The organism is Chromobacterium sp. Beijing, from assembly GCF_021496765.1.
In the GTDB taxonomy this organism is placed as follows: Bacteria; Pseudomonadota; Gammaproteobacteria; order Burkholderiales; family Chromobacteriaceae; genus Chromobacterium.
In genome coordinates this window covers 1,805,610-1,861,573 of the sequence record NZ_CP053750.1, presented here as the reverse complement: position 1 = coordinate 1,861,573, position 55,964 = coordinate 1,805,610, and the positions used below count along the sequence as shown (strand labels likewise).

General features: G+C 65.3%; 46 protein-coding genes and 6 pseudogenes (2 of these 52 cut by a window edge). 26 read left to right on the top strand and 26 right to left on the bottom strand.

The window, feature by feature from the left end; genetic code table 11:
• Positions 1-226, top strand: the 3' portion of a protein-coding gene (locus HQN78_RS08735) for an OsmC family protein (RefSeq protein ID WP_235089023.1). The gene continues 191 nt to the left of window position 1, outside the view; the window shows 226 of its 417 coding nt (coding positions 192-417); its start codon lies beyond the left edge, outside the window; the stop codon is at positions 224-226.
• Here HQN78_RS08735 and HQN78_RS08730 read toward each other — a convergent pair.
• Positions 195-632 (bottom strand): hypothetical protein, encoded by a 438-nt coding sequence (locus HQN78_RS08730; RefSeq protein WP_146176588.1) that lies wholly within the window; start codon positions 630-632, stop codon positions 195-197. The genes HQN78_RS08735 and HQN78_RS08730 overlap by 32 nt on opposite strands.
• A gap of 222 nt (positions 633-854) precedes the next feature.
• Between HQN78_RS08730 and HQN78_RS08725 the strand changes: the two genes are divergently transcribed.
• The 3 genes from HQN78_RS08725 (at position 855) to HQN78_RS08715 (ending at position 5,220) form a co-directional block, all read left to right on the top strand.
• Positions 855-1,451: an MFS transporter gene (locus HQN78_RS08725; protein WP_107798745.1), complete on the top strand. Its 597-nt coding sequence runs from the start codon at positions 855-857 to the stop codon at positions 1,449-1,451.
• Positions 1,448-2,329, top strand: coding sequence for an Hsp33 family molecular chaperone HslO (hslO, locus tag HQN78_RS08720; protein ID WP_107798746.1), 882 nt, complete (start codon positions 1,448-1,450; stop codon positions 2,327-2,329). The genes HQN78_RS08725 and hslO overlap by 4 nt, the downstream gene beginning before the upstream one ends.
• 224 nt (positions 2,330-2,553) lie before the next feature.
• Positions 2,554-5,220, top strand: a complete 2,667-nt coding sequence (locus HQN78_RS08715) for a collagenase (protein WP_235089022.1) — start codon at positions 2,554-2,556, stop codon at positions 5,218-5,220.
• Positions 5,221-5,274: 54 nt separating this feature from the next.
• On the opposite strand, the gene HQN78_RS08710 is transcribed toward HQN78_RS08715, so the two are convergent.
• Positions 5,275-6,351, bottom strand: a complete 1,077-nt coding sequence (locus HQN78_RS08710) for a hypothetical protein (RefSeq protein ID WP_235089021.1) — start codon at positions 6,349-6,351, stop codon at positions 5,275-5,277.
• A 110-nt stretch (positions 6,352-6,461) separates the two neighbouring features.
• Between HQN78_RS08710 and HQN78_RS08705 the strand changes: the two genes are divergently transcribed.
• Together HQN78_RS08705 and ribA are read left to right on the top strand one after the other, a co-directional pair.
• On the top strand, positions 6,462-7,187 hold the full coding sequence (locus HQN78_RS08705; RefSeq protein WP_235089020.1) for a GAF domain-containing protein: 726 nt from the start codon (positions 6,462-6,464) through the stop codon (positions 7,185-7,187).
• A gap of 96 nt (positions 7,188-7,283) precedes the next feature.
• Positions 7,284-7,864 (top strand): annotated as a pseudogene (ribA, locus tag HQN78_RS08700) (GTP cyclohydrolase II).
• A 63-nt stretch (positions 7,865-7,927) separates the two neighbouring features.
• Here ribA and HQN78_RS08695 read toward each other — a convergent pair.
• The 5 genes from HQN78_RS08695 to lptF form a co-directional block, all read right to left on the bottom strand.
• Complete coding sequence (locus HQN78_RS08695; RefSeq protein ID WP_235089019.1) at positions 7,928-8,572, bottom strand: HugZ family protein; 645 nt, start codon at positions 8,570-8,572, stop codon at positions 7,928-7,930.
• Positions 8,573-8,671: 99 nt separating this feature from the next.
• Positions 8,672-10,300, bottom strand: coding sequence for a protease pro-enzyme activation domain-containing protein (locus tag HQN78_RS08690; RefSeq protein WP_107798752.1), 1,629 nt, complete (start codon positions 10,298-10,300; stop codon positions 8,672-8,674).
• A 430-nt stretch (positions 10,301-10,730) separates the two neighbouring features.
• Complete coding sequence (locus HQN78_RS08685; RefSeq protein ID WP_227103596.1) at positions 10,731-13,304, bottom strand: [protein-PII] uridylyltransferase; 2,574 nt, start codon at positions 13,302-13,304, stop codon at positions 10,731-10,733.
• A 1-nt stretch (position 13,305) separates the two neighbouring features.
• Complete coding sequence (lptG, locus tag HQN78_RS08680) at positions 13,306-14,382, bottom strand: LPS export ABC transporter permease LptG (RefSeq protein WP_107798754.1); 1,077 nt, start codon at positions 14,380-14,382, stop codon at positions 13,306-13,308.
• Between the two features lie 7 nt (positions 14,383-14,389).
• The gene (gene lptF / locus HQN78_RS08675; protein WP_107798755.1) at positions 14,390-15,490 is read right to left on the bottom strand and encodes an LPS export ABC transporter permease LptF; all 1,101 of its coding nucleotides are present in this window, start codon (positions 15,488-15,490) and stop codon (positions 14,390-14,392) included.
• Between the two features lie 201 nt (positions 15,491-15,691).
• Between lptF and HQN78_RS08670 the strand changes: the two genes are divergently transcribed.
• Genes HQN78_RS08670 through HQN78_RS08650 form a run of 5 tightly spaced genes read left to right on the top strand, consistent with a single transcriptional unit; the run spans position 15,692 to position 20,965 of the window.
• Entirely contained in the window at positions 15,692-17,257 is a 1,566-nt protein-coding gene (locus HQN78_RS08670; RefSeq protein WP_107798756.1) for a leucyl aminopeptidase, read from the top strand.
• Positions 17,244-17,666, top strand: a complete 423-nt coding sequence (locus tag HQN78_RS08665; protein WP_048412222.1) for a DNA polymerase III subunit chi — start codon at positions 17,244-17,246, stop codon at positions 17,664-17,666. The genes HQN78_RS08670 and HQN78_RS08665 overlap by 14 nt, the downstream gene beginning before the upstream one ends.
• A 2-nt stretch (positions 17,667-17,668) precedes the next feature.
• Positions 17,669-18,622: a hypothetical protein gene (locus HQN78_RS08660; protein WP_235089017.1), complete on the top strand. Its 954-nt coding sequence runs from the start codon at positions 17,669-17,671 to the stop codon at positions 18,620-18,622.
• Entirely contained in the window at positions 18,577-20,412 is a 1,836-nt protein-coding gene (locus tag HQN78_RS08655) for a hypothetical protein (protein WP_235089015.1), read from the top strand. Before HQN78_RS08660 ends, HQN78_RS08655 begins: the two co-directional genes overlap by 46 nt.
• On the top strand, positions 20,405-20,965 hold the full coding sequence (locus HQN78_RS08650; protein WP_107798758.1) for a cob(I)yrinic acid a,c-diamide adenosyltransferase: 561 nt from the start codon (positions 20,405-20,407) through the stop codon (positions 20,963-20,965). The genes HQN78_RS08655 and HQN78_RS08650 overlap by 8 nt, the downstream gene beginning before the upstream one ends.
• A gap of 105 nt (positions 20,966-21,070) precedes the next feature.
• Here the strand turns inward: HQN78_RS08650 and HQN78_RS08645 are convergent, their stop codons facing one another.
• The 6 genes from HQN78_RS08645 to glnE all read right to left on the bottom strand — a co-directional run bounded on the left by HQN78_RS08645 (position 21,071) and on the right by glnE (position 27,523).
• Positions 21,071-21,679, bottom strand: a complete 609-nt coding sequence (locus HQN78_RS08645; protein WP_107798759.1) for a hypothetical protein — start codon at positions 21,677-21,679, stop codon at positions 21,071-21,073.
• A gap of 123 nt (positions 21,680-21,802) precedes the next feature.
• The gene (locus tag HQN78_RS08640; protein WP_235089013.1) at positions 21,803-22,396 is read right to left on the bottom strand and encodes a TetR/AcrR family transcriptional regulator; all 594 of its coding nucleotides are present in this window, start codon (positions 22,394-22,396) and stop codon (positions 21,803-21,805) included.
• Positions 22,396-23,433, bottom strand: a complete 1,038-nt coding sequence (gene waaF, locus HQN78_RS08635; protein WP_235089012.1) for a lipopolysaccharide heptosyltransferase II — start codon at positions 23,431-23,433, stop codon at positions 22,396-22,398. Before waaF ends, HQN78_RS08640 begins: the two co-directional genes overlap by 1 nt.
• 130 nt (positions 23,434-23,563) lie before the next feature.
• Positions 23,564-23,764 carry a zinc-finger domain-containing protein gene (locus HQN78_RS08630; protein WP_019104039.1) on the bottom strand — a complete coding sequence of 67 codons (201 nt, stop codon included), beginning with the start codon at positions 23,762-23,764 and terminating at the stop codon, positions 23,564-23,566.
• 43 nt (positions 23,765-23,807) lie between these two features.
• Positions 23,808-24,731 carry a branched-chain amino acid transaminase gene (locus HQN78_RS08625; RefSeq protein WP_107798762.1) on the bottom strand — a complete coding sequence of 308 codons (924 nt, stop codon included), beginning with the start codon at positions 24,729-24,731 and terminating at the stop codon, positions 23,808-23,810.
• Positions 24,732-24,832: 101 nt separating this feature from the next.
• Positions 24,833-27,523, bottom strand: coding sequence for a bifunctional [glutamate--ammonia ligase]-adenylyl-L-tyrosine phosphorylase/[glutamate--ammonia-ligase] adenylyltransferase (glnE, locus tag HQN78_RS08620; RefSeq protein WP_235089004.1), 2,691 nt, complete (start codon positions 27,521-27,523; stop codon positions 24,833-24,835).
• 57 nt (positions 27,524-27,580) lie between these two features.
• Here glnE and HQN78_RS08615 point away from each other — a divergent pair, with 57 nt between their 5' ends.
• The 9 genes from HQN78_RS08615 to HQN78_RS08575 all read left to right on the top strand — a co-directional run bounded on the left by HQN78_RS08615 (position 27,581) and on the right by HQN78_RS08575 (position 37,587).
• Complete coding sequence (locus HQN78_RS08615) at positions 27,581-31,459, top strand: YhdP family protein (protein ID WP_235089002.1); 3,879 nt, start codon at positions 27,581-27,583, stop codon at positions 31,457-31,459.
• Positions 31,456-32,265 carry a carbon-nitrogen hydrolase family protein gene (locus HQN78_RS08610; RefSeq protein WP_235089000.1) on the top strand — a complete coding sequence of 270 codons (810 nt, stop codon included), beginning with the start codon at positions 31,456-31,458 and terminating at the stop codon, positions 32,263-32,265. Before HQN78_RS08615 ends, HQN78_RS08610 begins: the two co-directional genes overlap by 4 nt.
• 14 nt (positions 32,266-32,279) lie before the next feature.
• Positions 32,280-33,722: a metalloprotease TldD gene (gene tldD / locus HQN78_RS08605; RefSeq protein ID WP_235088998.1), complete on the top strand. Its 1,443-nt coding sequence runs from the start codon at positions 32,280-32,282 to the stop codon at positions 33,720-33,722.
• Between the two features lie 329 nt (positions 33,723-34,051).
• A complete protein-coding gene (locus HQN78_RS08600) occupies positions 34,052-34,576 on the top strand; it encodes an ester cyclase (protein ID WP_081544511.1) in 525 nt (174 codons plus the stop codon).
• A complete protein-coding gene (locus HQN78_RS08595; protein ID WP_235088996.1) occupies positions 34,573-35,280 on the top strand; it encodes an SDR family oxidoreductase in 708 nt (235 codons plus the stop codon). Before HQN78_RS08600 ends, HQN78_RS08595 begins: the two co-directional genes overlap by 4 nt.
• Positions 35,281-35,310: 30 nt before the next feature.
• Positions 35,311-35,658 carry a hypothetical protein gene (locus HQN78_RS08590; protein ID WP_235088994.1) on the top strand — a complete coding sequence of 116 codons (348 nt, stop codon included), beginning with the start codon at positions 35,311-35,313 and terminating at the stop codon, positions 35,656-35,658.
• Positions 35,655-36,281 (top strand): polysaccharide deacetylase family protein, encoded by a 627-nt coding sequence (locus tag HQN78_RS08585; protein ID WP_235088993.1) that lies wholly within the window; start codon positions 35,655-35,657, stop codon positions 36,279-36,281. Before HQN78_RS08590 ends, HQN78_RS08585 begins: the two co-directional genes overlap by 4 nt.
• Before the next feature lie 143 nt (positions 36,282-36,424).
• Entirely contained in the window at positions 36,425-36,967 is a 543-nt protein-coding gene (locus tag HQN78_RS08580) for a PadR family transcriptional regulator (protein WP_235088992.1), read from the top strand.
• Positions 36,949-37,587 (top strand): GyrI-like domain-containing protein, encoded by a 639-nt coding sequence (locus HQN78_RS08575; protein WP_235088991.1) that lies wholly within the window; start codon positions 36,949-36,951, stop codon positions 37,585-37,587. The genes HQN78_RS08580 and HQN78_RS08575 overlap by 19 nt, the downstream gene beginning before the upstream one ends.
• 25 nt (positions 37,588-37,612) lie before the next feature.
• On the opposite strand, the pseudogene HQN78_RS25815 reads toward HQN78_RS08575, so the two are convergent.
• From HQN78_RS25815 to HQN78_RS08540, 9 genes and pseudogenes are all read right to left on the bottom strand, one after another.
• A pseudogene (locus tag HQN78_RS25815) lies at positions 37,613-37,798 on the bottom strand (DUF3363 domain-containing protein); the annotation flags it as partial.
• 135 nt (positions 37,799-37,933) lie between these two features.
• The gene (locus HQN78_RS08570) at positions 37,934-38,866 is read right to left on the bottom strand and encodes a LysR family transcriptional regulator (protein WP_235088989.1); all 933 of its coding nucleotides are present in this window, start codon (positions 38,864-38,866) and stop codon (positions 37,934-37,936) included.
• A 41-nt stretch (positions 38,867-38,907) separates the two neighbouring features.
• Positions 38,908-40,695 carry an aminopeptidase P family protein gene (locus HQN78_RS08565; protein ID WP_235089774.1) on the bottom strand — a complete coding sequence of 596 codons (1,788 nt, stop codon included), beginning with the start codon at positions 40,693-40,695 and terminating at the stop codon, positions 38,908-38,910.
• 151 nt (positions 40,696-40,846) lie between these two features.
• Positions 40,847-41,638, bottom strand: a pseudogene (locus HQN78_RS25515) (APC family permease); the annotation flags it as partial.
• Positions 41,639-41,672: 34 nt separating this feature from the next.
• Positions 41,673-42,203 (bottom strand): annotated as a pseudogene (locus HQN78_RS25510) (APC family permease); the annotation flags it as partial.
• A 144-nt stretch (positions 42,204-42,347) separates the two neighbouring features.
• Positions 42,348-43,721 (bottom strand): aminotransferase class III-fold pyridoxal phosphate-dependent enzyme, encoded by a 1,374-nt coding sequence (locus HQN78_RS08555; RefSeq protein ID WP_235088988.1) that lies wholly within the window; start codon positions 43,719-43,721, stop codon positions 42,348-42,350.
• 84 nt (positions 43,722-43,805) lie between these two features.
• Positions 43,806-45,298, bottom strand: a pseudogene (locus HQN78_RS08550) (aldehyde dehydrogenase).
• Positions 45,288-45,821 carry an amidase family protein gene (locus HQN78_RS08545; protein ID WP_235088987.1) on the bottom strand — a complete coding sequence of 178 codons (534 nt, stop codon included), beginning with the start codon at positions 45,819-45,821 and terminating at the stop codon, positions 45,288-45,290. Before HQN78_RS08545 ends, HQN78_RS08550 begins: the two are co-directional and overlap by 11 nt.
• 19 nt (positions 45,822-45,840) lie before the next feature.
• Positions 45,841-46,716, bottom strand: a complete 876-nt coding sequence (locus HQN78_RS08540; RefSeq protein WP_235088986.1) for an amidase family protein — start codon at positions 46,714-46,716, stop codon at positions 45,841-45,843.
• 302 nt (positions 46,717-47,018) lie between these two features.
• Between HQN78_RS08540 and HQN78_RS08535 the strand changes: the two genes are divergently transcribed.
• The 3 genes from HQN78_RS08535 to HQN78_RS08525 all read left to right on the top strand — a co-directional run bounded on the left by HQN78_RS08535 (position 47,019) and on the right by HQN78_RS08525 (position 48,914).
• Complete coding sequence (locus HQN78_RS08535; RefSeq protein WP_235088985.1) at positions 47,019-47,975, top strand: LysR family transcriptional regulator; 957 nt, start codon at positions 47,019-47,021, stop codon at positions 47,973-47,975.
• A 7-nt stretch (positions 47,976-47,982) separates the two neighbouring features.
• Entirely contained in the window at positions 47,983-48,249 is a 267-nt protein-coding gene (locus HQN78_RS08530; protein ID WP_235088982.1) for a hypothetical protein, read from the top strand.
• 299 nt (positions 48,250-48,548) lie between these two features.
• Entirely contained in the window at positions 48,549-48,914 is a 366-nt protein-coding gene (locus HQN78_RS08525) for a DOPA 4,5-dioxygenase family protein (RefSeq protein ID WP_235088981.1), read from the top strand.
• Positions 48,915-48,986: 72 nt separating this feature from the next.
• On the opposite strand, the gene HQN78_RS08520 is transcribed toward HQN78_RS08525, so the two are convergent.
• Together HQN78_RS08520 and HQN78_RS08515 are read right to left on the bottom strand one after the other, a co-directional pair.
• The gene (locus tag HQN78_RS08520) at positions 48,987-50,165 is read right to left on the bottom strand and encodes an acetyl-CoA C-acetyltransferase (RefSeq protein ID WP_235088980.1); all 1,179 of its coding nucleotides are present in this window, start codon (positions 50,163-50,165) and stop codon (positions 48,987-48,989) included.
• 157 nt (positions 50,166-50,322) lie between these two features.
• Complete coding sequence (locus tag HQN78_RS08515) at positions 50,323-52,020, bottom strand: PHA/PHB synthase family protein (protein WP_370646606.1); 1,698 nt, start codon at positions 52,018-52,020, stop codon at positions 50,323-50,325.
• A gap of 345 nt (positions 52,021-52,365) precedes the next feature.
• On the opposite strand from HQN78_RS08515, the gene HQN78_RS08510 reads away from it, so the two are divergent.
• From HQN78_RS08510 to HQN78_RS08500, 3 genes are all read left to right on the top strand, one after another.
• Positions 52,366-53,022 carry a fumarylacetoacetate hydrolase family protein gene (locus HQN78_RS08510; protein WP_235088978.1) on the top strand — a complete coding sequence of 219 codons (657 nt, stop codon included), beginning with the start codon at positions 52,366-52,368 and terminating at the stop codon, positions 53,020-53,022.
• Entirely contained in the window at positions 53,022-53,423 is a 402-nt protein-coding gene (locus HQN78_RS08505) for an RNA-binding S4 domain-containing protein (protein WP_107799431.1), read from the top strand. The genes HQN78_RS08510 and HQN78_RS08505 overlap by 1 nt, the downstream gene beginning before the upstream one ends.
• 160 nt (positions 53,424-53,583) lie before the next feature.
• Positions 53,584-54,756: an MFS transporter gene (locus HQN78_RS08500; RefSeq protein ID WP_107799430.1), complete on the top strand. Its 1,173-nt coding sequence runs from the start codon at positions 53,584-53,586 to the stop codon at positions 54,754-54,756.
• Here the strand turns inward: HQN78_RS08500 and HQN78_RS08495 are convergent.
• Both HQN78_RS08495 and HQN78_RS08490 read right to left on the bottom strand, forming a co-directional pair.
• Positions 54,744-55,274 carry a GNAT family N-acetyltransferase gene (locus HQN78_RS08495; RefSeq protein ID WP_235088976.1) on the bottom strand — a complete coding sequence of 177 codons (531 nt, stop codon included), beginning with the start codon at positions 55,272-55,274 and terminating at the stop codon, positions 54,744-54,746. The genes HQN78_RS08500 and HQN78_RS08495 overlap by 13 nt on opposite strands.
• Positions 55,275-55,359: 85 nt before the next feature.
• Positions 55,360-55,964 (bottom strand): annotated as a pseudogene (locus HQN78_RS08490) (L-serine ammonia-lyase) (it continues 795 nt past the right edge of the window).

Here is a 55,964-nt window from a genome sequence, read left to right as displayed (position 1 = left end):
GCAGCAGGTCAGCGATTGCTGGGTGGAGATCGAGGCCGAGCGCGCCGGGGAGGAGCCCAAGGTGTTCACCCGCATTCATTTCCACTTTGTGGTGAGCGGGCGCGAACTGAAGGCGGACGCGGTGGAGCGGGCGATCAGGCTGTCGGCGGAGAAATACTGTTCCGCCTCCATCATGCTGGGCAAGACCGCCGACATCAGCCACGATTTCGAACTGCGCGACGCCTGAGAGCGTGGCCGACGGCGGGCGGGCCGGCCAGCAGTTCCGCCGCCAGGTTCAGCGCCGCGTCGCAGTCCGGGCGGTGGCGCAGCGGATAGCCCCAGAATTTTTCGAAGCGCGGCGCGAACTCGTCCAGATAGCGCTGTTGGTCGGTCAGAGGAGCGATCACGATGGTGCCCCGGATCAGCTGGCGGATTTGCAGCCGGTTGTCCTTGACCCACAGCGCCGCCATCTTGCGGATGATGCGCGCGTGCAGGTCCAGCTCGGTGGGGGCCGGTTCCTTGGCGATGAAGACGAAGGGGCGTTGCTGGAGCAGCAGCTGGTCCAGCGTGGCGAAGATGTCGGTGGGCTGCTGTCCATCCGGGCGGCGGCGATCCAGCCAGACGATGGGAAAGTCTTGAGCGTGGAATTGCATGGCTTTTTTGTAAATGAGAATCAATATCATTGTATCGATAAAAACCCGCTTTGTCATCTCGTTGCGGCCGCGCTGCGGCCTTGAGATTCGCGCCGGCGGTCCCCATCTCCCCCAAAGCCGGCCGCGGGCGCAAAGCTTGGGTTGCCGGGCGTAAGCCGATACAATAGGCGGTTTTGCGCGGCCGCCGAACCCGGGGCCGCCATCGACGAAAAAGGCGCAGGGATGACTACCATCGTGGCGGTAAGAAAGGGCGATCAGATTGCGATCGCCGCAGACAGCCAGACCACTTTTGGCGACGACCAGAAGCTGCTGGCCGGCTATGATTGTTTCCACAACAAGATTTTCCAGCACGGGGACAGCTATCTGGCCATCTCCGGCTCGGCCGCGCACGACCTGGTGCTGCAAGGCGCGCTGAAGGAGTTGAAGAAAAAAGACTTGAGCAGCCGCCAGGGCATTTTCGAGACCTTCCGCAAACTGCATCCCAAGCTGAAGGACGGTTTCTACCTGCGTCCCGAGGAGGACGAGGAAGATCCGTACGAATCCAGCCAGATGATGGTGGTGATCGCCAACCGTCACGGTATTTTCGGGGTTTACCCCATGCGCGAGATCTATGAGTTTTCCCGCATCTGGGCGATAGGCTCCGGCCGCAAGTTCGCGATGGGCGCGATGTACGCGGTGTACGACCAGGCGCTGAGCGCGCGCGAAATCGCCGAAATCGGCGTGCGCGCCGGCTGCGAATTCGACGTCAGCTCTTCGATGCCGATGACGGTCTATACCGTAGAGCTGGCGGCGGACAAGGAAAAGAAAGACACAGCATGAGCACACAAGACAGATTGCAACGATTTTTGTTTGACGGCGCGCCGGTGCGCGGCGCCTTGGTGCGCCTGGACGGCGCCTGGCAGCAGGTGTTGGCCCGCCGCAGCTACCCGCCGGCCATGAAGAAGATCGTCGGCGAAATGATGGCGGCGGCCGAGCTGATGGCCGCCAACCTCAAGTTCGACGGCGCGCTGATCCTGCAGCTTCACGGCGCCGGCGCCCTGAAGCTGGCGGTGGTGGAGTGCAATAACGACCGCACCATCCGCGCCACCGCCAAGTGGGACGACGGCATTGCCGACGACGCTTCCATCCAGTCCTTGCTGGGCGGGCACGGGCGTTTTGTGGTGACGCTGGAGCCGCGCGTGGACAAGGCGCAAACCTGGCAGGGCATCGTGGCGCTGGAGGGCGACAGCATAGGCGAGATGCTGGAGAACTACATGCTGCGTTCCGAGCAGCTGGAAACTCGGCTGATCCTGGCCTCCAGCGACGAAACCGCCGCCGGCATGCTGTTGCAGAAACTGCCGGAAGGCCATGGCGATCCGGAAGGCTGGGAGCGCATCCAGATGCTGGGCGCCACGCTGAGGGCGGACGAACTGCTGGGCCTGCCGGCCGAGGACGTCCTGCACCGCCTGTTCCACGAGGAAACGGTGCGGGTGTTCGATCAGGAGACGGTGAGCTTCGCCTGCAACTGCAGCCGTGAACGCGTCGGCGACATGCTGAAGATGTTGGGCGGCCAGGAGGTGGGCGAGGTGTTGCTGGAACAGGGCAGCGTGGAAATCGTCTGCGACTATTGCAACCAGCATTACGTTTACGACGAGGACGACGCCAACCGTCTGTTTGATTACGACGTGATCGCCGCCGCGCGCGAGGCCAGGCATTGACGCCTGTCCCTTTGGCTGGGCAACAAACTTTATCGAAGCCGCTTGCGCGGCTTTTTTTACGCCCTTTTTTCGGTGAAAAACAGGGTAAAAATACCAATGTTGTAATTATGGTTTAAATTGAGTGTTTTATTTTAAACTGAATTCTCATGACGATGGCTATTCTATATGATTTGAAATGCGCATCTGAATATTGATGCGACATTATTAATGTCTTGGATAGCGTCATGATAAAAACAGCTTCGCTCAGCGGCGTGCGCGCACTGAGTCTTTCCGTGATGGCGGCCGCCTTATTGGCCGGTTGCGTCAGCGATTCCGAAAAAACAGCGGTCAGCCAGCCGGCGCCGCAGGCCAATCTTCCTCAGGCCGGCCACTCCTCGCATTCTCCGGCTTTGTCGGAGAAACCGTCTTATCCGCACGGCCTGCCGCCCGGCGCGCCGGCCGACGGCGCCGGTCCCGGCGCCAAGCCGCAAGGTCCGATGCAGCAGACCGGCGCGCGCCGCGCCAAGGAGGCCGCGGCCGGGCCGCAGTACGCCGCCTGCGAGGAGGCCAAGCTGGGCCAGTTGTCCGGCGCGGCGCTGGCGCGCTATGTCGCCAGCGTGCAGGGCACGTGCATGAACCGCCTGTTCCAGGCGGACGCCTTCAGCTACCGGGTGGTGTCGCCGGCGAATATGCGGGAAGTGGCGGCCGAGGCCCGCGCCCGCGCGCAAAGCTGGGACGGCAAGAGCGCCAACGGCTTGTGGCCGCTGGCGGTGTTCCTGAAAGCCGGCTACTTCACCCAGTACAGCCACGCCGCGGAAGTGGGCGATTACGGCCGTCCGGTGGACGAGCCGGTGATGCAGGCGGTGAGCGCGCTGGCGGAAAATCCGGCGCTGTGGAGCGAGCCGGTGCGCGACGGCAGCGGCGACCACGACGCCTGGTATCTCGCGACCGATCTGCGTCAGTCGGTGGCGGAAACCATGATTCTGGCGGATTCGGTGCGCAAGCAGGAATACGCGCTGCCGCTGCTGCAGCGCTTCTTCGGCCGCTACAACGCCGCGGCTAAGAACAACTGGGCGCGCATCGCGCTGCATCCGATGCAGACCACCCTGTTCAATATGCATTACACCGAGGGCTTCGCCGACAAGGCGGGCGCCGGTCAACTGGACGCGCTGGCGACCAGCCTGGCAGGGCTGACCCGCGCCGGACAGCCGGCCTTCGCCGACGAACAGATGTATCTGAACACCGTGCGCGAAACCGGCCGTTTCATGCAATACCCGCGCACCGCCAAACTGGCGGAAGACGCGGTGGCCGGCCTGCTGGGCGGCGAGAAGTTCGGCGCTTCGTGGGCGGAAGCGGTGTACGCCTTGAAGAAGCTGGGCAAGGTGCCGTGCGAGCGCTACGGCATCTGCCAGGCGGAACAGGAGCTGAAAACGCATCTGTTCCCGCATAGCTGGAGCTTTGACAACGGCAATCTGGTGTTCGAAACCCCGCTGGCGCTGGCCGAAGTGGAGCCGCTGTACTACGCGATGAAGCAGGTGCAGGCGCAATTGGGCCGGGTCAGCGGCATCAGCCAGCCGGTGAACGGCGACACCAACGCCAAATTGCGCATGGTGATCTACGGCAGCAAGACCGCCTACCAGCGCTTCCAGGGCCTGCTCAATGAATTGTCCACCGACAACGGCGGCATTTACATCGAAAAGGACGGCACCTTCTACACCTTCCAGCGCGAAGTGCCGCGCGAGAGCTATCTGAGCCTGGAAGAACTGGTGCGCCACGAGTACGTGCACTATCTGTCCGGCCGCTTCATCCAGCCGGGCATGTGGGGCAGCTCGGACTTCTACCGCGACGACCGCCGCATGGCCTGGTACGACGAGGGCTTCGCCGAATTCATGGCCTGGAGCACGTCGCGCGACGGCATCAAGGTGCGCGGCCACGTGGTGGACGTGGTGGCCAACGGCTGGCCGCAAAGCTATCTGGAACCGTCCCGCATCATGCGTTCCAGCTATAGCGACGGTTGGGACTTCTACAGCCATTCCGCCTTGTGGTTCTACTACCTGAACCAGCAACAGCCGGGCCGCATCGCCGAGATCCTGGCCTCGCTGCGCGCCGACGACGTCAAGCGCTTTGATGCCCTGGTGGCGGAAATGGGCCGCGACGCCGGTCTGGTGCAGGGCTTCCACGATTATGTGGGCCGCCAGGTGGAGGCGCAGCGCGCCGGTCAACTGGGCAATACCTCGACCGAGCGGGGCGTGGACTGGCTGAAACAGGCGGAGTGGCAGGCCGGCGAGATCGGCGCGATCGAGGGCGCGATGCGCCGTCATCTGCCGGTGGCGTGCCGCGTCTGGGCCGACGGCGAACGCAGCGCTCTGCGCCGCTTCGAATGCGACGGCGTCTTGTCCTTGCGCTCCGGCACCGCCACCATGGCGCGCCAGGAGCTGGACAAGACCCTGGACTCCGCCTTGCAGAACCTGCTGCGCGGCAGCGGCATCAACAATATGATGGCGCTCAACTGCGCGGCCACCGACTACGACTTCAAGGCCAAGCGCGCGGCGCTGCGCTGCGAAGGCCCGCTGGGTCCGGCCGCGTCGCAGCCGTCGAAGCCGGGCGGCGGCGACGCCCAGCTGGGTTTGGCCAAGCTCAGCTATTCCAGCCCTGTGCGCTGCCTGCGCGGCCAGCTGCAAGGCGTGGGCGAGCCGGACGGCTATAGCCTGGTGAGCGGTCCCAAGCTGGGCCGCGCCGTCATGGCCGACCACGGCGCCTTCAACTACCGCCGTGATCAGGATCAGCCAGGCGTGGCCGACCAGATCACCGTGCGCGTGCGCAAGGGCGCGCAAACGCGGGACGTGGTGGTGCAGTTGCTGGCGACGCCGGTGAATATGTCGGACGAGGCGTGCTGGGCCCGCGCCGGTTGAGGCGTGTCTGAGGCATGAATGAAAAGAGCCGGGGGATTCCCGGCTCTTTTTGTTTTAGAGCGCTTGAACCTGACCCAGGTCCGGCCGTTCCAGCCACGCCATGAAGGCGTCGCCCAGCCTTTGGCTCTCGGCGGTGGCCTGGCGCCAGACCTGCTGACGCTGCGCGTCCCGGCCCAGGTAGCGGTGGAAGTCGTTGCGGTCCGGCAGTTTGCCGCCGGGCAGGCGCGCCAGGTAGTCGCGCGACGGCGAGATCAGCACGGTGTTGGCGTGGTGGGCCGGATTGGATCGGCGCCAGGGCAGGAATTTGTCGAACCAGCCGGGCACGATGCGCTCGGTGAAATGAGGGTAGAGCACGATGTCGTCGCCCTGGGCGAAGGGAAAGTCCAAGTGGTAGTCGGTCAGGCCGCCGTCGCGATAAGTGGCCGCCGGCGCGCCCGGCAACTGTACGCCGTTGAGCACGCCGGGAATGGCGATGGTGCCCATCAGCGCGGCGTCCAGGTTGTCCATTCCCAGCGGTTGGCACAGCGTAGGGATGTCGTCCGCGGGCTTGAAGCGCAAGTCGCTGCGCGGGTCGTGGCAGATCACCCGGCTGAAGGCGTGGCGCAGCAGGCCGCGGGACACGGCGTTGAGCGCGGCGCTCAGCGCCAGACCGCCCAGCAGCGCCGCGCGCGCCTCGCTGGCGAGCAGGCCGTGGGAACGCACCAGCAACAGGCTAAGCTGATAGTGAGGGTGATCGATCAGCGCGCCGCGCGCCTCGGGCGGCAGCACCTCGTCCAGCATCAGGCGGGTCTGGCGGGTGATGTCGGCCACGCCGATCTTGGCCGCGTAGGTTTCAGCGGTGTAGCGCTCCGCCAGCCGGGCCAGCGCCTGACGCGGTTCGGCCTGCATCGCGCAGGCGAAGCGCCAGCCGCCGATGGAGGCGCCGACCAGCTCGCGCCGACGCGGGCTGCGGTTCAGCCATTCGAACACCGCCTGGTCCAGGCCGGTGATGCCTATCGCCTTGGGGCCGCCGGCGGCGCCGGGCAGGGTGGCCACGCTGGCGGCGGGCAGGCCCTGGCGCGCCAGCAGCTTGCGGGCGTGCGCGCCGGCCTTGATCACGAGAGGCGGGTAGGGAATATGAATGGCGGGCATGGTGTTTTATTCTGGGCTGGGGTTGGCCAGCGCGGGGCGGTTTTTGGTATCCTGCTGGGTTTCGATATTCATTCGCATCGGGCGGCGCGGCCGCCTTCAGGAGCACAGTCATGATACCCGTAAGCCAACTGGCCGACTATCTGCGCGAGCAGAGCCTGGATCTGGATCGCACCGAGCTGCAGATCGCGGTGCTGACCCTGTCCGCGGTGTTGAACGCGGACAAGCCGGCGGCGCGGCAGGATTTGTACCGCTACCGGGTGCCCAAATTGAGCGAGGACGGCAGTTGCTCCTTGTTCGAGGAACTGGCCGACGAGCCTTACGACCTGGCGCCGCTGTTCGGCGGCGAAAGTCCGGAGGCGACGACGGCGCTGCGCAATCTGCTGGCGCTGGTGGAGTCGGTGAACCTCAAGGTGGGCGCGGACTGGCTGGGCGTGTATCGCAAGATAGGCAAGGGCCAGCAGGCCAAGCTGGTCAAGCTGGCTTATCAGGGCGTGCCCAGCCGCGCGGAGTTTCCTTTGACCGAGGCCTTCGCCGAGTACAGCAACAACAGCCGGGTGGGCCTGACCGGCTGGGCGGTGCTGATCGAGGACGTCAAAGCCTGGCGCGCCGAGGGCGGCGGCTATTACGAGTGCGACCCCAAGGTGATGAGCGAGGTCTGCCTGCCGGTGCTGGGTCAGGACGACAATGTGCTGGGCATTCTGGACGCCGAGGCGTCCAGCGCCGGTTTCTTCACGCCGGAGCGGCTGGTGTGGCTGGCCGCGTTGGCCATTGTGCTGGCCGAGCCTTTCGCCGCCTTGCCGCTGGCGCTTGAAAATCCGGAAGCCGACCACAGTTAATAAAGATTATCGCGCGCGGATTCAGGCGCGTTCATCAGGTTTAGCGGAGAAACAATGTCATTGCCTGCTGTCGAGCTCAGCGCTGATGAGCCGAGGATGGAGTACATCGCCAGTTGCAAGCTGCCCACCCCTGGGGTGAGTTCACCATGCATGGTTTTGAGGAAGTGGGGGGGCGCGAGCACGTCGCGCTGACCCTGGGCACGATAGACGACGGCGAGCCGGTGCTGTCGCGCCTGCATTCGGAGTGCCTGACCGGCGACGCGCTGTTTTCGCTGCGCTGCGACTGCGGCTTCCAACTGGAGGCGGCCTTGTCCGCCATCGCCGCCGAAGGCCGCGGCGCCCTGCTGTATCTGCGTCAGGAAGGCCGCGGCATCGGCCTGATCAACAAGATCCGCGCTTACCAGCTGCAGGACGGCGGCGCGGACACCGTGGAAGCCAACGAGCGGCTGGGCTTCCCCGCCGACATGCGCGATTTCCGCATCGCCCGCCACATGCTGGACCAGCTGGGCGTGTCGCGGGTGCGGGTGATGACCAATAATCCGCGCAAGATCGAAACCCTGCGCAATGCCGGCATCGACGTGGTGGAACGGGTGCCGCTGGAAGTGGGGCGCAATCCGCACAACGACCGTTATCTGGACACCAAGGCCAGCAAGCTGGGCCATATGTTGTTCAAGTGAGCGGCCGCGCCGGAACGGCGCCGCCGGAGAGTGCGCGAACGGGAGCCGACAGGCTCCCGTTTTTCATGCCAGCGCCGCGCAGAGCGCTGTCCAGCGGGCGGCCAGTTCGTCCGCCGCCAACGCGGCGGGAAAGGCCAGCCGGCGGCGCGCGGCGGCGGTCTCGTAATCGATGCCGTGGCAGTCTGCCCCCAGCAAGCGGACGCCGGCGGGCAAGGTGGCGCTTTGCGCCAGCAGCTCAGCCTCTTGTTCCGGCTCCAGCGTCGGGCCGTCCAGCCACTGCTCGGCCTCCAGCCAGCCCATGCGGCCGAAGCCTTCGATATAGCGCAGCCGTTGCGGCCGCAGCCGGTAGAAGGCGAAGTCCAGCTGTAGCCAGTCTTCGGCCTCCGGCTGGTAGCGCAGATGGCGCGCCAGTTCCAGCGGCGTGGGTTGGAAGGCTTCCATATCGCCCAGCAGAGTCAGGCGCGCGCCGCTCTGGCTGGACGCCGCCGCCGGGTCCAGCAAGGCCACGCTGCAGCGCGGATCGGCTTGCAGGTTCTTGCTGTGCTCGGCCAGCGCGCTGAGGCAGAGCGTGGGCCGGTGGCGCAGGTCGGGCACGCAGGGTATCGGCGTGGCGTAGGGATAGCCGGCCAGTTGAGTGCTGTGGGTGGCCAGGCTGGCGTGGACGCAGCGGTGCAGCAGATGGACGGCGGCTGAGGGCGGGATTTTCATGTTTGGTTTCCGGCGCGAGGTGGGCCCATCTTAGCCGCCGCCGCCGCCGGGCGCAAAAAAGCCCCGGAGGACCGGGGCTCAAGGCGAGAGAGCGCTGCTTTAAAAACCGGGGGTCCGCGCGATGAAGGCGTTTAGATTGGCGATGTTCAGGCTGCCCCAGCCGGTGGTGTAGTCCCAGCCCTTGGCGGCGCTGTAAGCGCCGTTGCTGCCGCTGGTGACGTCGTGGTACAGCGCGGGGTTGGCCTTGAAGTATTTGTAGATCGACGGCGCCGGCGAGTGGATGTTGTTGCCGTTGGCCGACTCTATCCGCGCCCAGAAGCCGGTGAACAAGGGCGCCGCCAGACTGGTGCCGCCGATCTGCGAAGTGCCGCCGTTGACCAGGACCAGCGCGCCGCTATTGGGGTCGGCATCGAAGGAGACGTCGGGCACGCCGCGCTTGGTCTTGGAAATGGTCAGCACGCCGGCGCTGCTTTGCCAGGCCGGAGCGTTCTCGGTGTAGCTGGGGCCGCCGCCGCCGCCGTTCCAGGTGCTTTCCGACAGATACGCGGTCTTGCCGCTGGTGGACAGGGTGGTGCCGCCCACCGCGATCACGTAGGGCGACACCGCCGGGTAGCTCTGGCGCGCGGTGCGGCCGCCGCACTCGTAGGAGCCGGAGTCGCCGGTGGACACCGAGAAGGTCTGGCCCTGGGCCACCGCCGCCTGGAAGATCTGGTCGGCGCTGGCGGTCATGCCGTCGCTCTGGGCGCTGGTCTCGCATTCGCCCAGCGAAACGTTGACCACCTTGGCCGTGCCGTCGCTGACCGCGGCGTTGAAGGCGGCGGTGATGTCGGCGTTGGTCATTGACGGGGCCACGTAGAAGTTCATCTGCTGCACCGCGCCGCCGGCGGCGGCGAGAATGTCCTGGCTGTCCAGGTTCCATTCCTCGGTGCCGGAGGTGTCGCTGCTGGGCGTGCCGCTATTGATCACCGAGGTGGCCACCGCGCCGTAGCCTGCGCCGCTGGCGAAGTCCTGCAGATCGCTCAGCGTCTGGCTCAGGTCGCCTTCTGCGATGATGCCGACGGTGGTGTTGCTGGCCGGCGGCAGGCTGTTCGCGTTGTAGATGGACGGGAAGTCGGTGGGAGCGTGGCCGCTGACGCTGGTCGTCTTGAAGGCCTGCGGCGTCGGATGGCGCAGCGCGGTGTGGAATTGATGCACGTTCTGCAGGCCGTGCACCGCCAGCACGATGTCGGCCAGCGCGCCGGGCACCTGGGCGTTGGCGACATTGGCGAAGGCCTGGCGGCCATTGATGTCGTAGCGGTGCAGCGAGGTCTGGAAGCCGGCCTTGACCGTGGCGGCGCTGCCGTCGGCGGTGATCAGCAGCCGGTTGGGCGCCACCTTGATGTTGCGGAAGCCGCTGGCCTGCAAGTGTTTGACCACGGTTTGCGCCTGGGCCTCGGTGGGGGAGAACTGGCTCAGAAACTCGGCCTTGCTCAGGTAGCGCTTGCTGCGGCCTTGAAGAATGTCCTGGGTCAGCGCGTCCAGCTGCGCCTTGTTGCGCACTTTCAGCGCCACCGCGACGTGGACGCTCTGGCCGGCGGCGACTTCGCCGCTGTCTTGCGCCTGCGGGGTCAGCGTCTGTACCGGGTGAGCCAGGGTGTTGGTGGATTGCCAGTTGAGGTTTGCTGCTTGCGCCGCGATGCTGAAGAAAGCGGCGGACACCAGTGCGGCCGTGTATTGCTTGGCAAACATTCACTTCTCCTCTGAAGAAGTACCGCGCGGGCCTGCGCTTGGGCAGGGCCCTTGGACCGGGCTTGTAGTCGCTCGACGGCGCGCCTTTGGTCCAGGTTGGTTGCCCTTGGTGCGGAAGGGCTGCTCCCGATGGGGAACGCTGAATGTGTAATCCCAAATCTCAGTCGATGACAAGTAAATTATTGATCAGCGTCAAATCTGTATGCAAAACGCAAAAAAATGACAATGACAATGCATTTTTCTGATTGATCTAATGAGTATGCCTGATGGTTTGCGGCTTGCGTTTTGGGTCTATTCAAGACCTGGCGCGCAAGATAGGGGTAAGCGGGGAAGCGCTTTGCTCATGAGCGGCATGAGTATTTACGAAGAGTCGCCGCCATGGCCGCAAACGCTTTGTCTGGCGCCTGCCCGCCTGGCGTTAAACGGGCGCTTACAGCCGCAGCGCGGCCAGCAAGGCGTTTTCCAGCGCCAGCACGGTTTTGTCGTCGCTAAGACCGGGGCCGGAGATCAGGAAAGAGTCCTCGGCGCGGCTGCCCAAGGTCATGATCTTGGCGGATTGCACGTTCATCCGGTAGTCGGACAGCACCTTGGCGATGCGGGCCAGCAGGCCGGGGCGGTCGCCGGCGACGATGGACAGCACGTAGAAGCTGGCCTTGTCGTCCGGGCGGATCAGGATTTGCGGCGTGATCGGGAAGTGTTTGAGGTGGCGGCTGATGCGGCCGGAGGCGGGCAAGCTCAGTTCGCCCTCCTGGCGCAGGCATTCGGCCAGTTCGAACTCGATGAAATTGATCATGTCGCGGTAATCGCCGTCATGATGCTCGGGCACGAAGACGTGGAAGGTGTCCAGCGCGTAGCCGTGGCGGGTGGTGTAGACCTTGGCGTCGGCGATGCTGTAGTGGGTGCGGCCGAAGAAGGCGCAGGCGCGGGCGAACAGTTCCGGCCGGTCCCGGGTGTAGATCAGCACCTGTATGCCCTCGTGGTCGTCGGACAGCCGGGCGCGGACCAGGGGCTGCTCGGCGTGGACGAAGCGGTTGAGCAGGCGCGCGTGCCAGGCGATCTCCTTGGCCTCGTGGCGCAGGAAGTAAACAGTGTCCAGCTCCTGCCACAGCGCGGCCTCCACGCCGCCGGGCACCGCGTGCAAGCGCAGCAGCGCCTGGGCCTGGTGTTTGCGTTCTTCCAGCTCCGAGGCGACGTCCAACTGGCCGCCGCGCACCAGTTGGCGCATCGCCGCGTGGTAAAGGTCTTCCAGCAGCTTGGCTTTCCACGCGTTCCAGACTTTGGGGCTGGTGCCGCGGATATCGGCCACGGTCAGCAGATAGAGCGCGGTCAGCCGGCGCGGCGTGCCGACCAGCTCGGCGAAGCGGCGCACGGTTTCCGGGTCGTAGATATCCTGCTTCTGCGCCACGCTGGACATGGTCAGATGTTGGCCCACCAGCCAGGCCACCAGCTCGCCGTCCTCGGCCGGCAAGCCGTGCTGGCGGCAAAAGTCCGCCGCGTCCACCGTGCCCAGCGCCGAATGATCGCCGCCGCGGCCCTTGGCGATGTCGTGGAACAAGCCGGCCAGATACAGGGTTTCCGGGCGTTCGAAGTCGTTGATCAGCCGGGACATCAGCGGGTATTCGTGGGTGAAGGCGCTGCTGGCGAAGCGGCGCAGATTGCGCACCACCATCAGAATGTGTTCGTCCACGGTGTAGACGTGGAACAGATCGTGCTGCATCTGGCCGACGATGTGGCCGAAATTGGGCAGGTAGCGGCCCAGCACCCCATATAGATTCATCCGCCGCAGGCAGCGCGTCAGCCCGTTGGGCTCGCGGAACAGTTGCAGGAACAGCTCGCGGTTGCGCGGGTTGTTGCGGAAGCGCTCGTTGATGTGGCTGCGCGCGTGCCACAGCGCGCGCAACATGCGCGGCGCGAAGCCGCTCAGTTCCGGGTTGCGCTGCAGCATCAGAAAAGCTTCCAGGATGGCGGACGGGTATTTTTCGAACACGTCCGGCTGGCGGATGCCCAGCATGCCGTTGACCGAGTAGAAGCGTTCGTTCAGGTTCTGAGTGACGCGCGGCACTTGCGAATAAATCCGGCCGCGCAGATTGGGCAGCAGGATGCCGTTGAGCTGGTTGACGGTCTTGGCGGCGCGGTAATACAGCTGCATCGCCTGTTCGCTGGCGCGTTTGGCCGGCGTGTCCTGCAGGCCCAGCGCCTGGCCCAGCTGTTGTTGCAGATCGAAGATCAGCCTGTCCTCGCGCCGGCGCGCCAGCAAGTGCAGTTCGATGCGCAGGCCCAGCAATTGGCGTTCGCTGTGCTTGATCAGACGCGCTTCGGCCAGGGTCAGGATGCCGCGGCGCACCAGCGCGTCCCAGTTGTCGCCCAGGCCTATGGCCTTGCTGATCCACAGAATGGTGTGCAGATCGCGCAGCCCGCCCGGGCTTTCCTTGATATTGGGTTCCAGATTGTTGCCGACGCCGAAGTGGCGGGTGTGGCGCTGCTGTTGCTCCTGGGTCTTGCCCTCGAAAAAGGCCAGCGGGTCGCGTTGGCGGTCCAGCAGCGCGCTCATGCGCCGCCAGGGCGCGGCGTCGCCGGCGATCAGCCGGTTTTCCAGCAGATTGGTCTCAATGGTGATGTCGCCGCGGGCCTCGGTCAGGCATTCCTCGACGGTGCGCACGCTGTGGCCGATTTCCAGGCCCACGTCCCACAGCAGGCTGATGAAGGCGCCTACGCGTTCGCCCAGCTCCGGCGACGGCGGCTGGTCCAGCAGCACCAGCAGGTCGATGTCGGAATAGGGGAAGAGCTGGCCGCGGCCGTAGCCGCCCACCGCGATCAGGCTGGCGGCGCCGTCCAGGCCGGACTGCGCCCACAGCGCCTGCAGCGCGGCGTCCACGGTCTGGCTGTGCCGTTTCAGATATTCCTGGGGATTGCGCTGCTGCCGGTATTGCTCGGCCAGCGCCTGACGTTTGCCGGCCAGCTCCTGGCGCATGCGGGCGAGGGATTCCGCGGCCGGCGAACTCATGTCAGCGCCTTTCCTGTCTGGCGATGATGGCGACGCCGGCCACCAGGAACAGCAAGGTGGGCAGGGTGGCGGACAGGATGGGGTTCCAGTCGTACAACAGGCCCAGATGGCCGAACAGGCGATTCACGAAGTGAAAGGCGATGCCCAGGCAGATGCCGCCGAACAGACGGATGCCCAGCTGGCCGTGGCGGCGCTGCTGCGGGGTGAAGGCCAGGGCCACCAGCGCCATTGAGATGCAGGCCAGCGGATAGAACAGCTTGCTCCACAAGGCGATTTCGTAGCGCTGGGTTTGCTGTTTATTGCTGCGCAAATGCTCCAGATAGGTCAGCAGCGCGCTGGCCGACATCTGTTCCGGCACCACCAGCAGCACGGACAGGATTTCCGGCTCGACGATGGATTTCCAGGACAGCTCGGGGTAATGACGGCTGACGGCCTGGTCCGCGGTCAGCGTGGTTTCGCGCACATTGATCAGCCGCCATTGCTGATCACTCTTGGAGAAGGAGCCGCGTTCGGCGTAACGGGTGCGCACCAGGCGGAAATTATCGTCGTAGGTGTAGATGCGCACGCCCAGCAGCGAGGTGTCCGGCAGCATTTCATGGACGTTGATGAAGTTCTGATTGTCCTTGACCCAGATGCCGGAGCGGAACTCCTGCGCCACCATGGAGTGGGTGGCGGACAGCTTCAGGCTCTGCGCCTGCTGGCCGGTGCGCGGCGCCACCACCTCGCCCAGCAGCACGGTGAGCAGGGCGAAGCCGAGGCCGAATTTCAACAGCGTGGCGGCGATCTGCGGCAGGGTCACGCCGCTGGTGCGTATCACTGTGTATTCGCTGTTGGTGGCCAGCTGGGTCATCGCCACCATGCCGCCGATCAAGACCGCCAGCGGCATCAGTTCATAGGCGTGGCCGGGCATCAGCAGCGCGACATAGCCCAGCATCTTGCCCAGGGTGTAACTGCCCTTGCCCAGATTGGGCACCTCGGCCAGCAGGTCGAAGAAGCCGTACAGGCCCAGCAGGGCCAGCAGGGTGAACAAGGTCGCCTGGCTCAGGGTGGCGACGATGTAGCGATGAATCAGTTTCATGACGGGATCAGGATTTCCGGAACAGCAGGGACAAGGCCTGGCCGATGGGACGGGCCGGGCGGTTGCGGTAGCTCAAGAGCGCCAGCGCCAGCGCCAGCATGGCCAGATGCACCAGAAGCACCAGCCAGACGCCGGCCTTGCCCTGGGCCACCCAGTTGCGGGCCACGGTCAGTCCGTTCTGATAAACGAAGAAAACCAGCAGCGACAGCAGGAGATTGTAGGTCTGGCCGCTGCGCGGGTTGAAATAGGACATCGGAATCGCCAGCAGGGCCAGGATCACGCAGCTGATCGGCATGGACAGCCGCCAGGCCAGCTCGGCGCGGTAGTCGGCGGAGTCCTGGCTCAGCAGCTGGGCGGTGGGAATGGCCTGGCGATTGCCGGACGGGCCCGGCATTTGCTGGCTTTCGCCGATGCCGGCGGTGTAGCGCTGGAATTCCGCCACCTCGTAGTTGGCGCTGCCGGGTTCGCCGACGTAGCGTTGGCCGTGTTCCAGCACCACCACGCGCTCGCCGTCCGGCTTAGTGGTAATAAAACCGGATTTGGCGAAAATCGTCGCCACTTTGCCGTCGGTGATTTCCTGCATGAAAATATTGGTGGCCGCGCCGTGCTCGCCGGAGTAGTTCTCGATGAAATACACCTTGTTGGACGAGGCCGATTCCTTGAACACGCCGGGAGAGATCGCGGAAACCTCCTCGCGGCGTTTGATCTGTTCTGCATAGTCCTGGCTGCGCTGATCGGCCCAGGGGCCGATGAACAGGGTGACGCCGGCGATCAGCACCGCCAGCGGCAGGGTGAAGCGCATCACCGGCCACACCCAATTGCTCAGAGACAGCCCGGAACTGAGCCAGACCACCATCTCGTGATCGCGCCAAATACGGGTCAACACCACTAAAATGGTGGCAAAAACCGTCAAAATCATCAATACCGGGAAAAAGCCCAGCGTAGTGAAGCCAAGCACCGCGGCAACGGCCTCGTTGGCCATCTGTCCTTCGGCCGCGCGGCCCAGCAGATTGACTGCCTGAGTGGAAACGATAATCGCCAGGAGCACGATGAAAACGCCTAAAGCGCTCAAAGTCAGCTCGCGAGTCAGGCTTTTTTGAAAAACCATTTATTCAGTGCCTTTTTGACTTTTCATGAAAAGCATTGTGATAATTCCGGGGACCATCCAGAAACGTCAAAAACGGACGATTTCGGAATCAACAACAAAATCCGTCTTCACCGGAAGGCCGGGCCGTCAGGATTCTACCCGCGCATCGACGGCCGGTTAAGAGGTGGAGCTACAGACACTCGCTCTACACGGGAGTTCTCAATGGAATTTAACATAAAAAGCGGCAGTCCGGAAAAGCAACGGGTAGCTTGCGTTATCGTCGGCGTGTACGAATCCCGCAAGCTGACCTTCGCCGCGGACCTGCTGGATCGCATCTCCAACGGCTTCATCAGCGACGTGCTGCGTCACGGCGATATGGAGGGCAAACTGGGCAGCACGCTGGTGTTGCATTCGGTGCCGCACACCCTGTGCGACCGGGTGATGCTGGTGGGCCTGGGCAAGGAGCGGGAGTTCCGCGCCAAGGAATACCGCGAGGCGGTGCGCGCCTCGGTCAAGGCCTTGACCCAGACTTCGGCGGTGGAGGCGGTCAGCTACCTGAGCGAACTGACAGTCAAGAAACACGACGTCGAGTGGATGATAGAACAGGCGGCGGTGGTAACGCTGGACGCCTTGTACCGTTTCGACCGCTTCAAGAGCAAGGTGGACGAATCGGTGCGCGAGCCGCGCAAACTGACGCTGGCGGTGCCGCGCCGCAGCGATCTCGCCGACGGCGAAAAAGGCCTGCAGCGCGGCCTGGCCATCGGCAGCGGCATGAAGCTGGCCAAGGACCTGGGCAATCTGCCGGGCAATGTCTGCACCCCCAGCTATCTGGGCGAAGAAGCGCGCCAGATGGCCGCGGCCTTCGGCGCCGACGCTGAAATCCTGGGCCCCAAAGACATCGCGGAACTGGGCATGGGCTCCTTCCTGTCCGTGGCCAAGGGTAGCGTGGAAGAGGCTCGTCTGATCGTGCTGCGCCATCACGGCGCCAAGGACAAGGGCGACAAGCCCATCGTGATGGTGGGCAAGGGCATTACCTTCGATTCCGGCGGCATCTCGCTGAAACCGGGCGAGGGCATGGACGAGATGAAGTACGATATGTGCGGCGCGGCCACCGTGCTGGGCGCTTTCCGCGCCGCGGTGGAAATGAACCTGCCGCTGAACCTGGTCGCCATCGTGCCCACTTGCGAGAACATGCCCAACGGCAACGCGCTGAAGCCGGGCGACATCGTCACCTCGATGTCCGGCCAGACCATCGAGATTCTGAACACCGACGCCGAGGGCCGGCTGATCCTGTGCGACGCGCTGACCTACGCCGAGCGCTTCGACCCGGCAACCGTGATCGACGTGGCCACGCTGACCGGCGCCTGCGTGATCGCGCTGGGCCATATCGCCACCGCGCTGTACAGCAATCAGGACAGCCTGGCGCGCGAACTGCTGGCCGCCGGCGAGGAAGTGGCCGACCGTGCTTGGCATATGCCGTTGTGGGATGAGTACCAGGACATGCTGAAGAGCCCGTTCGCCGACATGGCGAACATCGGCGGCCGTCCGGGCGGCAGCATCACCGCCGCCTGCTTCCTGTCGCGCTACGCCAAAGCATACGACTGGGCGCATCTGGACATCGCCGGCACCGCCTGGAAGGGCGGCAAGGACAAGGGCGCCACCGCGCGTCCGGTGCCTTTGCTGGTGCAGTTCCTGCAAGACCGCGCCGACATCGCGCTGGGCAATGTGGTGCGCCGCGGCCGTCCGCGCCGCGAAACCCCTGAAACGGTGGACGATGAGCAGGATTGATTTTTACACCAAAGTGGCCGACCCGCAGGGCTTCGCCTGCCTGCTGGCGGCCACGGTGATGCGCAAGGGGGAGCGGCTGCTGATCTGGTTCGACAGCGAGCAGCAGCTCGACACCTTCAGCCGGCAGCTGTGGAGCTTCGGCGATACCCGCTTCGTGCCGCACTGCAGGCTGGGCGCCGACGAGGCGGCAGACACGCCGATCTGGCTGACCGCCCGCCTGCCGGACGCGCTGGAGCACCCGGTATTGTTGAACCTGGGTTCGAATTTGCCGGAGCGGATGGAGCGCTTTGATCGTATTCTGGAAATAGTCGGACGCGACGAAGCGTCGCTGGAGACGGCGCGCCTGCGGTTCAAGGCGTATCGCGAGCGCGGTTATGCAATCGAACATCACGACATGAGCAATAAGTGACCATGAGCGAGCCGTCAAAGCCCAAAGAGCCTGACTGGTCCGGCCTCAACCTGCCGGTGTTGACCGAGGTGGTGGATGAGTCGCAAGTGCCTACCTTGGGCGACGAAGTCATCGACATCCCCGATTTTGATTTCTCCAGCGAACTGGACGCGCTGGCCGACCAGTTGGGCGAGCCGCCGCAGGACCTGCCCGCCGAACTGGAAATTCCCGAACTGAGCCTGGAGGAGCTGATCGCCGCTCCCGTTCCCGGCGAAGAGCCTTTGCTGGACCTGGCTTCGCTGCCGTCGCTGGATCTGGACGACATGCCGGCCTCTGAACTGGGCATCGAGCAAGTGCTGCCCGGCTGGAACCCCGCCGCGGCCTTGCCGGAGGCGGCGCTGCCGGCGGCGGAAGCCGGCGATTTCGAATTTTCGCTGCAGCCGGCCGGCGAGGAGCCGGCGGAGGCTTTGGCCGACGAGTCCGCGTCTATCGCGGAAGAGCCGCCGGCCGCGGCGCCTGCTCCGGCGCTCGATGCCGTGCCGCTAGTCGCCGAGGCTGAGCCGGCAATGGCCGCCGCGCCTGCGGCCGCCGAACCGGAGCCTGTTGGCATCGAGATTCCGGACGCGGAGGCGCCGACCGCCGTACCGCCCGCGCCGGATGTCGGCGTGGCCGAGACGCTGATCGAGCCGCCCGCGCCGACGCCTTTCACTTCCATTTCCTTGGATAGCCTGCCCACCGGCGTGCTGGGTGGCGGAGTCGGGCCGGAAACCCAGGTGGACAGCTTGCTGCCGAATTGGCCGGAGAGCCCGGCGGAGGAAGCCGCCCCGTCTGGCCGGAACCCGCCGAGGCCCCGTCCGCCGGCGCGCCGGCGGACGATCTGGAACAATTTGCGCCGCTCCAGGGCGAGAGCGCCGTCGAAGCGCCGCCTGAGATGGATGAGCTGCCTGTGCCGGCGTTTGACGTCGCGCCGGCCGTAGCGCCCGAAGCGGTGTTTGAATCGGCGGTGGCGCTTCCCGATGCGATGATTTCGCCGGAGTCCGCCGTCGCCGCGGCGCTTGCCGCGCCGGGAGAGGAGCCCTTGCTGGCCGAGATCGACCAGGCGCTGGCGGGCTTGCAGACGGAGCCTGTCTTGGCGATGCCGGAGGCCGTTGAGGCGGAGGCGCATGAGCCTCCGGCTGCGGTGGAAGCGCCAATGATGGACGCCGCGTTTGCCGAAGCGGCGGCAGAGCCGGTGTTGGACGAGGTGTTGGAGCCGCAAGCGGCCGAGTTGGAAGTCCCGCAGCTGGATGCTGGGTTTGCCGAGCCGGCGGAAGCCGAAGCGGCGGCCGAGCCTGTGCTGGATGAGGCGCTGGAACCGCAAGCCGCTGAGACGGAAGTCCCGCAACTGGACGCTGTGTTTGCCGAGTCGGCGGAAGTTGAAGCGGTAGCCGAGCCTGTGTTGGACGAGGTGCTGGAGTCGCAAGCCGCCGAGTTGGAAGTCCCGCAGCTAGACGCTGGGTTTGCCGAGCTGGCGGAAGTCGAAGCGGTAGCCGAGCCTCTGCTGGACGAGGCGCTGGAGTTGCAAGCCGCCGAGTCGGACGTTCCGCGGCTGGACGCTGAATTTGCCGAGCCGGCGGAAGCCGAAGCGGTAGCCGAGCCTGTGCTGGACGAGGCGTTGGAGCCGCAAGCCGCCGAGTTGGAAGTCCCGCATCTGGACGCGGCGTTTGCCGAGCCGGCGGAAGCCGAAGCGGTAGCCGAGCCTGTGCTGGACGAGGCGTTGGAGCCGCAAGCCGCCGAGTTGGAAGTCCCGCAGCTGGACGCTGTGTTTGCCGAGCCGGCGGAAGCCGAAGCGGCCGCCGCGCCTGTGCTGGATGAGGCGCTGGAGCCGCAAGCCGCCGAACTGGAAGCCCCGCAGCTGGACGCTGGGTTTGCCGAGTCGGCGGAAGCCGAAGCGACGGCAGAGCCTGTGTTGGACGAGGTGCTGGAATCGCAAGCCACCGAGTTGGAAGTCCCGCATCTGGACGCTGTGTTCGCCGAGCCGGCGGAAGCCGAAGCGGTAGCCGCGCCTGTGCTGGATGAGGCGCTGGAGCCGCAAGTGGCCGAGTCGGACGTTCCGCAGCTGGACGCTGCGTTCGCCGAGCCGGCGGAAGTCGAAGCGGTAGCCGAGCCTGTATCGGATCAAATGCTGGAGCCGCAAGCGGCTGAGCCGACAATGCCCTTGGCGGACGCCGAGCCCGAGTCCTTGGCCCTGGCCGAGGGCGAGGGCGAGATTCCCGAACTGACAGTGCTGGAGTCCGAGCCCGAAACCGAGACGGATGGGATGGGGGCCGCGGAGTTGGCGGCGGGAGCCGGGGCGCTGGCCGCCGCGGGCCTGGCGCTGGCTGCCGGCGCGGCGTCGTCGGGAGAACCCGAGCGGGAAGCCGTTTCCGACGCGCCGCCGGCGCGCGGCGTGGAAGTCTTGAAAGTGTCCGAGGTGGCTTCGGCCGCCGCGGCCGCCGCGATGATGGCGCCTCAGGCGGTGAATGCGCCGCCGGGCACGGTGGCGGTGATAGACGAGCAGGCCTTGTTGCAGTCCATGTACGAGAAAATGCTGCCGCGGATGAAGGTGGAGCTGTCCTTGTGGTTGCAGGACGCTTTGGAGTTGCAGGCCAAGCAGATGCTGTCCGGCGTGATGCATCAGCTCAAGGAGGATTACGAGATGTTGTTCGGCGAGGCCTTGAAGGAGAGCTTGCGCCAGACCATCAATTCTTTGGGCAAGATTGAAAAGGATGGAAAACGCGATGAGTGATAGGTTATCGCATATCGTCACCCGCACCGGCGACGACGGCAGCACCGGCCTGGGCGACGGCAGCAGGGTGGGCAAGGACAGCTTGCGCATTTGCGCGCTGGGCGAGGTGGACGAGCTGAACTCGGTGCTGGGCGTGTTGCTGGCGGAGACCTTGCCGGACGAGGTCAGGACCTGGCTGTCCGAGGCGCAGCACGATTTGTTCGACCTGGGCTCGGAGCTGGCGGTGCCCGGCTACAGCGCCTTGGGCGCCGAGCACGTGCAGGCGCTGGAGGCTGTGGTCGCCTTCCTCAACGAGGATTTGCCGCCGCTGAAGGAGTTCATCCTGCCCGGCGGCTGCCGGGCGGCGGCGCTGTCGCACCAGGCGCGTTCGGCATGCCGCCGCGCCGAGCGCGCGGTGGTGGCGCTGGCGCAGCGGGAGACGGTGTCCGACGCCGCGCGCCGCTATCTGAACCGTCTGTCCGATCTGCTGTTCGTGCTGTCGCGTTATCTGAACCGTCAGGCCGGCGAGCCGGACGTGCTGTGGCGACCGGGGCGCAAAACCGGAGAGGCCTGAGAGGCTGTTTGATGTCTGCGGCGCGTCGGCGGGATGGTCCGAGCGGCGATCCGGCAAGAAAAACGGCAATCCGCATGGATTGCCGTTTTTTTCAGCGAGGAGGCCTCAGGCCACTTCCGAAACCCGCGGACGGTAGGTGCTGTTCTGCAGCAGGGACTGGGTGGTCTGGTACTGGGTGACCGCCAGCTGGCCGCTGGCGTTCTGCTGTTGGGAACGGGCCACCGCGTTGTTCGCGTTGTTGTTGGTCTGATTGGTCTGCTGTTCCGCCTGATTGTTGGCGGCTTGCTGCTCATTGGCCGCCGGCACCGTGTTCGGGCGCGGCGGCGTCGCCGGCGGGGCGCTGGCGGCGCGATTGGCGCTGGCCGCTTCCGCCGCGCGCTGCTGAGCCCGCGGGGTGTCGTTGGCCGCGGCGGCCGGCGCGGCGGAGCTGGCCAGGGCGGCGGTTTGCGCCTGTTCCTGGCTGACCCTTTGCTGCTCGCCGTTGCGGGTTTGCGCGGCATTGGTCTGCGCGGTGTTCAGCTGGCGTTGCAGCTGCTGTTCGACCCGCGCGGTGTCGGGGTTCTGCCGGACCGCGGCCTGGCTGACGTTTTGCTGGGAAACCGCAGGAGTGGCGGACCGCGGTTCTTCCAGCGTCTTTTGCTCAGGCCGCGTGTTCTGCAGCGATTGCAATTGCTGCAGAGAGTTGAGGCTGCCTATGCTGCCGGTGCTTGCCATATCGCTCTCTCCAAACCGTGGGTACCGTTGCCGTCGCGCAGGACGGTATAGAGCCCAGTTGCCCTATATCGCTGATTCTAGAATCTTTTTTACCGGATTGCCGAATTTTTTCAGGCCTAAAGGTCAGATTTGTGGCAGTAATACCAATTCCAGCATGCGTTCGGCCAATTGATCCACGCTCAGCGGCCCTTGGGAGCGGTACCACTGCACCGACCAGTGCAGGCTGCCCAGCAGGGTGCGGCGCAGCAGCGCGGTGTCGGGCTTGACCAGGCCGGCGGCGGCGGCTTCGTCCAGCGCTTGCTGCCACAGCGCTTCGTAGCGGTCGCGCAACACGACCAGGCCGGGCCGGGCGGCGGCGGACACGCTGCGCCATTCGTAGAGCATCACTTCCAGCGCCGCCTGATTGTCTCCCAGCAGCGAATTGAGGTGGACGCGGAACAGCGCGGCCAGCTTGGCCCGCGGCGATCCGGCCGCGTCCAGCGCGCGCTTCAGCTGTTCGGTGGTGCTGGTGATGCCCAGCGCCATCACCGCGACCAGGATCTCCTCCTTGGTGCGGAAGTGGTAGAACAGGCTGCCGGACTGCATGCCGACCGCGTTGCCCAGGTCGCGCACCGTGGTGCGCTCGTAGCCCTGGTCGCGGAATAGTATCGCCGCGGCGCGGATCAGCTCCATGCGGCGGCTGTTTTCTTCGACGGGTGCGGTGTTGTCTGTGCTCATTATTGTGTTTTTTCTTGGGAGTGGGCGGGCAGCAGCGGAAGCGCGGCTTGCCAGACCCGTTCCGGCTCCATTTTTTCCAGGCAATCGGTATGGCCGTACGGACAGGTCCGTTCGAAACAGGGGCTGCAATCCAGGTTGAGGGAGACGATGGCGGCCCGCGTCGACAAGGGCGGCGTGAAGTCGGGGCTGGAGGAGCCGTACAGCGCCACCAGCGGCTTGTCCAGCGCCGCGGCCACATGCATCAGGCCGGAGTCGTTGCAGACGGCCAGCTGGGTCAGGCCGATCAGGTCTATCGCTTCTTCCAGGCCGGTGGCGCCGCAGAGGTTGACGGCCAGGCCGCCGGACAGGCGGCTGATGTCGTCGCCCACCTCGCGGTCCTTGCCGGAGCCGAACAACCACACCGCGTAACCGGCGGCGTCGAAGCGGCGCGCCAGTTCGGCGAAGTGCCGGGCCGGCCAGCGCTTGGCCGGGCCGTACTCGGCGCCGGGGCAGAAGGCGACCGCGGGCCGGCCGGCGTCCAGTTGCAGCTTGTCCAGCGCCGCCCGCTGGCTGGCGTCGGTGAGCGCCAGCCGCGGATGGCTGAGCGGCCGCGGCAGCGGCTCGCCCTTGTCTTCCGCCAGCGCGCAAAAGCGCTCCACCATCATGGGCAGCGCCTGCTCGTCCAGTTCGCGCGCGTCGTTGAGAATCCAGTAGCGCGATTCGCCGAGGAAGCCGGTGCGCAGCGGGATGCCGGCGAACAGCGGAATCAAGGCGGATTTCAGCGAGTTGGGCAGCACGATGGCTTGATCGAAGCGTTCGGCGGCCAGCTGGCGCGCCACTTTCCAGCGCTCGCCCAGGCGCAGCGCGCCATGGCCGAAGGGGTTGAGATGGGCCTTGGCCACTTCCGGCATCCGCGCCAGCAGCGGCAGGGTCCAGGCCGGCGCGAACACGTGCAGCTCCAGATCGGGGTGGCGTTGGTGCAGTCTTTGGTACAGCGGTTGCGCCATGACGCTGTCGCCGACCCAGGAAGGGCCGATGACGAGGATTTTCTTCTTCATTGCAGATGTTCCGATTGCAAACCGAAACCGGGGCGCGGCCCGGCTTGGGTTTGCAGACGAGGCGGGCCGGCAAGCAAAAAAGGTGCGGCTCGCGCCACACCTTAGCTGCGTTGCCGGCGTGGAGCCGGTCTCAGTGGTGGCCGCCTGCCGGGCCGTTCAGCTTGTAGCGGGTGCCGCAATAGGGGCACAGCGCTTCGCCGGTCTTGTGCACGGGCAGGAACACGCGCGGGTGGGAGTTCCAGGACACCATGTCCGGCATCGGGCAATGCAGCGGCAGGTCGTGCTGGGTGACTTCGATCACGCGTTGAGTGTTTTCTTTCTGTTCAGCCATTCTGTATTCCTTGCGGAGCCGCCGCGCGGGCGGCTCGTCTTGCTTAGTTGACGTAGGTCAGCCAGTGCTGGTGTTCGGCATCCAGTCCTTTGACGATGTCGAAGTAGCGCTTCTGGATTTCGGCGGTGATGGTACCACGATTGCCGTCGCCGATCGCGCGTCTGTCGAGTTCGCGGATCGGGGTCACTTCGGCGGCGGTGCCGGTGAAGAAGGCTTCGTCCGCGCTGTAGACCTCGTCGCGGGTGATGCGCTTTTCTATCAGTTCCAGGCCCATTTCCTTGGAGATCTGCACCACGGTGTCGCGGGTGATGCCTTCCAGCGCGCTGGTCAGGTCCGGAGTGTACAGCTTGCCCTTGCGGATGATGAAGATGTTTTCGCCGGAACCTTCCGCCACGAAACCGTCCACGTCCAGCAGCAGCGCCTCGTCGTAGCCGTCGGCGGTGGCTTCATTGTTGGCCAGGATGGAGTTCATGTAGTTGCCGTTGGCCTTGGCCTTGCACATGGTGATGTTGACGTGGTGGCGGGTGAAGGAGGAGGTCTTCACGCGTATGCCTTTTTCCAGGCCTTCGTCGCCCAGATAGGCGCCCCAGGGCCAGGCGGCCACGATCACGCGCACGTCGTTCTTCAGCGGCGCCACGCCCAGCTTGCCGGAGCCGTAGAAGGCCATCGGGCGGAAATAGCAGGATTTCAGGCCGTTGGCCTTGACCACGTCCAGATGGGCCTGGCTGATCTGTTCCGGCGTGAACGGCAGCGCCATGCCCAGGATCTTGGCGGAGCGGAACAGCCGCGCGGTATGGTCTTCCAGACGGAAGATGGCCGGACCCTTGGGGGTTTCGTAAGCGCGCACGCCTTCGAACACGCCCATGCCGTAGTGCAGGGTGTGGGTCAGCACGTGGGTGGTGGCGTCGCGCCAGTCCACCATTTCGCCGTCATACCAGATTTTTCCGTCACGATCAGCCATCGACATCTTGGTGTTCTCCAATATTGTGTTTTCGCTTTGGGATGGGGCCGGATCTTGTCCGACCGTATCCAATGAGTTTATCTCGCCCCCATGACGCTGTGAACCGTTTATTTGAGCGCTTGCTCGAATACTTGCCGCCACAAGGATCGGCAGAGGCCGTAGTCCTCCAGCAAGGCGGCGTCCGGCGTCACGGTCTGCTTTTCGTTGAGCCGGGCGGCGTGTTGCAGCCGGCGGTAGTGGCGGTAGGCGTTGCGCGCGGCTTCGGCGTCGGCGGCGGGGATCAGTCCGGCCTCGGCGGCGGTGGCCAGCAGCGCGATATTGCCGGCGTTGGCGGTCAGCGCCGGCAGCGCGTGGGCGTGGGCCAGGATCAGGTATTGGACCAGGAATTCGATGTCTATGATGCCGCCGCGCGCGTTTTTGGGGTCTTCGTCGCGGGCGGGGTGGCTGTCCAACATGCGCTGGCGCATCGCCAGCACCTCGTCTCGCAACACGGACGGCTCGCGCCGACGGGTGAGGATGGCGTGGCGTTCCTGTTCGAACTGGACGCCGACTTCGGCGTCGCCGGCCACGTAGCGGGCGCGGGTCAGCGCCTGGTGTTCCCAGACCCAGGCCTGTTGCTCCTGGTATTGGCGGAAGGCGTTGACCGAGCTGACCAGCAGGCCGCTGGCGCCGTTGGGGCGCAGCCGCAGGTCGATGTCGTAGAGCACGCCGGCGGCGGTGGCGCTGGTCAGCCAGGTGGACATTTTGCGCGCCAGCCGCGAATAGAGTTCGGCGGCGTCCGGGTGCTCGTCGTCGTAGAGGAAGATCAGGTCCAGGTCCGAGGCGTAGCCCAGCTCTTTGCCGCCCAGCTTGCCGTAGCCGATGATGGCGAAACGCGGCGTGTCGCAGTGGCGGCTGGGGATGTCCAGCCAGGCGTGGCGCAGCGTGGCCGCCAGCACGATGTCGGCCAGCAGCGACAGTTGATCGGACAGCGCCTCCACCGTCCACATGCCGGCCAGGTCCTGCGCCACCAGGCGGAAGGATTGCGCGTGCTGGAAGTGGCGCAGCGCGTCCATCTTGGCTTCCACGTCGCCGTCGGCCTGGCTCAGCTGCTGTTCCAGTTGTTCCGCCAGCTGCGGCCAGTCCGGCGTGGCGTAGAGCACGCGCGCGTCCAATAGCTCGTCCAGCAGTATCGGGTGGCGGGTCAGATAGCCAGAAACCCAGGCGCTGGACGAGTAGAGCGAGGCCAGCCGTTGCAGGGTCTGCGGGTATTCGGTCAGCAGCGCCAGGTAGGAGGCGCGGCGGCTGATCGCTTCCATCAAGGCGATGATGCGGGTCAGCGTGGCGTCGGCGTTGTCGAAGCGGGAGGCGACTTCGATCAGCGCCGGCATCAATTGATCGAACTGCTTGCGGCCGTTCAGCGGCATCTGCTGGTAGCGCTGCCCCTGGGCCAGGCTTTGCAGCTGGCGCGCCACTTGTTCCGGCTCGGCAAAGCCCAGCTGGCGCAGCCTCTCCACCGGCAATTCCTCGGCGATGTCGCTCCAGAGTTCGGTGAGCGGATGATCGGCGGCGCCCTCGGTGGGCAGGATGAACACTTGTTCGAAGTGGCGGGTGACTTTGCGGCGCTGCTGGTTGAGCCGGTTCATGAACTGCTCCCAGTCGGCGCAGCCCATGGCGGCGGCGATGCGGGCGCGGTTGTCGGCGGCGGCGGGCAGGGTCTGGGTCTGTTGATCGTCCAGATATTGCAGCCGGTGTTCCAGATTGCGCAGGAAGGCGTAGGCTTCCTGCAGCTCGGCGACGGCGGCGGGTTCCAGCAGCCGCAGTTCGCCCAGCCGGCGCAAGGTTTCGCGGGTGCCGCGCAGTTGCAGGCTGCGGTCGCGGCCGCCGCGTATCAGCTGGAAGACCTGGGCGATGAATTCCACTTCGCGGATGCCGCCGGGGCCCAGCTTGATGTTGTCGGCCATGTCGCGGCGGGCCACTTCGCGGCGGATCTGCGCGTGCAGTTCGCGCATCGCGCCGTAGGCGCTGTAGTCCAGGTATTTGCGGTAGACGAAGGGGCGCGCCGTGTCGGCCAGCGCCGCCGCGTCGCCGCTGAGCGGCCTGGCCTTGATCCAGGCGTAGCGCTCCCATTCCCGGCCCTGGCTCAGCAGATAGTTTTCCAAGGCGGCGAAGCTCATCGCCAGCGGGCCGGAGTCGCCGTAGGGCCGCAGCCGCATATCGACGCGGAACACCTGGCCGTCGGCGGTGACGTCGTTGAGCAGGGCGATCAGCTTCTTGCCCACCTGGGTGAAGTATTCGTGGTTGCTGATGGCGCGGCCGCCATGGGCGGCGCCGTCGGTGTCGCCGCTCTCCGGGTAGACGAAGATCAGGTCGATGTCGGAACTGACGTTGAGTTCGCCGCCGCCCAGCTTGCCCATGCCGATGACGATCAATTGCTGGACCTCGCCGCTGTCCTCGCCTACCGGCTGGCCGTAGTGGGCGAGGCCGGCGCGGGCGCAGGCCAGCGCCCGTTCGACGGCGAAATCGGCCAGCGCGCTGACGGTGGACACCACTTCGTCCAGATCCGCCAGGCCGTTGAGATCGCGGCAGATCAGCCGCGCCACCACCGCCTGGCGCAGCCGCCGCAGCGCCGGCGCCAGCCCTTCGGCGTCGCTCAGTGCCCGCCAGTCGGTGAAGGCTTCCATCTCCGCCGCGTCGAAAGGCCGGCCTAGCCTGGCTTGCAGCCGCTCCAATTCTTCGGGGCGGGCGGTCAGCAGACGCTGCAGATAGTGAGAGAACTCGCGGCTGCGGGCAATGGCAGCGGCCGTGTTTGCTGGCATAATAGGCCTCTACGGCATGTCAATTCTTGATGGCCACATTGTAACGGTTTGCCGCATTTGGAAAAGCTCTTCTCCGTTCTGTCCCATATCCATGTGATCAAGGTCCTGAAACGGACCTGTGCGCTGTTGGGAATGGCCGCCGCCGCCGCCTTGACGCTGCTGCTGGCGGCCTTTTGCGCGTTCACTTTCTGGGTGCTGCCCAATCTGAACCAGTTTCGCCAGCCGCTGGAGCGTTATCTGAGCCAGTCGCTGGGGCGGCCGGTGCAGGTGGCGGCCTTGTCCGGCGAATGGCTGACCGTGGGGCCGCGTTTCGAGCTGGGCGGCGTCACCATCGCCAATCCGCAGGACGGCAAGGCGCTGACCTTGCGCCAGGTGTCGCTGGAGCCGTCGTGGCGTTCCTTGCTGGCGCTGGAACCGCGGCTGGCCAGCGTGGTGGTCAAGGGCCCGACTGTGGAGCTGCTGCGCTCGCGCCAGGGCGTGATCTATCTGAACGGCTTCGATCTGAGTTCCGGCTCCGCCGACAGCGGCCTGGGCAATTGGCTGCTGCGCCAGCCCAGCCTGGAGATCAGCGACGCGCGGCTGAGCTGGCAGGACGAATTGCTGGGCCTGCCGCGGCTGGATCTGAGCCAGGGCCAGCTCAAGCTGAGCGCCGGCCTGTTCGGCCACGGCCTGAAGCTGTCCGGCCAGCCGGCGGCGTCCTTGGGCAAGGGCTTCGATCTGACGGCGTCCTGGCGCGGCGACGACATCGCCGCCTGGCAGCAGTGGTCGGGCTCGCTCAAGGTGGCGCTGGACGGCGCCAAGGTGGGTTCGTGGACGCGTTATTTGCAACAACTGGGCATGCTGCGCAGCGGCGAGGGCAGCGGCACGGTGGAGATGTCCTTCTCCGACGGCGCCATCGACGCCTTGAAAGCCAGCGTCAACGTCCACGACGCCGCCTACACGCCGCCGGATTCCCACGAACTGGTGCTGCCGCGGCTGCAGGGCGAGTTGCAGCTGACGCGCCAGCTCAGCGGCAGCTATAAGGTCAAGGCCAGCCGGCTGAGCCTGGCCAGCGCCAGCGGCCTGGCTTTCGACAATTCCAATATCGACGGCGAGTGGCGTTACGGCGAGCAAGGCTTCGGCCAACTGACGCTGGACAATGTGGACCTCAGCCACCTGACCCCCTTCATCCACGCGCTGGGCGCCGACCGCAACCCCTTGTTCGCGCGTTTCTCGCCCAGCGGCGCGCTGCGCGACCTGACCGTCAGCTGGAAGGGCGCGTTGGAAGCGCCCAAGGCCTTCAAACTCAAATCCCGTTTTGAAAAGCTGGCCTGGCAGCCGTTCGGGGAGCTGCCCGGCGTGTCCGGCGTCAGCGGCGCGATCAGCTTCGACGAAAAAGGCGGCCGCCTGCAGTTGGACACCGGCAAGTCCCAGGTCAGCTATCCCTCGGTGTTCGTCGCGCCGTTGAATTTCGACAAGCTGACCGCCGACGTGGGCTGGCGGCGGGAAGGGCAGGCGGTGGTCTTGGACTTCCGCCAGGCCGCCTTCTCCAACGCCGATTTGTCCGGCAGCCTGCAAGGCAGTTATCGGCATCAGGGCGCCGGGGCCGGCGTAGCCGATCTGCGCGCCAGCATCGCCGGAGTGCCGGCGGCCAGGGTGGCGGAGTATCTGCCGCACGAGGTGGGCGAGCACACTTTGCGCTGGCTGCGCCAGGCCTTGCAGGGCGGGCAGCTGCGCCAGGCGACGATGAAGCTGCGCGGCGATCTGGAGCAGTTCCCCTTCGTGGGCGGCAAGGGCGGCGAGTTCCTGGTGGAGGCCGAGGTGGAGCGCGCGCGTCTCAGTTATCAGTCCGGCTGGCCGCGCATCGACGACATCGACGCCCAATTGCTGTTCCGCAACGAACGGATGGAGGTGAACGCGCGCCGCGCCGTCACCGTGGGCGTGCCGCTGAGCGGCGTCAAGGCGGTGATAGACAATCTGGGCGCTGACGTGCCCATGCTGACGGTGGAGGGCCGCGCGGCCGACCGTCTGCAGCGCATGCTGGCCTTCACCACGCAAAGCCCGGTGGACGGCTGGCTGGACGGTTTCACCGGCCAGATCGAAGCCGGCGGCGACGCCAGCTTGGATTTGAAACTGGGGATACCGCTGGCCGGCGAACAGGGCGTGACGGTGCGCGGCGACATCCGCTTCGCCGACAACGCGCTGCGCTTCAAATCCCTGCCGATTCCGCCGCTGAGCAAGGCGCGCGGCCGGCTGACCTTTACCGAACGCGGCGTGGACAGCCCGGGCCTGCAGTTCGTCGGCTTCGGCGGTCCGTTCCAGTTGAAGGCCAACACCGGCGCAGACAAGCGCATGCGTTTCGAACTGGCCGGCCAGGCCGATTCGCGTCAAGTGCTGAAGCAGTATCTGCCGGCGCTGGCGGAGCAGGTGTCGGGCAAGTCCGGCTACCGCGCGCAGCTCATCGTCAAGCAGGGCTTGGAAAGCCTGGCGGTGAGTTCGGACTTGCAGGGCACCGCCTTCGATTTGCCGCCGCCGCTGGCCAAGAGCGCCGGCGCGGCCTTGCCGCTGCAATTGCAGCTGCGGCCGCAGCAGATGCGCGGCGTCCAGACCCAGCGGCTGGACTTCAGTCTGGACGGCATGATAGCCGGCCGCCTGCGTTTGAATGAACACGGCGATTTGCAGGCCGGCGCGCTGGGCGTGGGCCGCGCGCCGGGCGAGCCGGCGGCGTCCGGCCTGGCGGTGCGGGTGGCGCAGCCCAAGGTGGTGCTGGACGATTGGCTGAAACTGGCCGACGGCGCCGCGCAGTCCAGCGGCGGCGGAGAGCCTGCGGCCCTGCCGGCCTTGCAGCTGGAACTGGAAACGCCGGAATTGGTATTGCCGGGCCTGAGCCTGCACAAGGTCAACGCCCGCTTGGGCAACCGCGAGCTGTCCAAGGCCTGGACCGTACAGCTGCGCTCCAACGAGATGAGCGGCGACGCCAGCTACCGGCCGGAAGGCAACGGCCTGCTGCAGGCCAATCTCAGCCGTCTGGCCTTGAGCCTGCCGGCGGACAAGGAGAAGAAGGAGGGCGCGGCGGAGGCCAAGGCCGCGGCCGGCGGCGAAGCCTCGGTGCTGAACCGCAGGCTGCCGGAGATGAAGGTGCGCGTCGGCGAGCTGGTGTTGCAGGGGCGCTCGGTGGGCCGGCTGGAGCTGGAGGCGCGCCGCGACGGCAGCGTCTGGCAGATGGCGCCCTTGCGGCTGACCACCAACGACGGCACGCTGAAGGCCACGGTGCGTTCGGACGCGCGCGGCGCCGGCAATGTCGACGCCCGCTTCGAATTGCTCGTCGGTGACGCCGGCAAGCTGCTGACGCGGCTGGGTCAGGGCGAGATTTTCCGCAACGGCCAGGGCACGCTCAACGGCCGCTTGAATTGGCCCGGCGGCCTGGGCGATCTGGATTTGGCCAAGGTATCCGGCGAATTGGCGCTAGACTTCAAGGACGGACGCTTCGCCAAGGTGGACCCGGGCGTGGTCAAGCTCCTGGGCGCGCTTAGCCTGCAATCGCTGCCGCGCCGCATCCGGCTGGACTTCACCGACGTGTTCAGCGACGGCTTCGCCTTCGACAGCCTGAAGGGCGAAGCGCAGGCGCGCAACGGTCTGTTCACTTCGTCCAAGGTGGAGATGAAGGGGCCGGGCGCGGACGTGACGATTTCCGGAGAACTGGACCTGGGCAAGGAAAGCCAGGCCTTGAAAGTGCACGTGGTGCCGCGGCTGGCGGAAAGCGTGGCGCTGGCGGCGGGGGCGGCCCTGCTCAATCCGGTGGTGGGCATCGCCACACTGGCGGCGCAGAAAGTGCTGCGCGATCCGGTGGGCCGCATCCTGTCGGTGGATTACGAAGTGAGCGGCTCCTTGCGCGACCCCAAGGTGGTGCGCACGGCGATCGGTCCGATACAGCAGAACAAAGGGGGAAAACCATGAAGCAAAAATTCCTGGCGGCGGCGGTGCAGATGGTGTCTGGCTCCGACGTGACGGCCAATTTGCAGCGCGCCGCGCATTGGGTGGCGGAAGCCGCCGGCAAGGGCGCGAGGCTGGTGGTCTTGCCCGAGTATTTTTGCCTGATGGGGCGGCAGGAAACCGATAAGGTGGCCGTGTGCGAAGCCTACGGCAACGGCCCCATCCAGAGCGCGCTGGCGCGGATGGCGCAGGAGAACGGCGTGTGGCTGGCCGCCGGCACCGTGCCCTTGCGCAGCCCGGAGCCGCAGCGGGTGTTGAACACCACCTTGCTGTTCGACCCGGACGGCGAAGTGCGCGCCCGCTACGACAAAATCCATCTGTTCGGCTTCTCCGGCCTGGGCGAGAGCTATTGCGAATCCAACACCATTCGTCCGGGCGAGCAGCCGGTCAAGGCGGATCTGGGCTTCGCCGAGATGGCCTTCGGCATCTGCTACGATCTGCGTTTCCCTGAACTGTTCCGCCAGTTGTCGCCCTATGATCTGATGATTTTGCCGGCGGCCTTCACCGCCACCACCGGCGAGGCGCATTGGGAGCCCTTGCTGCGCGCGCGCGCGATAGAGAATCAGAGCTATGTGCTGGCCTCGGCGCAGGGCGGAGAACACGACAACGGCCGCAAGACCCACGGGCATTCGATGATCATCGATCCCTGGGGCCGCGTGCTGGCCGAAATAGACAAGGGCGAGGGCGTGATCCTCGCCGAAATCGACCCGACATTGATCCAGTCGGTGCGCACCCGCCTGCCGGCGCTGGCGCACCGCGTACTCGCGTGAAAGAACCCGACACTATGCAAGATGCTTTCTCCGCGGCAGACAGCCTGCTGCTCAAGCCTTACGGTCTGGACGAGGCGGCTTTGGAAGCCACGCTGGCGCGCATGCGCCACCACGCCATCGACTACGCCGATCTCTATTTTCAATACACCCGCAGCGAGGCCTGGAGCCTGGAAGAGGGCATCGTCAAGTCCGGCAGCTTCAGCATTGACCAAGGCGTGGGCGTGCGCGCGGTAGCCGGCGACAAGACCGCCTTCGCCTATTCCGACGCCATCAGCCTGGAGGCGCTGAGCCGCTCCGCCGACGCGGTGCGCGCCATTGGTCAGGTGGGCGGCGACGGCTCCGCCGGGCGGCAAACGCCGCGCGCGCCCAAGCCGCTGTACCCGGCGCTGGACCCCTGCCACAGCCTGGAGGCGGCGGCCAAGGTGGCCTTGCTGGAAAAAGTGGAACGGATGGCGCGGGCGCAGGACCCGCGGGTGATCCAGGTGATGGCCGGCATGGCCAGCGAATACGACGTGGTCTACGTGGCGCGCCACGACGGCGTGCGCGCCGCCGACGTGCGGCCGCTGGTGCGGCTGTCGGTGATGGTGATCGCCGAGCAGAACGGCCGCCGCGAGCAGGGCTCCAGCGGGGGCGGCGGCCGCTTCGACCTGGCCTACTTCGACGACGAGGTGCTGGAGCGCTACGCGCGCCAGGCGGTGCATCAGGCGCTGACCAATCTGGATTCGCGGCCGGCGCCGGCGGGCCAGATGACCGTGGTGCTGGGGCCGGGTTGGCCCGGCGTGCTCTTGCACGAGGCGATAGGCCATGGCCTGGAAGGCGATTTCAACCGCAAGGGCACTTCGGCCTTTTCCGGCAAGATCGGCCAGCGGGTGGCGGCGCCGGGCGTCACGGTGGTGGACGACGGGGTGATGGAAGAGCGCCGCGGCTCGCTGGCGATAGACGACGAGGGCAATCCCACTCAGCGCACCGTGCTGATCGAAGACGGCGTGCTCAAGGGCTATATGCAGGACGCGATGAATTCGCGCCTGATGCAGGTGGGTGCCACCGGCAACGGCCGCCGCGAGTCCTACGCCCACATCCCGATGCCGCGGATGACCAATACCTATATGCTGGCCGGCCAGCACGATCCGCAGGAAATCATCGCCTCGGTCAAGGACGGCCTGTACGCGGTCAATTTCGGCGGCGGCCAGGTGGACATTACCAGCGGCAAGTTCGTGTTTTCCGCGTCGGAAGCCTGGCGCATCGAAAACGGTAAGCTCAGTTACCCGGTCAAGGGCGCCACCCTGATAGGCAACGGGCCGGACGTGCTCAACTACGTCAGCATGATAGGCAATGATTTGCAGCTGGATCAGGGCGTCGGCGTCTGCGGCAAGGAGGGCCAGAGCGTGCCGGTGGGCGTGGGCCAGCCCACGCTGCGCATAGACGGAGGGCTGACCGTGGGCGGCACCGGCGGCTAAGAACCTGTTCAAAGTCTGCTGCGCTTCGGCGATACGGCGTTGAAAACGAGCTCAAAATGCTCATGTACCACGTGTACATTCCGCTTTTTCACTCGTTTTCGCCTTGTCTCGCTCTTGCTCGCGAGACTTTGAACAGGCTCAAAGAACCTGTGTAAACAGGTTCTTTGAGAAAGGCGAAGCGCCGGAGCTTCGCCTTATTTTTACGCCTATTTTCAAATTGAACAAGCAGATAATCCAAATTTAAAGCCAATTATCAAATTCCTTCGGCGGCGACACAATGCGCTGGTCCGGTGTCGCCGTGTTGGCGACGCCGCAATCGGGAGACGATGATGAAAGCTTTGACCTTGGCGCTGGGCTTCGGCCTGGCCTTGACCGCGGCCTTCGCCGGCGCGGCGGAAAACCTGCCGCAGCCGGCGCGGGTGTGGGCGGACCGTCCGGCCGGCAGCACGGCGGCGGTGAAGTTGGCCGCGTTGCGTTACGCGGCGTTCTGGAACAGCGGCGATCCGCGCTACGCCGAACTGGCCTTGGACCCCGACTTCATCGACCGCACCCTGCCCGCCGGCCGTCAGCAGGGCGTGGCCGGGCCCTTGCAGGCCTCGCGCCAGTTCCGCGCCGCGGTGCCGGATTTGAAGGTGGACGTCACCGACATGGTGCTGGCCGGCGACCGCGTCGCGCTGCGCCTGCATTTCCAGGGCCATTTCAGCGGCCGCTTCGGCGACGTGCAAGGCCAGGGCCAGCCGGTGGAGTTCCAGGCCTTCGACCTGTACCGCGTCAAGAACGGCCGCATCGCCGAGAACTGGCATCTGGAAGACAATCTGACCCTGATGCAGCAACTGGGCGTGGTGAAGCCATGAACGCGGGGGATTTTGCTTTCCACGGCCAGACCGTGGCGGTGTTGGGCGGCGGCTCCGGCATCGGCCGGGCGGTGGCGGACGCGGCCGCGGCGGCCGGCGCGCGGGTCTATGTGCTGGGGCGTAGCGCCCAATCCGAGGCGGATCGCGAAGGCATCCAGGCGGACATGACGGACAGCCGGGCATTGGCCCGGGCCTTCGCCGACATCGGCCGCATCGATCATCTGGTGCTGACCGCAGGTGCCCGGGTCGGCGCGCCGGCCTTGGCCGAGTTGAGCGAGGAGGCCTTGCGGCAGACTTTCGACGTCAAGCTGTTCGGCAGCCTGCTGGCGGTGCGCGAGGCCTTGCCCTATCTGACGGAGCGGGCGTCGGTGACCTTCACCTCCGGCCTGCTGGCGCGCAAGTACTCCAGCGGCGGCCTGCTGAAAAGCACGGTCAACGCCGCGCTGGAGGCGGCGGCCAAGAATCTGGCCAAGGAACTGGCGCCGCGCCGCGTCAACGTGGTCAGCCCCGGCGTGGTGGACACCGAGCTGTGGGGCGAGGCCGGCTCGGCCGCGCGCCAGGCGACGCTGGCGCGCATCGGCCAGGGCCTGCCCGTCGGCCGCGTCGGCCAGCCGCGGGAATTGGCGCAAGCCTATCTGCTGGCGATGGCCAACGGCTTCATCAGCGGCGCGGTGCTGGATGTGGAGGGCGGGGCCTTGTTGTAGGCCGCGCCGAAGCGAACAAGAGGACTCGAGATGTCCGATACCCTACCCATTAATCGTCGCCAGTTCCTGGCCGGCGCGGCCGCGGGCGGCACCGCGCTGATGCTGGCGCACGGCGCGGCGCTGGCGGCGACAGGAGCAAGCAAGATGACGGCAATTTCAACAAGTGGCGGCGCCTTCTGGCCGAACGGCGCCCGCCTGGCGATTTCGATTTCCATGCAGTTCGAGGCCGGCGCGCAGCCGGAGCGCGGCGCCAGCGGGCCGTTTCCGCCGCTGGACCCCAAGTACGCGGATCTGCCGATGCAAAGCTGGTACGACTACGGCGTGAAGGAGGGCATTCCGCGGCTGCTGGACTTGTGGGACCGCACCGGGTCAAGGTGACTTCGCACATGGTGGGGCAGGCGGTGGACCGCAGCCCGCGGCTGGCGCGCGAGATCGTGGCGCGCGGCCACGAGGCGGCGGCGCACGGCCAAACCTGGGAGCCGCAATACCCGATGACGCCGGAGCAGGAGCTGGCGGCCTACAGCGCCAATATCGCCAGCATCGAGCGCGCCACCGGCACGCGGCCGGTGGGCTTCAACGCCTTCTGGCTGCGCGGCACGCCCAATACCCTGAGCATTCTGCAGCAACTGGGCTTTCTCTATCACATCGACAACGTCAGCCGCGACGAGCCGTTCACGGTGGCGGTCAAGGGCAAGCCGTTCGTGGTGGTGCCCTATACCTTGCGCAACAACGACATCGTGCGTTTCGATTCGCCGGCGCTGAGCAATGAGGCTTATCTGTCGGATCTGAAGGCCGAATTCGACGTGCTCTACGCCGAGGCGGGTTCGCGGCGGCGGATGATGTCGATCAGCACCCACGACCGCATTTCCGGCTCGCCGGCGCGGGTCAAGGCGCTGGAGCAGTTCATCCGCTATGCGCAAAGCCATGCCGGCGTCGCCTTCATGCGCAAGGACGAGATCGCGCGCTACGCGCTGCAGGCGGACAAAGTGCCGGCGGACTGAGAACCTTGGGTCTTGAGTCGCGTTCCACAACCGCGGGACGGCCATTGGCCGCGCCGCGGTTTTTCATTTCACGCTGACTTCAGTCAGCACCTTGTTGGGTTACGCTTGCCTTCTTCATATTCTAGTACTAGAATATTGAATTAATGAACCTTACCGACTCCGAACTCTTGCTGCTGGGCCTCGTTGCAGAGATGCCGCGACATGGCTATGAGCTTGAGCATGTAATAGAAACGCGAGGCATGCGTGAATGGACGCAGATCGGTTTTTCTTCTATCTACTTTGTGCTTGGGAAGTTGGAAAAAGCGGGGTTGGTTTTAGCCGAGGTTCCTGCTGGTACTAAGGCGCGCAAAACATTTTCGATTACTGCCGCAGGCGATCAGGTGCTGTTGAAGCAAACGATTTCCGCCCTTGAAACATATCGTCCAACGTATTCGTCTCTTTTGTTGGGGATGGTTCATTGGCCAGTACTGTCGCGCGAGTCGGCACTGGCTGCGCTAGAGGGGCGCTTGTCTTCGGTCATGGCTGAAGTAGAAAGGCTCGAATGTCTGCGTCGGCAGCGACAGCCTATGCCTGATCATATTGAAGTCCTTTTTGACTTTTCCGCTAGCCAATTAGCGGCAGAGCTCACTTGGATAGCCTCCACCCTGGAGTACATGAGGAGCAAGCTATGGCCAACGAAGGAATAATTGATTTGCTAAGTGACAGAGCTATGCTTCGTAGGCTCTACGCTCCTCCAGCCGAGACTTTCAGCATGGTTGATGTGCCTAAACTCCCATTCGCAGTCTGGACTGGCGATGGTGTACCTGAACAGCAGTCTGTCTCCGCAGTGATCAAGGATCTTTATACCGCCATCTATCCTATACGGCGTAAAGCTCGCGAGCGTATGGGTAAGTCCTTTGTCGAGCCTCCGGTGGAGTTGCTCTATTGGGCCGACGATATGCGCGATCTCTCAGCAGGTCATCGTAAAAATTGGCGTTGGCGCGTGCAGATAAGCTTGCCGGTTTGGATTAATGCAGAGGGCCTTGAGGAGTCTGCTGCGGAGATGCGTCAGGAACTAAAAGATGCAGCCTCGCAGGCTCTGCATTGGGAGGCATTTGCCGAAGGAAAGTGCGTACAGGCTCTTTATGTCGGCCAAACTAGCGGTCTGCCCGTCATGCTGGATAAGCTCTATAGAGAATATCTGCCAGAACAAGGTCTAGAGCCTTCAGGGCCGTATCATGAGATCTACCTTGATGATTGGAGCCGCGTAGCACCCGCAAAGCGCAAGATGATTCTGCGGCAGCCCGTGCGCGCACTGCCGAAGTGAGACTGAATGCTGTAAAAGCCTCCATCTATGCGACGGACCGCCTAATTCTCCACTGAACGTCAAGGTCACGCACCGTCGCGGTGGTCTGCTGGCCTAGCCGCTGTCCGATCACAGGATGCCTTGGCATCGCGCCGAATATTCTTTCTTTATCGAGCGTCGCGTAGTTCCCGTCCGCCAACTTGAGCGAGTACTTGTAGGTATCGGCGCAGCTCGTCTGTTGTCGGGCGGTGCTCTAGGCCTGAGTCGGCGGCAATGCCTTGGGAGCTCCTACGTCATTTGGAGGCTCCCCATCGCAAGCAGTTGCGCAGCGCCTGAAGCATTAGCGCTGCGGGCTTTGAACGGGTTCTTACGGCTGGGCGCCGGCCTCTGGCAGCAGGGCGGTGGCCGGCAGCGTCGACAGCCGCTCGCGCAAGAAATCTATCAAGCGGCGAATGCGCAGCGGCTGGCCGCGCTGGCCGGGGTAGAGCAGGTGCAGCGGCGCGCTGTCGGTGAAGTACTCGTCCAGCACCGTGAGCAGGTGGCCTTGGCGCAGATCGTCGGCGATGTCCAGCAGCGATTTGTAGGCGAAGCCCTGGCCTTGCAGCGCCCAGCGGCGGATCACCTCGCCGTCGTTGCTCTGCTGCGCGCGCTCCAGCCGCAGCGCGCGGCGCTGGCCGTGCTCGCGGTAAGGCCATTCGTGCATCGGGCCGTCGCCGGTGACCAGGGTCAGCGTCGGCAGCTCGGCCAGCTGCCGCGGATGGCTGGGCATGCCGGTGCGCGCCAGCAGCGCCGGCGCGGCGCAAACCACGCGGCGGCTGGCGGCCAGTTCGCGCGCGATCAGGCTGCTGTCCGCCGGCTGGCCGTAGCGGATGGCGATGTCGATGTCCTCGCCGATCAAATCGGCCGGGGTGTCGTCCAGCTGCAAGGCGAAATGCACCGCCGGGTGCAGGCGGCGGAATTCGTCCAGGCAGTCCAGCAAGGCGTGGCGGCCCAGGTCCGACGGCGCCGACAGCCGGATCAGGCCGCTGAGTTCGCGCTGCTCGCGCTGCAGCTGGTCCTGGCCTTGCTGCAGGGTGTCCAGCGCGTGCTGGCAGTGGTCGCGGAACACTTCGCCGGCCTCGGTCAGCCGCAGCTGGCGGGTGGTGCGCTGGAACAGCCGGCTGTCCAGCGCCGCTTCCAGCCGTTGGATGCAGGCGCTGGCGGCGGCGGGGGACAGGCCTTGCTTGCGGCCGGCGGCGGAGAAGCTGCCCAGCTGGGCGGCGTCGAGGAAGAGGCGTAGGTCGTTGAGTCGATCGAGCATGAGCGTGGCCCGGGCGCGGCAGCGCCCGGGCGGGGAGAGGTTTAAATGGTTTCGGTATTGGCCAGCAGCCATTCGCGCGCCGCGCCGTCCACCAGCGGCAGCAAGCGCGCGCGCACCTCGGCGTGGTACTGGTTCAGCCAGTCCACTTCGGCGCGGGACAGCAGGTTGAAGTCCAGGCAGCGGGTGTCGATGGGGCACAGGGTCAGGGTTTCGAAGCGCAGGAAGTCGCCGAATTCGTTCTGCGACGAGGCCACGTTCAGCACCAGGTTCTCGATGCGCACGCCCCAGCGGCCCGGGCGGTAGACGCCGGGCTCGATCGAGGTGACCATGCCTTCCTGCATCGCCATATTGGCGTCCGGCACCGCGCGGGAAATGCTTTGCGGGCCTTCGTGCACATTGAGGAAGTAGCCGACGCCGTGGCCGGTGCCGTGGCCGAAGTCGATGTCCTGCTGCCACAGCGGCGCGCGCGCCAGCGCGTCCAGCATCGGCGACAGGGTGCCGCGCGGGAAATGAGCCATGGACAGGCCTATGGTGCCTTTCAGCACCAGGGTGAAGTCGCGCTTCTGCTCGGCGGACGGCGCGCCGACCGCCACCACGCGGGTGATGTCGGTGGTGCCGCCCAGGTATTGGCCGCCGGAGTCTATCAGCAGCAAGCCGTCGCCCTTGATCTCGCTGTGGGCGGCTTCGGTGGCGTGGTAGTGCGGCAGCGCGCCGTTGGCGTTGAAGCCGGCGATGGTGCCGAAGCTGGGCGACACGAAGCCGGGCCGGCGCGCGCGCGCGGCGGTGATTTCCTCGTCTATGGTCAGCTCGGTGACGCGGCTGCGGTTGACCTCGCCTTCGAACCAGGCGAAGAACTCGCACAGGGCCGCGCCGTCCTGTTCCATTGCGCCGCGGATGTGGGCGGCCTCTTCCTCCGTCTTGCAGGACTTGAACAGGGTGCTGGGATTGATCGCCTCGATCACGCGGGCGGCCGGGTTGACCGCCTGGCGCAGGCCCAGGGTCACGCGGCGCGGGTCCAGCAGCAGGCTGGCGCCGGCCGGCAAGGCGGCGAGCGCCGGCTTGGCCTGGGCGTAAGGCCGCACTTCGACGCCGTCGGCCGCCAGTTGGGCGCGCAGCTCGGCGGAAACCTTGCCTTCGCCGACGAAGAGGGTGGCCTGCTGACGGCTCAGCAGCGCGTGGCTGATGAAGACCGGATTGTAGTTGACGTCGCTGCCGCGCAGATTGAAGCTCCAGGCGATGTCGTCCAGCGTGGACAGGAAGTGCCAGTCGGCGCCAGCCTCGTCCATGGCGGCGCGCAAGCGCGCCAGCTTGTCGGCGCGGCTTTGCGGCGCGAAGGCCGATTCATGTTGATAGACCGGCGCGTCCGGCAGCGGCGGGCGCTGCGGGTCGATGGCGTCTATCAGGTCCAGATCGGTGCGCAGCCGGGCGCCGGCCTGTTCCAGCGCGGCTTGCAGCGCCTTGGCCGCGGCCAGGCCCAGCGAGTCGCCGTCCACCGCCAGGGTCTGGCCGGCGCTCAGGGTCTTGGCGATCCAGCCCAGGTGGTCGGCGCTGGCGGCGCTGACGATCTTGACCAGCTGGATGCCGCTGCCGGCCAATTCGGCCTCGGCCTGCACCCAGTAGCGGCTGTCGGCCCAGACGCCGGCGAAGTCGCGGGTGACGATCAGCGTGCCCATGGAGCCGGTGAAGCCGGACAGCCATTGGCGGGCCTGCCAGCGCGCCGGCAGGTATTCCGACAGATGCGGGTCCGAGGAGGGCACCAGACAGGCGTCGACGCCGGCGTTCTTCATGGCGGCGCGCAAGGAGGCGATGCGTTGCGGAATGGTGTCCAATTGCGGGGTTGCGAGGGTGTTCATGCCGGCTCCGGGGGATGTATGCCATGCATTCTGTGGCTAATGAAACCGGGGCGCAAGAGTATGAGCATAGCTGATGATTGCCATGTCATTTTAGCTGGAGGCGCGGGCGTCGGACGCCCGCCCTCGCTCAAGACCCGCTGTCGTCGAATTGAACCGTGGGCACGGCTTTGCGCAGGCCGCGCGTCAGGCACAACAGATACGCCACGCCCGCGGCGAGCCAGGCCAGGCCGATTTGCAGGGTGAGCGCCGATAGGCTGGTCCATAGCCATAGCGTCAGGGCAAATCCAATCGCCGCCGGCAAGCCATAACGCAGCCAGGCGCTGAACGGATGCGGCTTGCCGTCCAGCAGATAGGTTTTGATCACCGCCAGATTCACCACCGAGAACGCCACCAGCGCGCCGAAACTGATCAGGGAGGCCAGGGTGGCCAAATCCATCACCAGCGCCAGCAGGGAACAAAGGGATACCACCAGTATCGACCAGATCGGGGTGTTGAAGCGTTGCGACAGGCCGGCGAAGACCCGGTGCGGCAAGACGCGATCCCTGCCCATGCTGTACAGAATGCGCGAGACCGAGGCTTGGGAGGCCAGAGCCGATCCAAAAGCCCCGGCCACATAGCTGGCGGTGAAAAAACTGACGAAATAGGGCCGGCGATGCGCTGCATCACTTCATTGGCGGCGGAGTCCGCATGCTGGAACCGGCTGCCGGGGAAAGCCAGCTGGCTGATGGCCGCCAGCAGGATGAACAGCAGTCCCGCTGCTATCGTCGTGATGATGATGGCCCGCGGGATGTCGCGGTGCGGTTCCCGCGCCTCTTCCGCCAAAGTGGACACCGCGTCAAAGCCCAGAAAGGACAAACACAGAATGGCCGCGCCGGCCAGCACTGGAGCCATGCCGATGGCGCTGCCGTCCCCCTGCCAGGGGCCAGCAGATCCACGCTGGTCTGAGTCATGATCTGCCGGGCGGCCAGCGCGACAAACACCAGAACAAAGACGAGTTGAGCGGCCACCAGCACATTGCCGAAACGCGACACCGATTGAATGCCCAGCACATTAAACACCGTGACCAGCGCGATCATGGTCACGATAAAGCCCCAGGCCGGCACTTGAGGAAAGCTTTGATGCAGGTAGATGCCGATCACCAGATAATTGATCATCGGTAAAAACAGGTAATCGAGCAATAAAGACCAGCCGGCCAGAAAGCCCGCCATCGGACCAAAGCTTTTACGGGCGTAAGAATAGGCCGAGCCTGCAACCGGGTAACGGCCGACCATGCGGCTGTAAGACAGCGCGGTGAAAAAAATGGACAGCAAGGTGAGCAGATAAGCCAAAGCGGTGCGGCCGCCGGTGACTTGAGTGACCACGCCATAGGTGGTGAATACGGTCAAGGGCACCATATAGACCAGGCCAAACAAGGTCAGCGCCGGCAGCGATAAGACTCGGCGCAGCGATCCGGCGTAGGGCAGGGGCTGCGCGGGCGCCGTCATGGGGAACGGGGGGATCCTGGCATCATGATGCTCCTCTATTGTCGGCCAGCGCTTTGGCGCCTGTCCAAAGTCCGCTGCGCGTCGTTAACCGTCTCTTGGGGCCGGCTATTGTTGTCGATTCAAGCCGCTTGCTATCCATGGCGCTTATCGTAGCAAGGCTTTCTCCGCGGCCTCGACGGCTTGCTCGAAAGTGTCCGCGATGAGGTCGGCCTGCTCCAGGCTCAGCGTCAACGGCGGCGAAATGATGAAGGTGTCCGCCAGATTGCGTATCAACACCCCATGTTGACGGCAGTAGTCGGAGATATAGGCGCCGAAGCCCAGATCCAGATCAAAAGGCTGTTTGCCGACGGGGTCGGCCACCAGTTCCACGCCTATCATCAGGCCCAGGCCGCGGACATCGCCCATATGGGGATGCGTGCTCTTTATCCTTGTCAGGCGCTGCAATAAATGACCGCCCACCTTGGCCGCGTTTGCCGTCAGCTTGTCCCTTTCGATGATCTCCAGATTAGCCAGCGCCGCCGCGCAGGCTAGCGGATGGCCGGCATAGGTGTTGCCGTGATAGAAGGCGGTTGGGCTGAACTGGCGGGCGTCGCTGGAGTGAAAGGCGGACTCCACCCGCTGGTTGATCAAAGTCGCGCCCAGCGGGATGTAGCCGCTGTTAATCCCTTTGGCGAATACCATGATGTCCGGTTTCACTCCCCAATGCCGGCTGCCGAACAGCTTGCCAATGCGGCCGAAACCGGTGACCACTTCGTCCGCGATCAGGAGCACGCGATGGCGGTCGCACACCTCGCGCACCAAGGGCCAGTAATTGGCGGGCGGGACGATGACGCCGCCGGCGCCTTGCACCGGTTCGGCAATGAAGGCCGCCACGCTGCCGGGGCCCTGATGCAGGATTTCCCGCTCCAGCAATTGCGCGCATAAGCGGCCTAGGGTGTCTGAATCGTCGGTGTAGGGGTTGCGGTATAGATGGGGGGTGTCCACTTGGCTGAAGCCCGCCAGCAAGGGCTCGTAAGCCTGGCGATAAGCGGTGCTGCCGTTCGCCGACAAGGCTCCCAGGGTGACGCCGTGGTAAGCCTGCTTCAGCGAGATGATTTTATGGCGCTCCGGCTCGCCGCTTTGCCGCCAGTACTGGCGGGCCAGTTTAAACGCCGCCTCATTGGCTTCCGAGCCGCCGGAGGAGAAAAAGGCGGCGCTCATGCCTTCCGGCTCCGTCATCCGGCATAAGCGTTCGGCCAGCGCCAGGGCCGGCTGCGTGGTGGTGCCGCCAAAAATCGAATAAAAACCCAGCTGGTTCAATTGTTGGGTGATCGCCTCCTTGATTTCCGGATGGTCGTGCCCGACGTTCACATTCCACAAGCCGCCTTGCCCATCAAGATAGCGTTTCCCGGTTTGATCGAAGACATGGCAACCCGAAGCGCGATCGATCCGCAACGGCGGATGCGCGGCAATATGGCTGGCATTGGCGAAGGGGTACAAGAGATGGCCGGTGGGATGGCGATTGGCCGTGCTGCTCATGATGTTCTCTCCTCGGTTTTACGATGCGGCGCCGGTTGGTTTCGATGGCCGGCGTTCTGCTGTCCTACTGTTCCTGGTTCAGCGTCATCCACACCCCTTGGTCTGGGTGTAGGCCAGCAGCGCGTCAAAGCATTTGTCGCGGCCATTGCCGGACTCTTTCCAGCCGCCGAACGGCAGTTGCATATCGCCGTCCATATAGCTGTTGACGTAGACCATGCCGGCTTCGACCTCGCGCGCGAAGCGATGCGCATGGTTGAGGTTTTGGGTCCAGATGCCCGCCGCCAGGCCAAAGCGGCTGTCATTGGCGATGGCGATGGCCTGGTCCAAGCCGGATACCGGCATCACGCAGGCCACCGGGCCAAAGATTTCTTCCCGCGCGATGCGCATGCCGTTGTCCACGCCGGCGAACACCGTGGGGTTGACGTAGGCGCCGTGTTCCAGGTGGCGCGGGGCGTCGCCGCCCAACAGGCATTGCGCGCCGGCTTGCCGGCCCAGCGCGATGTAATCCAGCACGCGCCGCTGCTGGCCGCGGCTCACCAGCGGGCCCATGCTGGTGGCCGGGTCCAGCGGGTCTCCCGGGAGGTGATGGCTGCGCGCGGCGCTTAGGAAGGCGTCGAGGAAATCGGGAAGAATGCTTTGCTCCACCAACAGGCGGGAGCCGGCGCAGCATACCTGGCCTTGATTGCCGAATACGCCCATGGCCGCCCAGCGCGCGGCGGCCTCCAGGTCCTGGACATCGGCCAGAATCACATGGGGGACTTGCCGCCGCACTCCAAGGACAGTTGCTTCATATTGGACTGGCCCGCGTAGCCCAGCATTAGCTTGCCCACTTCCACCGAACCGGTGAAGGCGATCTTGTCGACATCCCGATGCAAGGCCAGCGGCCGGCCGCAGCCAGGCCCATCGCCGGTCAGCACATTGAATACCCCGGGCGGGCCGCCGGCCTCGACGAAGAGCTTGGCCAGCCATAAAGCGCTGAGCGGAGACTCCTCCGCCGGCTTGAGCACCACGGAGTTGCCGGCCGCCAGCGCGGGCGCGATCTTCCAGCAGCTCATCAGTAGGGGGTAATTCCAGGGTACCACGCAGGCCACCACGCCCAAGGGCTGACGCAGCACAAAGCTATGGATGTGGTGGGCGGTTGCGCCCACCGTGCCCTGCACCTTGTCGATGGATTCCGCGGTAAAGCGCAGGCATTGCACGCTCAGGGGCAGGTCCACCGTCAGCATCTCGCTGATCGGCTTGCCCATGTCCAGGCAGTCCAGCAAGGCGAAGGTGCGCTGATGTCGTTCGATCAAATCGGCGAGCCGATTGAGCACGGCCATACGCTCGCGCGGCGGCCGTCTGGACCAGGCGCCGGACTGAAACGCGCGCCGCGCGGAATTGACGGCGAGATCCACATCCTGGCCATCGGCGCTGGGCAGCTCGGCCAGGATTTCGTCATTGCTGGGATTGACGCTGGCGAAGCGCCGGCCGGAACGCGCCTGGCGAAAATCCCCGTCAATGAACAGTCCCAGTTCCAAGGGCGGCTCCTTGGCCAGGGCGCGCCAGTCGGCGGCGGATAGGGGTTCAGCGCTCATCATCGGCTCCTGAGTCTAATAGATGGGGAAAGGCGCCCAGCGCTTCAAACTGGCCGGCCAGCGACAGCAATTGCCGGTCCGCCCCGCGCGCGCCGATGAATTGCAGCCCAAGCGGTCTGCCGTCCGGAGTCAGGCCGCAGGGGACGACGCAGGCGGGATGCTGGCTCAGATTGAGCGGGAAGCTGAAGCCCGCCCACTCCGTCCAGGCTGCGCCATCGCCGGCCGGCTGTCGCGAGGCGATGGGGAAGGCCGCCAAGGGAGTGGCCGGCGCCAGCAGCAGATCGAACCGGCTCATCGTCTGGTCCATGAAGGCGCCAAACTCGGCGCGCCGGGTCTGAGCCGCGACCAAGTCCGCCGCGCTCAGGGCCAGGCCGCGTTCGGCTATCTCGACAAAGCCCGGGTCCAGTTGTCCGCGCAGGGCCGGCGCCACCCTGGACAGCCGGTTGGCCGCGCCGCTGAACCAGTGCTTTTGGAAAACATCGAGCAGATCGATATCGGGGAGCTCGAATGGCTGGATTTCCACCCCAAGGAGCGCAGCAGACTCAAGGCCCGTTCCATGACCGCGGCCACTTCCGGCCGCAGCTGGCCGCAGGCCGGGGTGGACCAGTAAGCCACCCTGGCCCGGCTGAGCGCCAGGGCGGGAAGGCGGGCGGGTTGCCGATGGGCTGATACCAGTCGCGCAGGTCGCGGCCGCTCATCGCGTCCAGCATGGCGCTGACGTCGCCGACGCAGCGCGCGATCGGACCAAGATGCGCCAGGGTGCCGAAGGCGCTGCCGGGATAGGCGGGCACCCGGCCAAAGCTCGGCTTGTGTCCGACCAGGCCGCAGAAGGCCGCCGGGATGCGAATGGACCCGCCGCCGTCCGTTCCCAGGTGCAATACGCCCGCGCCGGCGGCCGCCGCCGCCGCCGCGCCGCCGGAAGAGCCGCCCGGCGTCAGCTCAGGCCGCCAAGGATTGCGCGTAATCCCATGCAGCGGATTATCGGTGACGGCTTTCCAGCCGAATTCCGGCGTTGTCGTCATGCCCAGCAAGACGGCGCCGGCGGCGCGCAAGCGAGCCACCGACGGCGCGTCGCTGTCGCAAACCGCCGCGCTGCTGCTGTGGCTGCCATAGCGCACGCTCCAGCCTTGCACCTGGACGATGTCCTTGATCGTGACCGGCACGCCATCGATGGGCGACAAGGGACGGCCCCGCCGCCAACGTTCATCGGCGGCGGCGGCGGCGGCGAGCGCGCCGGCGCGGTCGATGGAAGCGAAGGCGTTGTATCGGTCTTGGACCGCCGAGGCCCTGGCCAGCGCCGCGTCCGCGACTTCAAGCGGAGAAAGGCTTGCCGCGGCGTAGCGGGCGGTCATGGTTTGCACGTTCAGCCGGCAGAGCGGGGACGCGTCCGCCAGCGGATTTGTAGAAATAGATGACATACTCAGCTCCAAGGCAAGGAGCGGCGTGGCCGCAATGGCATGACTGGGCGGTGGTGTTGCCTGGCGATGATGGTAAGCAAACGGGGCGGCGCGGAAAAACGCATTTTTCGCGGCAAGTTGCGCTGTTTTTATGTGTAAGAGCCTGTTCAAAGTCTTGCGAGCGAGAGCGAGACAAGGCGTTGCGGCTGAAGAAGCGGAATGGTCATATGGTGCATGAGCATTCTGAAGCTGTTTTCAAGGCCGTATCGCTGAAGCGCGGCGGACTTTTAACAAGCTGCTAAATGCCGGCGAGGGGCGGGGCCATGAATATTTCGATTAGACAAATCCGTTATGTCTATGAGGTGGCGTTGACGGGAAGCATCGCGGCGGCGGCGGAGTCGATACCGATTTCCAAATCCGCCTTGTTGAGCGCCATCATTCATGTGGAACACCAAATCGGGTTTCGGATTTTTGAACGCCGCCCGGCGCGAGGCGTAAAAATCACCCCGGCGGGCAAGCAATTCATGCTGGCGGCGCAGGATATGTTGGAAGCGAAGTCGACGTTTAATCGCAGCATCGCCAATTTGACGCGGCCGGGCGCCGTGCAATTGCGGATTGGCTGTTTTGAGCCGTTTGGCGCTTTGTTCATGCCGGATGTGCTGAAGCGCTATATACAGGGCCAGGGCGAAGTCGACATCCAGCTGCGGGAAGGAGATCAGTCGCAACTGCGCGGCTGGCTGGCGGCCGACGAGGTGGATTTGATCGTGACCTACGATATCGGCTTTCACTTGGACGAGGAGGTCAGCCGTATCTGCAAAGTGCCCTGTCATGCCTTGCTGTCGAGACAAGACCCGCTGGCGGAACAAGAGTCGGTCTCCTTGGCGGATTTAGCGCTGCGGCCGCTGGTATTGCTGGATTTGCCGCAGACGGCGGCGTATTTGCTGGCCTTGTTCGCCATATCGCCTTGTCAGCCTCATGTGCGCTTCAGGACGCGCTCTTATGAAACCGTGCGCGCGGCGGTTTCCGCGGGATTCGGCTGTTCCATCCTGAATATGTGCCCGTCCGGCAGCGCCACTCGGGACGGACCGGCGTTGATACGAAGACCGTTCGCCGATTTCAGTCCCGCGCCCACGCTGATCGTGCAGGATAAACATGGTCGGGAAAAACCCGCTTTCATCCAGGATTTTATTAGCGCGACGCAGCAGCATTTTCGCCAACTGGGGCCGGAGGGTTTCGCCGTGGCGATCCCGGCCTTGGCGGCGACTTTGTTTCAGGTGTAAGTATTGATTGAACCATTTAAAAGGCGATTGGAACCGCCGCTCTGGTCTTGACGCCCGGATGGGTATTTTATCGCCATGGCAAGCCCGGATGAGGTCTATACTGGAGCCGGCATTGGCACCGCCGATGCACGCCAAGGAGCTGATCATGAGTAAATCAAGACACAGCAGCAAGGAAGCCAAAAAACAGCCGTTGATGACGCCCAAGGAGAAGCGGGCGGCCAAACATCAGAAGAAGCATGGGCCGGACGGGGCGCCCATCATTGTCCCTCACTAAGGCGAGCGCCGCGGCGATGCGGCTGCCTTGATGTGCTGAGCGCCTCGCTGGTTTTGATCCGTGCGCTGTTTCCCTTCACGGTCCATCCGACCGTCTACGCCGGCCAGCGGGCCGGCCAATCGCCCAAACCTCCTGCCTTTGCGGCCAGGAGGTTTTTGTTTGGCGCGGATTGAATGCGGATCAAGGGCAGGCGCGCGCCGCCAAAATATGCTTGTTGATTTTTTTCGGCGGAGACGATAGTTTTACCGGCTTTATTCGGGGCCGGCCGCCGTGAACGCGGCGGGGGCGGGGGACAGGCGATGCAACAGGCCATCGAGGCGACGGGCTATCACGCCCATGTGTATTTCGACGCGGCGCAGCAAGCCGCGGCGCGGCGGCTGCGCGAGGCGGTGGCGCAGCGCTTCGCCGTGGAATTGGGGCGCTGGCGAGAGCAGGCTTACGGGCCGCATCCGGTGGGCGCGTATCAGATCGCCTTCGCGCCGGCCTTGTTTGGCCAGATCGTGCCGTGGCTGATGCTGAACCGGGAAGGGTTGAGCGTGCTGCTGCATCCGCTGACCGGCGACGATGTCGAGGACCACAGCGACTTCGCCATGTGGCTGGGCGCGCCACTGGAGTTGAACATGGACTTTCTGCGCCAGCACGGCGACAACGGGCGCTCGGGCTAGCCGCGGAGGGCGCGGCCAAAACAAAACCCACCGGCCGGAGCCGGTGGGTTTTGTGATTGACGGGTACCGGTTTTAGCGCCGTTCCACCGCCAGCGCCACGCCCATGCCGCCGCCTATGCACAGCGTGGCCAGGCCCTTCTTGGCGTCGCGGCGCTGCATTTCATGCAGCAGGGTGACCAGCACGCGGCAGCCGGAAGCGCCGATCGGGTGGCCCAGCGCGATGGCGCCGCCGTTGACGTTGACCTTGTCCGGGCCCCAGCCCAGTTCGCGCGCCACGCCCAGCGCCTGGGCGGCGAAGGCTTCGTTGGCTTCCACCAGATCCAGCTCTTCCACGGTCCAGCCCGCCTTGTCCAGCGCCTTGCGGGTGGCGGCCACCGGGCCTATGCCCATGATTTCCGGCGCGCAGCCGGTCAGCGCGTAGCCCTTGATCGCGGCCAGCGGCTTCAGGCCCAGCTGGTCCGCCTTTTGGGCCGACATCAGCAGCACCGCGGCGGCGCCGTCATTGATGCCGGAAGCGTTGCCGGCGGTGACGGTGCCTTCCTTCTTGAAGGCGGCGCGCAGCTTGGCCAGGCCTTCGGCGCTGGCGTCGTGCTTGATGAACTCGTCGCTGTCGAAGGCCAGCGGATCGCCCTTGCGCTGCGGCACCAGCACCGGGGTGATTTCGTCCTTGAACTTGCCGGCTTTCTGAGCGGCGGCGGCGCGTTGCTGCGAGGCCAGCGCCAACGCGTCCTGCTCTTCGCGGCCGATGCCGTACTTTTCCGCCACGTTTTCAGCGGTGATGCCCATGTGGTAGGCGTTGTAGGCGTCGGTCAGGCCGTCGTTGACCATGGTGTCGATCAGCTGGGCGTTGCCCATGCGGAAGCCGTCGCGCGAGCCGGGCAGGATGTGCGGCGACAGGGACATGCTTTCCTGGCCGCCGGCGATGACGATGTCGGCGTCGCCATTGGCGATGGCCTGGGCGCCCAGGTGCACGGCGCGCAGGCCGGAGCCGCAGACCACGTTGAGGGTGGTGGCCGGGGTGGTGACCGGCAGGCCGGCCTTGATCAGCGCTTGGCGCGCCGGGTTCTGGCCGCTACCGGCGGTCAGCACTTGGCCGAGAATGACTTCACTGACGTCTTCCGGTTTCAGGCCGGTTTTGGCCAGCAGGGATTTGATGACGGTGGCGCCCAGTTCCGGGGCCGGGATCTTGGCCAGCGCGCCGCCGAAACTGCCGATGGCGGTGCGGGTTGCTGCGACAATCACGACTTCCATGTTTTTCTCCGTCTCTCTCTTCAATGTGACCGCGAAGGTCGGTGTGTCGGCCAGCGCGCCGGCGGCGGGGCGGGGAAGCCGCTAAAGCGTTGCGAAGCGGCTTTCAACGCCCATGTCTATCCATCCCGCCGACGCGCAGCAGATCGTAAACAGGTTCTTATTGCAGGCTGGCCACCACGCTGGGCATGGCCTTGGCCAGCACATAGCTGCCCGGCGCCGCTTGCAGCGGCGGGAAGTCTTTGCTGCCCAGGCTCTTGGGCGCGGCGACTTTCTTGCCGGATTGAGGGGCCAGCCAGGCGTCCCAGTCCTTCCACCAGCTGCCGGGGCGGCTTTCCGCGGTTTCCAGCCAGGCGTCCGCGTGCTGGGGCTGGGCGTCGTTGACCCAGTAATTGCGCTTGTCCTTGGTCACCGGGTTGATCGAACCGGCGATATGGCCGGAGGCGCCCAGCACGAAGCGCCGCGACGGCGCGCCGGTCAGGTAGTGGATGCCGGAGTAGGCGGAGCTCCACAACACGATGTGATCTTCGCGCGCGGCGAAGATGTAGACAGGGATGTCGATCTTGGAAACGTCGATGGGCACGCCGCACAGGGTGATGGAACCCGGCTTGGTCAGCGCGTTGTTCATGTAGAACTGGCGCAGCATGAAGGTGTGCATCGGCAGCGGCAGGTCCACCGCGTCGTTGTTCCAGTAGAGCAGGTCGAACGGCGCCGGCGTCTTGCCCAGCAGATAGTTGTTGACCACGTAGTTCCACACCAGATCGTTGGCGCGCAGGCTGGCGAAGGTGCGGCCTATCTCCTTGCCGCTGATGATGCCGCCGGCGGCGATCTTGGCTTCGCGGCTGGCCACCAGATTCTCGTCGATGAAGTAGGAGATCTCGCCCGGCTCGGCGTGATCTATCAGCGAGGTCATGAAGGTGGTGGAGTCGAAGTATTTGAGTCCGCGCGCCTGCAGCACGCACTGGGTGGTGGTCAGGATCACGCCGCCGACACAGAAGCCCAGCGCGTTCATGCTGTCCTGCTTGCTGATCTTGCGCACGGTTTCCGCCGCGGCGATCACGCCTTTCTCGATATAGCTTTCCCAGGTGAAATGCTTCATCTCCGGTTCCGCCGAGCGCCAGCTGATCAGGAATACGCGGTAACCCTGGGCGACGAAGTGACGGACCATGGAGTTGTCCGGCTGCAAATCCATCAGGTAGTACTTGTTGATGCAGGGCGGCACGATCAGCAGCGGTTTTTCATAGACCTGGCCGGTGGTGGGGGTGTACTGGATCAGTTCGATCAATTCATTGCGGAACACCACCTCGCCCGGGGTGACCACGATGTTTTTGCCGATCTCGAACTGGCTCTCGTCCGACATCGAGATATGGCCCTTCTGGAAATCCTCCAGCATGTTCTTCATGCCGTCGACCAGGCTTTCGCCCTTGGTCTCTATCGCCCGTTTCATCACGTCCGGGTTGGTCAGCATGAAGTTGCTGGGGGAGACCGCGTCCAGGTATTGGCGGGTGGCGAAGGCCAGCTTGTCCTTGGCTTCTTCCTCCAGCTGGGCGTTGTCCACCAGCTCGGTCATCCATTTGCTGGTGAGCAGATAGCCTTGCTTGAGGAAATGGTAGAACGGGTGTTCATCCCATTCCGGCGAGGCGAAGCGGCGATCGCCCTTTTTCGCCGAGGCGTCGCCGTTGGCGGGCGCCTGGCCCAGGAATTGCGACCACAGATTCATTTGCTGCTGATACAAGCTGCTTTGCCAGGCGAACAGCTGGCCGGCGTTGCTGAGCATGGCGCCCCAGGCGTTGGCCAGCGGCAGTTCAGCATTTCTAGGTTGCGGCGGCAGCGGCAGGTTGTTGACGAACTGCTGCATCCATTGTTGGTTGGCCTCGGATAGGCTGGCGAAGAAACTATCCAGCGGGTTTGTACTTTCTTGGGTCAAAGCTGTCTCCTGAAACGTGCCGAAGCGTTATCGAAGCTTTCCTGCATTGGACCGTGTAACAAAGTGTGCGGTCGCAAGGTACGCCATGACTGTAACAGGGTTGCATGACATTTTCACCGGGAGGAGGACGATAAGGCGCGTCGAAAGCCGCATCTTGTTGCCGCAGTGCACAATCTGCCTAGCTGTCCTTTCGGCCTGGCATGCCGGGGGGGTGGAAATTATGGGATAATCGCGAGCTGGTAAGCTTGGCGTTGAACAGAACGGGAAAGGATGGTCATGACGGCATTCAAGGCGCGCTTGGGCGATCAGGAGGTCGCGGTGGGCAATATCTTCTGCATCGGGCGCAATTACGCCGCCCACGCGGCGGAATTGAACAACCCGCTGGAGGACGAGCCGCTGGTGTTCCTGAAACCGACGTCGGCGCTGGCCGGAGAGGGCGAGCCGCTGAGGCTGCCCGACTATTCCCGCGACGTTCACCATGAGTGCGAACTGGTGCTGCTGATAGGCAAGGGCGGCTGCGACATTGCGGAGTCCGAAGCGCTCGGCCATGTGGCCGGCTACGGCATCGGTCTGGACATGACGGCGCGCGACGTGCAATCGGCGGCCAAGAGAAAGGGCCATCCGTGGACCAAGGCCAAGGGTTTCCCCACCGCCGCCTGCCTGTCTCGTTTGGCGCCGGCGGAGCGGGTGGCCGATCCGCAGCGGCTGAGCTTCGAGTTGCGCGTCAACGGCGAGCTGCGCCAGCAGGGCGACACCGGCCTGATGCTGTTCCCGGTGGCCGCCGTCATCGCCTATCTGTCGCGGATCTACGGCCTGCAGGCCGGCGATCTGATTTATACCGGCACGCCGGAAGGCGTGGCCGCGGTGCGTTCCGGCGACCGGCTCAGCCTGAAGCTGGAGGGCCTGGCCGCCGCCGAATGGAGCGTGCTCTGATGGCGGCCTCAGGCGAGGACGACGGCAAGGTCCGTCTCGACAAATGGCTGTGGGCCGCCCGTTTCTTCAAGACCCGGCAGCTGGCGCACGAGGCGCTGGAGCTGGGGCGGGTGCAGGTCAACGGCGACCGGGTCAAGGCGTCGCGGGTGGTCAAGGAGGGGGACCAGCTGGTGATGCGCATCCATCAGCTGGAATACCGCGTCGAGGTGCTGGCGCTGAGCACCCAGCGCCGGCCGGCGCAGGAGGCGCGGCTGCTCTACCGCGAGGACGAGGCTTCTCAGCGCGCCCGTGAAGAGCAGGTGCTGCTGTTGAAGTCGGAGCGCGCCAGCTTCCCGCACGGGGACGGGCGTCCCACCAAGAAGGCGCGGCGGGATATCGGCAAGTTCAAAGGGCAATTTTAAGAGGCGGTTCACAGTCTGCTGCGCGTCGGCGATACGGCGTTGAAAACGTTTTCGCCTTGTCTCGCTCTAGCTGGCGAGACTTTGAACAGGCTCTAAAAAGCCGCTCAAAGTCTGCGCGCCATTTTCAACCAGAAACCCGTCAAGGGCCGAGCTTCAGATCATGTCGTCTTCCGCGTCACCCGCCGTATCCCTGCTGCCGTTCAGCCTGTTCTATTTCAGTTATTTCGCCTTCCAGGGCCTGTTCAGTCCGTTCTGGGGGCTCTATCTGCAATCGCTGTCCTTCTCCGCCTGGCAGATCTCGGTGCTGATGGCCTTGTCCACGCTGGCGCGCATCGTGGCGCCCGGCTTCTGGGGCTGGCTGGCGGACCGGCGCGGCCGCCGGCGCGCCATCATTCTGACGACGTCGCTGTTGTCGGCGGCGGCCTTCCTGCTGGTGGGACTGGACCGCGCTTTCTGGTGGGTGTTCGTCAGCCTGGCGGTGTCCCACTTCTTCTGGGCGGCGGCGCTGCCGCTGGTGGAGGCCAGCACCGCCCACCTGACGCGCGCGCAGCCGGGGCGTTACAGCCGGGTGCGGGTCTGGGGCTCGATAGGCTTCGTCTGTCTGGCGATGAGCGGCGGCCTGCTGCTGGACGGCATCGGCATTGGCAATCTGCCCTGGGCGCTGTGCGCGCTGCTGGCCCTGGTGGCCGCGGCGGCCTGGCGGGTGCCGGAAGTGGCCGCCGAGCGCAAGAGCGGACCGTCGGCGCCGATAGCGGCCACGCTGCGGCGGCCGGAGGTGATGGCCTTGTTCGGCTGCTGCTTCCTGATGGCCTTCGCCCACGGCCCTTACTACACTTTTTTCTCCATCGGCCTGAAGCAGGCGGGTTATGAGCAAGGCGCGATCGGCATGCTGTGGGGGCTGGGCGTGGTCAGCGAGGTGGCGGTATTCCTGCTGATGCCCAAGATCATGGCGCGCGCGCGTTTGGAAACGCTGATGCTGGCGTCGCTATTGGCGGCGGCGCTGCGTTTCGCCTTGATCGCCGCCGCGGCCGAGCTGGCCTGGGTGGCGATAGGCGCGCAGCTGCTGCACGCGCTGACTTTCGGCCTGCACCACGCCGCCTCGGTGGGCTTGATCCACCGCATGTTCGACCCACATCACCACGGCCGCGCCCAGGGTCTGTACATCATCGCCTCCTTCGGCGTCGGCGGCAGCGCCGGCGGCCTGATCGGCGGGCTGGTGTGGCCGCACGGCGGCATGGCGACGACGTTCGCGATGTCGACGGCAGCCGCCGCGCTGGGCGTGTTGCTGTGCCGGCGCTGGCTGCGGCCGGCGGCGCCTGCTCAGGCGGGCTGATCTTTGAACAGGGCCGGCGGCACGAAGTAACAGCTGTCGCCGTCGATGCCGGGCAGTTCGATCCGGCCCTGATAAAACAGGCCGATTTTCTCCAGCACGCGGATGGACGCCAGGTTGTGCGGCGCGGTGATGCCCACCACCACCGCGTGGCCCAGTTGTTCGCGGCCGTGTTCTATGGCGGCGAGCGCGGCTTCGCTGGCGTAGCCGCAGCCCCAGTATTGCTCCAGGAAGGCGTAGCCGATGTCCGGATAGTCCAGGCCGTCGCGCTTGACCAGGCCGCAGATGCCGACCGGGGCGCCGTCGTCCAGCCGTTCCACCAGCAAGAGGCCGTGGCCGTGCTTGCGATAGCTGGTTTGCGGGCCTTCCTCGATATAGCGCAGCGCGCCGAGCAGATCGTGGGCGTCCTTGTCGCCGATATTGGCGATGAAGGCCGGCTCGTTCAGCAGCTTGAGCATGAAGGGGGCGTCGCTGGCGTGCAGCGGACGCAGTTGCAGTCTGGCGGTGGCGATGTGATGCATGGCTGGTTCGGATTTCGCGGGATGAGGTCGTAAAAAAAGCCGACGGCGCTAGCGCCATCGGCTTTGATGCTAACAGGCCTGCGGCTCAGCACTCAACAATATTCACCGGCACTTCGATGACGTTGATGGCCAGGCCCCGCGCGCGGTTTCCTTGTACTTGGTGCTCATGTCCATGCCGGTGTCGCGCATGGTCTTGATCACCCGGTCCAGCGACACGAAGTGCTGGCCGTCGCCGCGCAGCGCCATGCGCGCCGCGTTGATGGCCTTGACCGAGGCCATGGCGTTGCGTTCGATGCAGGGCACTTGCACCAGGCCGCCCACCGGATCGCAGGTCAGGCCCAGATTGTGCTCCATGCCGATCTCGGCGGCGTTTTCCACCTGTTCCGGGGTGCCGCCCAGCACTTCGGCCAAGGCGCCCGCGGCCATCGAGCAGGCCGAGCCCACTTCGCCCTGGCAGCCCACTTCGGCGCCGGAGATGGAGGCGTTGAGCTTGAACAGCACGCCGATGGCGCCGGCGGTGAGCAGGAAGCGCACAATGCCGTCGTCGCTGGCGCCGGGCACGAAGCGGGCGTAATAGTGCATCACCGCCGGGATGATGCCGGCCGCGCCGTTGGTGGGCGCGGTGACCACGCGGCCGCCGCCGGCGTTTTCCTCGTTCACCGCCAGCGCGTACAGATTGACCCAGTCCAT

What these genes read in the sequence shown, in the direction of transcription:
- HQN78_RS08650 (WP_107798758.1), top strand. Translation starts at nt 20,405, where the DNA reads ATGAGTGATAGGTTATCGCATATCGTCACCCGCACCGGCGACGACGGC.
- HQN78_RS08555 (WP_235088988.1), bottom strand. Translation starts at nt 43,721, where the DNA reads ATGAGCAGCACGGCCAATCGCCATCCCACCGGCCATCTCTTGTACCCC.
- HQN78_RS08715 (WP_235089022.1), top strand. Translation starts at nt 2,554, where the DNA reads ATGATAAAAACAGCTTCGCTCAGCGGCGTGCGCGCACTGAGTCTTTCC.
- HQN78_RS08595 (WP_235088996.1), top strand. Translation starts at nt 34,573, where the DNA reads ATGAACGCGGGGGATTTTGCTTTCCACGGCCAGACCGTGGCGGTGTTG.
- HQN78_RS08540 (WP_235088986.1), bottom strand. Translation starts at nt 46,716, where the DNA reads ATGTCATCTATTTCTACAAATCCGCTGGCGGACGCGTCCCCGCTCTGC.
- HQN78_RS08590 (WP_235088994.1), top strand. Translation starts at nt 35,311, where the DNA reads ATGTCCGATACCCTACCCATTAATCGTCGCCAGTTCCTGGCCGGCGCG.
- HQN78_RS08580 (WP_235088992.1), top strand. Translation starts at nt 36,425, where the DNA reads ATGAACCTTACCGACTCCGAACTCTTGCTGCTGGGCCTCGTTGCAGAG.
- HQN78_RS08660 (WP_235089017.1), top strand. Translation starts at nt 17,669, where the DNA reads ATGAGCGAGCCGTCAAAGCCCAAAGAGCCTGACTGGTCCGGCCTCAAC.
- HQN78_RS08640 (WP_235089013.1), bottom strand. Translation starts at nt 22,396, where the DNA reads ATGAGCACAGACAACACCGCACCCGTCGAAGAAAACAGCCGCCGCATG.
- HQN78_RS08705 (WP_235089020.1), top strand. Translation starts at nt 6,462, where the DNA reads ATGATACCCGTAAGCCAACTGGCCGACTATCTGCGCGAGCAGAGCCTG.
- HQN78_RS08535 (WP_235088985.1), top strand. Translation starts at nt 47,019, where the DNA reads ATGAATATTTCGATTAGACAAATCCGTTATGTCTATGAGGTGGCGTTG.
- glnE (WP_235089004.1), bottom strand. Translation starts at nt 27,523, where the DNA reads ATGCCAGCAAACACGGCCGCTGCCATTGCCCGCAGCCGCGAGTTCTCT.
- HQN78_RS08690 (WP_107798752.1), bottom strand. Translation starts at nt 10,300, where the DNA reads ATGTTTGCCAAGCAATACACGGCCGCACTGGTGTCCGCCGCTTTCTTC.
- HQN78_RS08625 (WP_107798762.1), bottom strand. Translation starts at nt 24,731, where the DNA reads ATGTCGATGGCTGATCGTGACGGAAAAATCTGGTATGACGGCGAAATG.
- HQN78_RS08500 (WP_107799430.1), top strand. Translation starts at nt 53,584, where the DNA reads ATGTCGTCTTCCGCGTCACCCGCCGTATCCCTGCTGCCGTTCAGCCTG.
- HQN78_RS08600 (WP_081544511.1), top strand. Translation starts at nt 34,052, where the DNA reads ATGAAAGCTTTGACCTTGGCGCTGGGCTTCGGCCTGGCCTTGACCGCG.
- HQN78_RS08710 (WP_235089021.1), bottom strand. Translation starts at nt 6,351, where the DNA reads ATGCCCGCCATTCATATTCCCTACCCGCCTCTCGTGATCAAGGCCGGC.
- HQN78_RS08495 (WP_235088976.1), bottom strand. Translation starts at nt 55,274, where the DNA reads ATGCATCACATCGCCACCGCCAGACTGCAACTGCGTCCGCTGCACGCC.
- hslO (WP_107798746.1), top strand. Translation starts at nt 1,448, where the DNA reads ATGAGCACACAAGACAGATTGCAACGATTTTTGTTTGACGGCGCGCCG.
- lptF (WP_107798755.1), bottom strand. Translation starts at nt 15,490, where the DNA reads ATGGTTTTTCAAAAAAGCCTGACTCGCGAGCTGACTTTGAGCGCTTTA.
- HQN78_RS08610 (WP_235089000.1), top strand. Translation starts at nt 31,456, where the DNA reads ATGAAGCAAAAATTCCTGGCGGCGGCGGTGCAGATGGTGTCTGGCTCC.
- HQN78_RS08570 (WP_235088989.1), bottom strand. Translation starts at nt 38,866, where the DNA reads ATGCTCGATCGACTCAACGACCTACGCCTCTTCCTCGACGCCGCCCAG.
- HQN78_RS08575 (WP_235088991.1), top strand. Translation starts at nt 36,949, where the DNA reads ATGGCCAACGAAGGAATAATTGATTTGCTAAGTGACAGAGCTATGCTT.
- HQN78_RS08525 (WP_235088981.1), top strand. Translation starts at nt 48,549, where the DNA reads ATGCAACAGGCCATCGAGGCGACGGGCTATCACGCCCATGTGTATTTC.
- HQN78_RS08685 (WP_227103596.1), bottom strand. Translation starts at nt 13,304, where the DNA reads ATGAGTTCGCCGGCCGCGGAATCCCTCGCCCGCATGCGCCAGGAGCTG.
- tldD (WP_235088998.1), top strand. Translation starts at nt 32,280, where the DNA reads ATGCAAGATGCTTTCTCCGCGGCAGACAGCCTGCTGCTCAAGCCTTAC.
- HQN78_RS08695 (WP_235089019.1), bottom strand. Translation starts at nt 8,572, where the DNA reads ATGAAAATCCCGCCCTCAGCCGCCGTCCATCTGCTGCACCGCTGCGTC.
- lptG (WP_107798754.1), bottom strand. Translation starts at nt 14,382, where the DNA reads ATGAAACTGATTCATCGCTACATCGTCGCCACCCTGAGCCAGGCGACC.
- HQN78_RS08630 (WP_019104039.1), bottom strand. Translation starts at nt 23,764, where the DNA reads ATGGCTGAACAGAAAGAAAACACTCAACGCGTGATCGAAGTCACCCAG.
- HQN78_RS08505 (WP_107799431.1), top strand. Translation starts at nt 53,022, where the DNA reads ATGGCGGCCTCAGGCGAGGACGACGGCAAGGTCCGTCTCGACAAATGG.
- HQN78_RS08510 (WP_235088978.1), top strand. Translation starts at nt 52,366, where the DNA reads ATGACGGCATTCAAGGCGCGCTTGGGCGATCAGGAGGTCGCGGTGGGC.
- waaF (WP_235089012.1), bottom strand. Translation starts at nt 23,433, where the DNA reads ATGAAGAAGAAAATCCTCGTCATCGGCCCTTCCTGGGTCGGCGACAGC.
- HQN78_RS08645 (WP_107798759.1), bottom strand. Translation starts at nt 21,679, where the DNA reads ATGGCAAGCACCGGCAGCATAGGCAGCCTCAACTCTCTGCAGCAATTG.
- HQN78_RS08520 (WP_235088980.1), bottom strand. Translation starts at nt 50,165, where the DNA reads ATGGAAGTCGTGATTGTCGCAGCAACCCGCACCGCCATCGGCAGTTTC.
- HQN78_RS08670 (WP_107798756.1), top strand. Translation starts at nt 15,692, where the DNA reads ATGGAATTTAACATAAAAAGCGGCAGTCCGGAAAAGCAACGGGTAGCT.
- HQN78_RS08725 (WP_107798745.1), top strand. Translation starts at nt 855, where the DNA reads ATGACTACCATCGTGGCGGTAAGAAAGGGCGATCAGATTGCGATCGCC.
- HQN78_RS08515 (WP_370646606.1), bottom strand. Translation starts at nt 52,020, where the DNA reads ATGCAGCAGTTCGTCAACAACCTGCCGCTGCCGCCGCAACCTAGAAAT.
- HQN78_RS08655 (WP_235089015.1), top strand. Translation starts at nt 18,577, where the DNA reads ATGGATGAGCTGCCTGTGCCGGCGTTTGACGTCGCGCCGGCCGTAGCG.
- HQN78_RS08665 (WP_048412222.1), top strand. Translation starts at nt 17,244, where the DNA reads ATGAGCAGGATTGATTTTTACACCAAAGTGGCCGACCCGCAGGGCTTC.
- HQN78_RS08730 (WP_146176588.1), bottom strand. Translation starts at nt 632, where the DNA reads ATGCAATTCCACGCTCAAGACTTTCCCATCGTCTGGCTGGATCGCCGC.